Origin of the sequence: Desulfobulbus rhabdoformis (assembly GCF_016919065.1) — a bacterium.
GTDB classification, from domain to species: Bacteria; Desulfobacterota; Desulfobulbia; order Desulfobulbales; family Desulfobulbaceae; genus Desulfobulbus; species Desulfobulbus rhabdoformis.
Genome location: NZ_JAFFQA010000014.1, coordinates 1 through 57,671, shown reverse-complemented (window position 1 = coordinate 57,671; position 57,671 = coordinate 1). Strand labels below are relative to the sequence as shown.

The following is a 57,671-nucleotide window of genomic DNA, read 5'->3' as shown; positions in this document are numbered from 1 at the left end:
ATTGGTCTGGCAGATACCCTAATGAGTACTTGCTCTGCGGTTGGAGTGGGAGGTGATATGTTTCGGAATACCAAAACGTTCTCTGGTTCTCCAGGATGATCAAAAACTATTGCCTTCATTGATACCTCCGAGTTGGCTAATCGCGGAGTTGACCAGCTCCGGAATTTTTAGGTGGTGTAAAGAGCGTTGAGCTTTCCTGTAACGTGCGGGATATCTTCACAGAATACATCAACCTGCACTTGAGGATGATTAACGGAAAACTCTTGCAGTATTCCAGGAAGATGCTTCATGTAATGAAGGAAATGGGCAAAATCGATTAACTGTTGCTTGGTTAATGGTGAAAAGGTGGAGATGCTGGTCAACATTGAACTGGGTCCAAATGATCTCAGAAACGTTATGCCGCGCCCTATGCGCCGAGGTTCTGCACTTCAATGGAAATGTTAATAATCGAGAAGACAAAGTCAGCATTATCTATTCACGGCGACGGAGTCGCCGTGAATAGAATGATCACTGGTTTATACGGTGCATTGTTTGGGGGTATCCCTATTTGAGAAGGAGATTTGCAATAATATCTCCAAACAGCTCCGGGTGGTCCCAATAGCGACTATGGGTAAAGGGATAGAGGTTCGATAAAAATCTTTTTCTTTCATTGCAATCCCTTTTAATGAAACAACAATTCAGGTTCACAACATTGTTATAGTAATCTAGGTGCCCACTGACAGCATCGTTTGTGTCGTAGTAATTCCGCCAGGAAATATCCTGGAAATATCGGGGCAGGGTGGAGTTAAGCTTGAATTCTGCCGGGCCTAAAGTGGCTTGCCAGTCTTTTTCTTTGAAACAGTGAAAATGTTCAATCATCTGACGCTTCAAAAAAGCCTTTTTTTGCGTTCTTTCGCGGAAGAAAAAGGCGATCTTGTCCAGGGGGCAGCCAAAGGTAGCATAACCCGACAGTAGTTCAGATATATGAATTTTATCGCCCTGGGATGACTGGAGATGCCCGTCAATGTCTACACCTTCGACTTCACCATGAGCGATGAGGTGACTCAGTCTATTGATTGCATCGAAGGAGACCTGACTGCCAAGGGAGTGGGCGGCGATAACCACCTTTCCGTATGGTAGTTTTTTTTGGTTAGTCACGGAGTCGAGTCTGGGCTCAATCAAGTATTTAAGCGCCTTGACCGCCCCGAGCAGAATGCGTCTGCGCACCTGATAGAGCTCTTTTTTGACGTCGGTAACATTATAGGCGACGACATCTCCGGCAATATTCGTCAGCAGACTGAAAAATGTTTTTTGTAGTCTCTGGTAACCGGAATAGGCGAATGGGCCTATCAAAGGGATTCTCCGCAGCAGATTGAGGCAAGCTTCCGTTGTTTTGGTGAGGAGGGGAATGGCGATTAATGCGATTTTCAACGTCCATTTATAACGGTTCTTTTGAAATTGGCCATTCTTGGTAAAAAAGCTCTGATCTCCATGGCGCTCAATAAAATTCTTTTGCTCATAGAAATCACTGGCCCCTTTGGCAACCGACTCAACCCAGTCCTGCATGTCGGTTATGCTTACCCGGTCTTGGGCGTAATTGGCCCAATAGTACTCGTAAATATCCAGGTGAGTCTTGGTTGAGTTGCAGGTGATCCGGATAAAGTTGTCAAACCAGACAGAGTTGCTGTCGGTCGATTTTTTGGCAAGGTGATGACTGAGAGTCAAGGACTCCTGATCATGGCCGCCATACTTGCCAAAGGCTTTCAAAAGTCCACGGGCAAAAGTGTCCAAGGTCTCGAGAGGATTCTGGTTACCGACCCCGTGGAATACCAGGATCGCCGTATCCTCACGGACCCAGGCCTTGTTGGACAAATCAGCTGCTGTAAAGACATCGGACAAATTGCTTTCTACATACGGTCTGTTTACTCCTTTTGCTTCTGGTGCCATAACTCCTCCTTGAATCGTGCGAATTATATTTGGAGCTGCCACAAGCTAGATCAGCTGTCTTCTGGATATTTTCATGAATCCGTGAGCATGCAGCCGAGAGTATTTTTTACGTTGGCTGAATTGGACACGCTACGTGTCTGTGCGTGTTCCTTATCCCTCCAGCTTTGCGGCGGCAACCAGATCAGCGATAAGAACACTATCCAGGCCGGTTTCGCCGCTTAGAAAAGCAATATCTTCAGGTGTTAGTTGCTCTAGAGGTACCCCCTCCAATAACGGTGATATTTCAGCCAGAAGACGTGCGTGTTCAAATCCTTCCGGCTCCACACTGTTTATCACCAGATCAACAATTGCTTCCGTTTGTGCATTAAACATAATGTCAGATTCCGCCAACAAACTTCCTCCAGCCGAATAAACCCGCACCAATAGATCAGCCTGATGTTTTTCAGCTCGGCTGAATTGATCCTTGGTATAACCAATTACGTAGAACCCTTGACGGTCGGTACGGCCTTTACCCAGTAACTGCTCATGGCGCAAATCCTTATCAAATACGCGCACCAAACCTCCAACGTAACGACGACCATCCGCCTGTTTAACATGGCCCTGTACCTTGTATGGTGAGGACTCGGGTTCAGTGTTCTGTTCAAGCAGCCCCCATTTATCCAGTAGCCTATTTATGGCAACCATCGTTTGCTGGCCAATAACACCATCTGGTTTCAGGGAGTGATCTTCTTGGAATTTCTTCACTATCGAGAAGGTAGCAGTCCCGTAGGTCTGGCTTGATCGCTCGGATGCCAACCCGGTTTTCCAAACAAGAAGTATACGTGAGCTGATCGGTGTAATTACCTTCCGATCAAGCATAACGAGTAAGGCATCCTGAAGATTGACTATAGCCGAACCTTTATCGCCTTTCTTGAGGGGACAAGTAATTTTCTCCATGGATTGGCTCCTTCGGACTAACCACATCAGTGGGATAGGAACGAGTAAACGGGGGGAATCCGATAGTTATGGGATTTAAAGGCTGGCTACTATACAAAGAGTCTTCGTCCCCCATGCAGCCGTCTGCATGGAGTATCGCGCAAGCAGTTTGCCATAAACATCGGATGAACCAGTGTTACATCGATAATGGGCAGATTATATCCTCTTAAGAAAAAAAGCGCATTGCCAGTTAACAGAGGCGAGATTTTAAAAAAAAATTTTAGACGCCACTGTTTTCAACGTCTTCAGGATATGAAAGATAATATACAATTTTATTGTATTGACATCAGTGTTGTAACCTGTTTTGTAATGTTGAAAAAATATATATCAATATCGTGCCATTAGGTAACTATACCTAACGGTAAAAAACGTTAAATAAAATCTACATAAACAACGTCATGTGTATTCTCTGTACATTTTTTCGTTTATTAATATCTTCTTTAAGAGATATTTTTAATTGTTTGTTTTGATTTTTTAAAATTATTTATCTAGAAAAGTGTTGTTCTCTGTTATTGCTTTAGATGATATGGTGTAATTTTGTTGTGTATGTTGAATGATATTGGTTAGTTATTATAACTATACTGTATATTTTTCAGCGTGTGCGGTAGTATTTATTATAATATTTGGTAATATGTGTGTCTATGTTGTATGCTTGCAGTAAATTTTTTATAAAAAATAATTTTTACTGCAAAGGAATATTGTATTCTTCTTTCATAAGAAGCGCTTGTGAGGAGATTAACTATTGTTAAACTGTATGTTTGATCGTAATTTTAATACTATATATTTTATCCTTTTTAGGATACATGTGTGCTATGTGTTAATTTTTAATATTGAGTTATTAAATAAAGATAGGTGGTTTTATGAATGAGTGCTTAGTATCAGGTGTAAATAAATTTATTGTAATTTTATTATTAATATTTACTGCAATAACTACCTCTTTTGCGGCGGATGATGAAGATAAAAGTGTGATTGGTTCAGGTCAAATCACTTTTCGATAACCAGTTCATGCGCAGAATGAAAAAATAGATCTTTTCAATGGTAGTGTAGTTCTCACTCATGAGGATTTAGTTTTGCCTGGTGACGGTGGGTTAGATCTTAAAATATTTAGAACGTATAATACCGATAGGATAACAAGTTATACGCCTGGTTTTCAATCGTCGCTGGGTAAAGGTTGGGATATTACGTTTGGGAGCCTTCATGTAAAAAATTCCAGGGTAGAGGTTGCTCTGCCGGACGGAACCAAAAGTGTCGCGTATAAAATGGAAGGTGGCTCTAGCTATGATTACATTACTAAAGATTTTTGGAGAGTATGTCTTTCTTCTGGTAGCAACAGAACATTAACATTAACCGATGGAACAAAATTTATTTTTGAAAAAAGTAGTGGGTCGGGTTGGTATTATGCAACGAAAATAGAAAAAGGAGGAAATGTAATTGAAATTACATACCTTCCAAGATCGCATAAACTTGACCAAGTGATTTATAGAAATTCAGGAGAAGAAAAATGTGTAAATTTTGAATATTTTCCCAATACGTATAGAATTTCTTCTATATCATGGGGTGATTTTGATAAAAAATTTATTTCATATACATATACCAGTAATAATATAGGGCTTGAAACGGTTAGCTATCCCACAGGAGAGAAGTGGGAGTATGAATATACTACATCTCCAAAATATATTATAAAAACTGTTACAACTCCTTATGGAGGTGTGTGCGATTATACGTTCCATTGGGTGTATAAGAGAGTAGATTTTTGTACAGCTAAAGGTCAGATTAGTCTCACTAATAAAACAGTTACTGATAATGATCATGTGTTTTCATGGGAATATGAATATAATTATGAAAGCGGGGAGTATGATTATACAATAATTACAGATTCTGATAATAGAACTGAAGAATATAGATATTTTGGATTTAAAAGTTCTAAAAGTGGAGAGTGCTACAAATATGGTCTCCAGCAGGCAAAGATAGTAAATGATAACGGGTTTGAAGAGACAACTGAATACACTTGGTCAAAATTACCTGAAAAAATATCAACATATAGATATATCGTTCAGTCAACATGTGGCGATGATGATGTGTTTGTTCCTGTTTTATTGGAAGAAGTGGTGACGAAGAATGGCACTGTCTATACTAAAAATTTTAGTGATTTTGATGAATATGGAAATGTTGGAAAAATAGAAGAGTCAGGATTGGCTACCAGGACGATCACCCGAACATTTTGGAAAAATATTACAGATAACATGGTGAAAGGGTTTGTTGAAAATTTAACCATCAAAGGAGGTGATGATACACCTAGAAATTTTTCAATAAAATATTTTTACTATGATAGTGGCGAATTTATTGGTAAGTTGCGGCAGATCATTAAATATGGTGTGAAGACATCATATACATATGATCAAAATTCAAATATTGCGAGTATTACGAATGCTAATAATAAAGTGACCAATTATAATTGGTCTAATGGATCAGTTAATAAAATTGATAACGGTCTTTATGCCGTTACTAGAGATATTAATTGGGATGGAACCGTGAAAAGTGAAACGAATGGGAGGGGATTCACTACCCACTATGATTATGATGATAATATGAGGCTTGTCAAGATTACTCCCCCCATAGGAAAACCGACAACAATTACCTATAAACTGACTAATGGGTTCTTGACAGAGAAAGTGCAAAAGAGGGGTGGCTTTTCAGAATCAACCCATTATGATGGTCTGGGGCGATCCTGGAAAAAAACCAACTCACTTGGAGTAGAAACAAAAAATATTTACAGGGCAAACGGACAGGTCGATTACAGTATATCAAATATTGGTGATGATATATATTTCGATAGCCTCGGAAGGATTTCAAGAATAGCTCATAAAGATAACAATGAAGTAACGTATCAATATACAGACGATTCAAATTTTTCAATTATTGATGAGTCTGGAAGATCATCATTTTTTAAATATAGCTTTTTTGCAAATCCAGATGAAAAATTCCTTATCTCTGTTCAAGATGCTCAAAAAAAATACACATATTATGATTATAATGTTTTAGGAAGTATCGTCGCTATACGAAAAGATAAATTAAAAAGGATATTTAGGTATGATTCTAAAAATTTCCTTACAAGTGAGTTTCATCCAGAAAGCGGGACAACATCCTACACGGCTCGAGATAACCTCGGCAATCTTAAGCAAAAAATAGAAAGTGGCAAGACCGTTAACTACGCCTATGATGCACTCTCTCGACTAACCTCAAGACGATCCGGACCTTATTACCAGAATTTCACCTATGATCGCAACAATAACATCTTAAAGGCCTCATCGCCCAACGTTACCATCACGTATTCCTATGACGCCGCCGACAGAGTACTCGGAGTTTCGTCAAACATTCACGGTGTGACAAAAAAGGTAGCCTATCATTATGACGGCAATGACAATCTTACCCGGATTACCTATCCTTCAGGCACCATCGTCAATTACGCTTATAACGCCCTTAATCAAGTGACTCGAATTTCAGGGTTTGGCGGTTGGGTGGGCAACATCCATTATCATACCACTGCGCCTAGAATTGGGCTTTTGAAAGATTACACGCGAACAAACGGGCAAACGCTCACTTACAATTGGGACAGACGCCGAAATATCTTGAATTGTGGCCCCCCTCAATATCGCCTCAGGTTCGGGTATGACGAAAGAGGAAATTTGACTCAATATTGGCAGGCTGGGGCCAGCCAGAGTTTCACCTACGATGCCCTCAATCGTCTCAGAGTTTTTCGCGGTCCTTGGGGGGAGGGGGCGTACACTTACGATTCCATGGATAATATGACTAAGTTCAGAGTCGGGACTTCAGCCACTACTTACACCTTCGATGCCAATAGTAACCGTTTGATCAAGGAAAACAGCACTCCTGTTAAACACAATGGTGGTAACGTTGCCCGTATCGGTAATCTCAGTCTCACTTACGACCCTTTCAACAACCAAATATTAGCCAAAGAAAACACTTCGCTGCTTGGGAGGTATGGCTACGATGCGTTTAACAACCGCGTTCGGAAAAATGCCGATAACCAAATCACCCACTACTATTACGATACCGGTGGTAATATACTTTCCGAGATGACGGGGGCTGGGAAGAATCTATATGATTACGTCTACCTCAACAATATTTTGGTGGCGCGAGTTGGTAAAGCTGTTTCGCCAGCAGCGGCGACAGGCAGCGTAGTTTCTACCGCCATTAACGCAGGCGTACTTTTAGGGGGGGCAACCATGAAGTAAGACGTTAAGGGAGATGCATCATCAGGGATTGTGGAGTTCGATTCGGATAACGACAAGTTATTTGAAGCTGATGCAAATTCTGTCGGTGACCATGCTGATAGCTCGTCAACATCAACGAAGAACTCAGCATTACCGAAGAAGTTGGTCCCCATTTACGAATTATTGCTTCTAAGATGAGCTAGAAATTGCAGAGACACCCTTACAATGAGAACCGATTTTATGAAAGACTGGATAATAAAAATTGTCGCGCTTGTGGTTTTGCTGTCCTTCACATCGCTGCCCCTAGCGGCCGAAGTCCTTTATTACGATACGAATAATGTCGGGACGCCTGTTGCCATGTGGGATTCCGCTGGCCGAAAGGTGTGGGAGGTCACATATTATCCTTTTGGCACCGAGTATCAAACCTCGACAATGCGCAGGGAGAATACAAGAAAGTTCGCTGGTAAGGAAAAAGACAAGGAAACCGATCTCTCCTATTTCGGCGCGCGCTATTATGATGACCTTTCTGGGCGGTTTCTTACCCCAGACCCGGTCCGGCCCGTTGATGCATTCACCAGCAAAACAAATCAGAAGATTCTTGATAATCCTCAGCGACTGAATCGCTATGCCTATGGCCTCAATAATCCGTACAAATATGTTGATCCGGACGGGGAGTTTGCAGTAGTTGCTGCGCTTGCGATAGGAGCCTTTGCACTTGATGCAATGATGCCGCAATCAACCGATGTGCCTAATAGCAAAGGGTTCCTTGATCATGCTGATAATGCAACAATGGTTGCTGGCGGGCTTTCGGTAGCTAATTTGGCGTTTAAATTACCAAAAATTGTCAAGTCAGCTAAAGGAGTCACTGGTTTATTCAGAAACATCAAATATAATTATAGAATAGACACAAATAAAGTTGCCCCAGGTGAAGGTGGCTTCCACGTACATGTTTACAAGGGCAAAGATGAAATAGCAAAATTAAATGGAAAAGGTGGCTGGGTAAAAACACATGAAGGTAAAGAGCTTCTAAAACCTTCTCAGGTTCCTAAAGATGTAAAACAAGACCTCAATCGTCTGATAAAACACACAAAAAAGAATCTTAAAGATTAGAGTTATGCAATGGCCGAAGACAGCTACTACTATTATTGCCTAGGGGAAGATAGTGTTAAGAAAGGTAATTGGGAAGAAGCAGAAACTTATTATCTAAAATCCCTCGAACTTGGTGAGCATTTTAAAACTCATCACAAACTTTCACTTCTTTATCGTAATTTTGATAAATCAGACAAAGCAGAACACCATTTAGAGCAGGCTTTTTTATTGAATCCTAAAAACGATAAAATTGCCTTAGAATATTCTGAAATGATTGCGCAAAAAGATCGTCATTTCGAAGCGGTGGAAATTTTAGAATCAATTCTTAAAAGGAATAACACCTATGGGCCTGCTATCAAATTAAAAGCTTTATTAATGAAGGAATAAACATGAATTGACCTGGCCAAAGGTGATGGCCGATACCTAAAGCTCCTGAAAGCCTTTGCTAAAGCCGATCTGCTGGTACTTGATGACTATGGCTTAACACAGCTGGTCCAGGAGCAGCGACATGACCTATTAGAGATACTTGAAGATCGTCATGGCTTGAATCCACCCTTGTCACCAGCCAGCTCCCTGTGGACCACTGGCATGAACAAATTGGCGATCCGACCGTGGCAGACGCCATCCTGGACCGGTGGTCCACACTGCTCACAAAATACAACTGAAAGGAGAATCAATGAGAAAAAAGAAGGCAAACTTGACCTGAATGGCGATAACGAGGTAATGGAATAACAACCGCGTCGCTTCGCTCCGATCACCCGGCCGAGACCACTGGAACAGGTGGCCGGGATCAAATGGAATCAGTGACCGGCTTCGACTGGACTGACTGGCCGGATGCTCTGGAATACACATGTTTGTCACGTGCTCTATCTACTACTTCAATTTTTACAATAATTAACCCTGATGAGATACTCCCTATACTCCTAAACGCACTTTTTGAAAGATCAATAATTCGTCCCTCAATATATGGGCCGCGGTCATTAATCATAACAATGACACTTTTGCCGTTTTTGAGATTTGTTACTTTTACTTTTAAACCGAACGGCAGGTCTTTGTGTGCAGCTGTTTTGAGTTTGTGTTTATAGATGGATCCATTAGCTGTTCTTCTATTTTGTTGTTTATCCGCGTAATAGGATGCTTGGCCAGTCTCAGTATAACCAATCCAATTACTCCCAGAACCTGGTTGTACCGCAGAACAGCCTGCTATATAAAAGAGAAGAAAAAAGGCGGATATTTTTACTAGATAGGATTCCATTTTTTGTATTTGATGTATTTCAGCGTAACCGATCAAGGGGTAATCACCAAGGGGCCATGGGCTCCATGGTTTTGTCTCCTTCCAACCAACCACATCAGTGGATCAGGATTTGTCATTCTATGGTTCTGAAGGGCGAGGTAGCGGTTGTTCACCAGTACTACGAGATGTTTTCATGGCACGGATCCGCAATAACTCATGCCTTTCCTTCTTTCATGGCGACGAAGTGGCACAGATCACGTGCGATCCGAGTTTACGCGTTTGTTAAGCGTGCCGTGAGATGAAAGCAGGAATAGTATCTGATCTCGCTTCTACTGTTTAAAAATGCACTCATTATTATCATAATTGAATTGACCGCCGGAATCGAAACAAGAATCTGCTGCCAAGCACTCTTGAACTCAGTCATAGCCTACGGAAAGACAGAATATGATTACAGCCCATGCAAGAATTCCTACTACAAAAACTAAAACCCCATCTGGATCAATCGACTTTGAAAAAGCTCTACAAACTAAATAACCAAGACCTTTTATGGCAATTCTAAGGAATATTTCAGCAAAAAAACGCCCTATGAAACGAAGTGTTCCTCCTACTAGCTCCCCTGCTATTTCTCCAAGTGGCATGATCTTTTCTTTTGACGCTTTATCGTGAAGTCAGTTCCACGGTTCACGGCGAGGAAGTCTCCAAGAACGTTTCACATCACAGGCTTGAAAGAAATAAAGCGAGAAACGAGCGACGCTTTTTTCGGTCCAGGTGTATGTGATTATTAGCTCTTCCATGTTCCAGTAAAATGAATGATGTTATCCGGGAACTCTTTTGATACCACCTTCGCCGTGAACTCCTTCGCTACGCTATTTACGGTTTTTTTTTAGTTACTCCCTCTCGTCTGCAAATTGGTTAATTCAAAACAGGTCTTCTAATCGCAGGAGCGACAGGCACAGTTTTCATGGGAGTGATAGGCCTTAACAACGCTGCTCTCCCAATTTTCAAGGACCGTGGTAACTTGTTTTTTAAAAATGATTTTACTGTCGCATTACCCGAGACAAATTTTACACCATCACCAATGCGATCAAGTTCCAAGACGACTGGATTGCCATCGAGTGTGGCTTTTACCGTCGCTTTATCCTTGTTCATTGTGATCGTCTGGGGTTGCATTCCAAGCTGACGTAGATCATTTCGGATGACTGCTTCAGACCTCAGTGCAATGCGGTTTTCTATAGGGCAATGAGCGAAAGCGGCATGATTAGCTAATGCTAGAAGGCATAAAACGAGTAGATATTTCATTTTTAAGCTCCTTTATTCGCAAGACGGCTGTGAGCAACTTCGTTTTCATTTCTGGCTTTGGTTCGACTTGTAGTGGAAACACAGGTATGATCGTTCGGAAAGGCATTCCGCCATACATACCCCTGACGGCACGTATCTGGTCCCCATGCCCCGCCACCAGGCTGTCTTCTGGAAGGCCCTAAACGATTTTCTTCCTTCACCTCATTGCGGCGAGCAGGTGTTACACACACCCAGTCGCGTTTGTCTGCTTCACGCCATACATAGCCCTGTTTACAGGTGTTTGGCCCATAAGTGGCACCACCAATTCGTTTTTCCCATGCGATGGCATTTTCTTGCTTTACTTTGGTACGGCTTGCCGGTGTTACACAGACATGATCATTTGGTTTACTTTCACGCCATACATACCCTTGGCGGCAGGTATCCGGACCATAAGCACCGCCCCCAGGTTGCCTTCTTGAAGGACCCATTGTATTTTCCTGCTTTACTGCAGTGCGTCGGGCAACGGTAACACATACTTTGTCGTCGGGCTGAGCTTCTCGCCATACATACCCCTGTATGCAATATTCCGGGCGTGTTGATCTGATTCGTACCTGAGCTTTCCCTGTACTCGCGTCTTTTGAAACGAGATCGATGCGCACTCCGTTTAGATTGATTGATTCTTTTGGTAGACGATTCCCGGTATGATTACGGATGAGATAGCTTCGATAGGCTGAATTCGTGCTGAGCGAGTTGTCAGAACATTTGCGGAATTTTTTGTTAACTACCTCATTAATCATGACGGTATCTCCGGGGATACCTCCATCCCAACCTTCTGGAACCCGGTATTCTACGGTGTAATAGTGATTTAGGTCCGTAGTATCAAAGGGTATGCGCGCAGTAATGTAACCTCTCTCTCCCGGTCTGGTTAATGCCGTCAATGTTATTGTTTCATCGTAATTACCATTGGCACCAAAGCGGTAAATTCTATTTCTATCCAGCCAACCCATACGGTCAAGGTGATATGCATTTAACCCAGGCCCTGTGCGCCCAAAATTACCCAGATTTTGTGCCCATACATCACTATAGCTCATCATGTCCCACTGATTATCATATTCACCTTTGGAGGCCCATATGGCATTACAATGATTGGGATCGTCGGAAAAAGAATGTTGTAATGAAATACCATGACCGACTTCATGCGCAATAACACCAATGCCTGCATCATCAGCTAAAAAAGCACCGCCATCGAAACCAAAGGTGTCGATGCCAGGGCTTGTAATTACAACTACCGTATGATCGGCCGGTGGTGTATATCCTTCAGACTTTGCTTTATCCACGCAGTCCGTATGTTTCTTTCTCCTGTCAGCTGATCCGCCCCCTCCATATGCTTGAGACTCAGCTATGGTTTTATTTAGAGTATACCAACCCTTTACGACCGATCCGTTGAGTGTAATCGAGCCGTGTGAAACATCATCCCAGTAGTCAGCGTGCCCACCACTACCTATTTTAATCAGTAGATCCTCATAGAATTGCTTGTTATTAGGCGGAGTAGGTGAGTCTTTATATTTACAAAGAAGCACACTCAATTTTACGGCACCACGAAACGGTCGCTGTTCACCGGCTTCAACAGATGTTGCAAACAGAATGCAACACAATACGAGTAATTTTAAGACTGCATGATTGATCATTTTATTTTCCTCTCAATTGAAAAATTAGACATCCAATCATTTGTTTCTCCTGCTTTATGGTTTGAAGGCAAAAAGGTGGAATTCAGCGGACATGCTCTGTTTGCGGGGGCTACTGATTGCTGATTATGCTATCCCTAGAATAGGTGGGGTTTCATCCTGCGATGGTGATCCTCCAGGAACCGGAGGCAAGCCAGGTAATGGCGTTCCACCAGAAGACGGGGATCCGCCACGTAGTTCAGCATGTAGCTCATCTGCTAATTCGATCATATTCTTCAATAACTTCTCTATTGAAGGTTTGCTTAACATTAGTTCATCGAGCTGTTTTTTTACACTTAATTCTCTTTTATACGCACTACTAGCACTCGCAATCGTTCCCGAACATATTAGCACCGTACTCACATCATCTACAAATGAACTTAACTGCCTATGCATATTAAAAAAATTATCCTTAGCATTTTTTAATCTCGATTTAGCAATAAAGTTCATCCAGCCTAAATTGGATAGCAATTCATCAAATGTCTTTGACATATCCATATTTAGTTCTTCGAAATCCTGTATCATCTCACGTAACCTATTAGCAAACTCGCCGGACATGGTAATAGCTTCAGCGCGAAGTTTAGTAATGATGACCGAAAGACTATCGTCTTCCATCTCTGGAAGCTCACCCCATTCCACTAACTTCGCAAGTTCGGCGGTCAAACTTAAAACGGTTTTTCCTGCCTCAAAAACAGTAAGTAAATCACTCACGGTCAACCTCCTTTTGCTCTATAGCTTTAAGAACAACTTCATTGAAGCTCAAGTTTCGGAGTTGCTATATCTTGCTAAATTAATACGTTTAAATTCCAATAATTGGCTTTTTAGGGGGGATATAATTGATACCGGCAATCTCAAGCTGTTTTCGTGGATTGGATTTGAGATTTTTCTGGTTTTATCAACTTGGAACAGTGTCAGAAAAAGGGGCTTGCCAACATAATCAGGAGTGTCTTTAGGCCTACCTGCCTGGCATATTTTGAGGGATCATATTCTGAAATGAGCCGAACATACACATAGACTGGGCAGCACAATCGGCCGGGGAGTGAATAGAGGTGGAGGCAATACACTGCTGGGTGGTGGGCGTCCAGCTCGGACAGACCTGCAGACAACTCTGATAGGCAGCCTCTTTATCCTCGGCAGTGGCATCATCGCCGTAACCTGCGCATTTGGCATAATTTCGACAGGCTTTTTCGCAGCCAACTCCTGCCTCGGCAGGCTCGATCGTTTCCCCTGTATCTCCTGTCTCCGCGCAGTAAGGTGATTCGTCAAAAATCTGGGCACAGGAGTCCGCATCATCGATACAGTCTGCTGTATCCTGGGTCCAATCGGCCCCGCACATGAGCAGGCAGGAGGACTCTTCCAGTATTCCATTTTCAAGGTCCCTGCCTACCGTATTGCCGTTGGCAACATCTTCGGCACAGAGGTCCCTAATCTGGGTGCAAAGCGTGAGACAATCATCGGAGGAGAGCGGTGGTTCCGTTTCATCGTCTGCTGCGAAGGCGACGGTCTGTTTTGTGCAAAGATTCAAAGCTATCAAGAGAAGGAACGCGAAGAGGGTAGTCTTTTTCATTTTGCAGTTTTCCCGGGAGGATAGTGGTGGAAGGGTGATGAGCTGTCTTTTTGGGGATTCCCCCATGATTGGTTGGAAATATTTTATCGTATTTGACGAAATAACAAAAAGATATATTGAATCTGTGGCAAAACGGGGAGGGGAGATTGCGGGAGAGGAGGCCTGGAGAGGGAATAGGCGGCATCGGGAAGTGATGCCGCCTGAAAAAAAGAGCTTAGGCTTGGGGCGGATCCACCCCCATGAGGTAGCGGTGCATGTAAAAGGCTGCCTTTTTGCCCTGGCCCATGGCGCTGATGACCGTGGCCGCTCCTGAAACAATATCGCCACCGGCAAAAACACCGAGCTTGGAGGTCATCATCGAATCATCATCAGTATTGATGGTGCCCCAGCGGGAGGTTTCTATTTCCGGAGATGTCTGCGGGACCAGTGGGTTGGGGCGGTTGCCGATGGCCACGATCACCGTATCCGCAGGCACGATATACTCGCTGCCCTCGACTGTGACCGGGCGGCGACGACCTGAGGCATCAGGCTCTCCCAGCTCCATCTTGAGGCACTCAACACCGGTCACCCGATTCTGTTCGTCAATGACGATGCGTTTGGGGTTGGTGAGCATGTGAAACTCGACCCCTTCCTCCTCGGCGTGATGGATTTCCTCGTCGCGGGCGGGCATCTCAGCCTTGGAGCGGCGGTAGACGATGGCCGAATCCGCGCCCAGGCGCAGGGCGGTGCGGGCGGCATCCATGGCAACATTCCCGCCGCCCACGGTCACTGCCCGGTGGGGACGGATGGGCGAGGTGGCAAACCGGGGAAAGTCTATGGCCCTCATGAGGTTTGCCCGGGTCAGGAACTCGTTGGCTGAGAAAACGCCAATGGCATTTTCGTTCTCAATACCCAGGAACATGGGCAGGCCAGCCCCGGTGGCAATAAAGACCGAGTCAAATCCCGCATCTAAAAGTTGATCCACGGTTTCCGACTTACCGATGACATAGTCGGTGTGAATGGTTACGCCCATCTTTTTGAGGCTGTTGACCTCGTATTGAACAATCTCCTTGGGCAGGCGAAACTGGGGGATACCGTACATTAGAACCCCTCCGGCCAGGTGCAGGGCCTCGAACATGACCACCTCGTGGCCCCAGCGGGCCAATTCTCCCGCAACCGTGATCCCTGCAGGACCTGCGCCCACGATGGCCACCTTTTTTCCGGTTGCCTTGGCCTTGACCGGATCAGGGACACCCCCTTTTTTCCGGGCATAGTCGGCCGCGAAACGCTCCAGGCGGCCAATGGCCACGGGCTCACCTTTTTTGCCGAGAATACAGCGCGACTCACACTGGCTCTCCTGCGGGCAGACACGACCACAGACAGCGGGCAGGGCGGTGTATTCTTTGAGCTTTAAGAGGGCACCGATAAAGTTGCCGGCCGCAATCTCTTTGATAAAGGACGGAATATAAATGGAAACCGGGCAGCCCTCGACGCAGCCGGGTTTTTTACACTGAATGCAGCGAGAGGCCTCAAGCATGGCGGTCTCTTCGCTGTAGCCCCGGGGTACCTCTTCAAAGTTGGTGCGCCGTCGACGCGGATCCTGTTCCGGCATGGGCTGGCGCGGAATTTTGGCCCGGCCTTTTTTAGGGGATGGGGTTTGCTCAGCCTTGGTATTGGTGGTTGTCATTATTGTTCACTCCGCTTGTGTTAACGACCGCAGCTGCAGCCATTCCCCTGGGCCTGATGCATCAGCGCCGTCAGGTCGACCTGTTGTGAGAGCGCCTGGACCTCCTGGCGTGCGTAGGCACTGCGTCTGGAGGCCAGCTCGTCCCAGTCAATGGCGTGGCCATCAAAGATTGGTCCGTCCACGCAGGCAAATTTGGTGTCCTCACCTATAGTAACGCGGCAGGCACCACACATGCCGGTCCCGTCCACCATAATCGGGTTGAGGGCCACAAGCGTAGGGATAGCCAGCTCTTTGGAGACGGCCGTGGCCATACGCATCATAAAGGTGCAGCCGATGGCGATGAACTGATTGACCGGTTCCCGGTCGGCCACCTGGGCGATAACCTCCTGAATACCTCCGCGGACACCTTCGCTGCCATCTTTGGTGGCGATAATCAACTCATCGCAGACTTCAGCGAGAGTATCCTGCATGTAGAGCAGGTAACTCGACGAGGCCTCAATGGCACAGATGACCCGGTTTCCAGCCTGACGTAGCGCCCTAGCCAGGGGATAGATGGCACCGATACCGTAGCAGCCGCCTCCCAGAACCACGGTCCCTTTGTTTTCGATTGCAAGGGGTAGGCCGAGCGGCCCGCTGACATGGGCCATGGTTTCGCCCGCCGCAAGCGAGGCCAACTCACGACTGGAGCGTCCCACCTCTTCGATCACCAGCGATATGGTGCCCGCCTTCGCATCCCAATCCACCAGGGTGAAGGGGGAGCGTTCCGAGGTTTCTTTGGCCATGAGAATGACAAACTGGCCCGGCTGGGCAAATTTGGCCACCTGGGGGGCAACCACCTTGAAGAAATGCATGTTGGGGGCGATCTCTTTTTTCTCGGTGATGGTAAAGCCCGCACCCGTTGGTTCGGTAACCGCTGTTTTTGGCGTTGCCGGCAGACCAAAGGCCCCCAGAGAGGGAAGGATATCAGCCAGCAGATGCCCGCGAAAGCGGGTGGCCAGCTCACGCACATTTTGGCGTGGATTGCCTGGGATGGGCTCTGGTGGAGGATCGTTTACAATCGCCGGGGTGATGCCCGCCACAGAAGTATGCTCAAAGCTGCGCAGGTTCAGGGCCTGGCCAAGTGAACAGAGGATGTGCCATTCGGGCCGGGCATCGCCGGGGGCACGACTGCAGCCAGCCATGGGCTTGATGCGACAGTGGGCATTACGGAAGGTACCACCCGCCTCAGAGAGAATAGCCGCGGGCAAAACGATGTTTGCCGCCTCGGAAACCGGTGAGGGCAGGGCGTCGATAATCACAGAACACTTGAGCCTGGTGACCAGCTCAAGCGGGACCAGGTTGCCGCCAACGATGACAGCGGTGATGGCACCTTTTTCAACCGATTGCATCAGGGAAGAAATCTGGCTGTCCTCTGCTCCTGCATTGACCGCAAGGGTGATCAGCTGACCGCCGAGCTGGCTGGCCAGTTGGCCGTAAAGGTATCGATCTTCACGGGAGGTGGATGCGCTGGCAACCACTGCGATCTTACCCCGATGCTGTGCCAGCTGGCTGGCGGTAACTTCCAAGGTTCCCTGCCAGTCCATGGGGATGAGATCCTCTCCCTCGCGGACCAGAGGCCGGGTCAAGCGGTTGGCGTTCGCCAGGATCTGGGCGGCTCCGAAACGACCCAGGGCACAGAGGCCTGCCTCCTGACTGAACTCGGTCATGGTGTAGGCCAGAAGTCGTCCTTCCTTGACCTGGGCAACCACAGAGCAGCCCTCCGGACAGAGTTGGCAGGTTGAGGTGATCTCCTGCTCGGGTTTGCCCTGCCAGCGGGCAAAACGGTCGGTCAGGGTCCCGGTGGGACAGATGTCAATGCAGGCACCGCAGAAAGTACAGCCGGAAAAGACATGGCTCTTGTCAAAGGCGGTGCCGATTCGGGCCCATTTGCCGCGGTTGATGATCGAGATTGCGGGTTGACCGTGAATTTTTTCACAGATGCGCCAACAGCGACCGCAGAGCACGCAGAGGTTGTAGTCCCGATCCATGAAGGGATCGTCGCGTTCCAGGTTGTAAGAGGCATAGAGCGTGGGCAGGTGCAACTCGTTGCTTCCGGCCTTGAGCGCCATCTCCCGAAGATCACATTCATCCCGGTTGGCACAGAAACCGCAGCGGGTGGAGCGTGCCGCCTTGGTGGCCGTGGGCCGGTACTGCTCGCAGGCCTCACGATGGACGCAGACCAGGCAGCTGTTGGGGTGACCGGAGAACATCAGCTCCAGGGTTCGATTGCGCAGTTCTCTCAGCGGCTCTGATTGGGTGGTGACCTGCATCCCCTCAGTGGCGGGGGTGGTGCAGGAGGTGGGGTAGCCGCGTACACCCTTGATTTCGACAACGCAGATGCGACAGGCGCCGTACGGGTTGAGGTCTTTGTGGGCACAGATGGTGGGTATGGCAATACCGGCCTTGCGGGCGGCTTCAAGAACCGTTGTGCCTTCTTCGACCTCAACGGATCGTCCGTCAATGGTCAAACTGATGCTGCCCATGTGTTCTCCTTGATTCAACGTATATCTCACCCCGGTAGAAGAAGCTGTGCGTCATTGACAGCAATCGCTGCACTGACCAATCCAGGGTATTTTCTTATCTGTATTCAGCGGTTATTGAACGTGGACCGAGTCAAATTTGCACACCTGGCGGCAGGAACCGCACTGGATGCAGAGGCTTTCATCGATGCTGTGCGGCTGCTTTTTCTCACCGCTGATGGCATCAACCGGGCAGGCACGCTTGCAGGCGCCGCAGCCGGTACAGGTAGCCGCATCGATGGAAAAAGTAATTAGGGCGCGGCAGGCTCCGGCCGGACATCGGTTCTCTTCGATGTGGGCCCGGTACTCATCTTCAAAATAGCGAAGCGTGGTCAACACCGGATTGGCCGCCGTCTGACCTAAGCCGCAGAGCGATGCCTTTTTCATGGTGTCACCGATTTTGCGCAAGGTTTCGATCTGGTCGATGGTTCCTTTCCCTTGGGTAATAGCGGTGAGGATGCGCAGCAGGTGCTGGGTGCCCATGCGACAGGGGACACATTTGCCGCAACTTTCGTTCTCGGTGAAGGTGAGAAAGTAGCGGGCCATATCCACCATGCAGGATTCCTGGTCAATGACGATCATGCCGCCGGAGCCCATGATGGAGCCCACCTCGGCCAGGTGCTCGTAATCAACGGGCAGATCAAAAAACTGGGCAGGAATACAACCTCCCGAGGGGCCACCGGTCTGCACCGCCTTGAAAGGCTTCCCATCGAGTACGCCGCCACCGATATCATCAATAATGGTGGAGAGCGCGATCCCCATGGGCACCTCGATCAATCCGGTGCGAGTAATTTTTCCTGCCAGGGCAAAGGTCTTGGTCCCTCGGCTTTTTTCCGTACCATAGCCCGAATACCAGTCAGCTCCTTTCTCCAAAATGGCGGAGACAGCTGCCAGAGTCTCAACGTTGTTGATGTTGGTGGGTTTACCAAAGAGTCCGGAAACCGCAGGGAAGGGTGGTTTGGAAAGCGGCATGCCGCGTTTGCCTTCAATGGACTGCATCAGCGAGGTTTCCTCGCCGCAGACAAAGGCGCCGGCACCTTTTTTGATCTTGATTTCAAAATCAAAGCCGGAGCCCAGAATGTTGCTGCCAAGAAAGCCCTCCTGGTGCATCTGCTCGATTGCTCCCTGCAACCGTTCAATGGCAAGTGGGTATTCGGCGCGACAGTAGACATAGCCGATGGTGGCACCGATGGCGTATCCGGCGATGAGCAGTCCTTCCAGCACAGCATGGGGATCGCCCTCCAGTACCGAGCGGTCCATGAAGGCACCGGGATCGCCCTCGTCGGCGTTACAGATGACATACTTCTGATCCGCCACCGAGCTGCGGGCAAAGCCCCACTTAACCCCTGTGGGAAAACCAGCGCCACCGCGACCGCGCAGGCCGGAACCCTTCATCTCTTCAATCACCTGATCTGGACCAAGCTCAAAAGCGCGGGCCATGCCGCTGTAGCCGCCACGCGCCAGATAATGATCGATGTCGGTGGGGTCAATAATGCCGCAGTTGCGTAGCACGACTCGCACCTGGGGCGCAATCATGGCCAGTTTGTCAAAGGCGGGGATTTCCGTGCCACTTTCTCCCATCATTGCCAGGGCCAGGGGCGCATACACTTCATCATTAATCAGTTGGGCCTGGACAAGGTCTTTGACATGGCGAGGTTCAACTCCCTGATAGAGCACACGTGTTCCATCTGAGCCACGTAGTTCGACCAGGACCTCGGCAAAACACATACCCAGACAGCCAACCTCGACCACATCGGTTGTTTCCGTAAGATTGGCCTCGGCAAGGGCCTCGTGAAAAGCCTGTTTGACCTCAAGTGCTCCTGCGGCACGTCCGCAGGTGGCCGATCCAATCAAGACCCGTAAACGTCCGGGCTGGGTGAATTGTTCCCAGATGGCCTGGGCCTGTTGTTGTCGCCCTTTAAAACTCATTTCTTCTCCTCAATGAGCTTTTGCGTTTTGGGTGCGGTCATACGACCGTAAACCTTGTCGTCCACTACTACCACCGGTGCCAGGGCGCAGGAGCCAAAGCAGGCTACCCGCTCCAGGCTGAATTTTCCGTCTTCACTGGTCTGGCCGGGGGCAATACCCGTTGAACGGGAGATGGATTCGAGAATGCGGTCAGAGCCGCGGACGTGGCAGGCCGTTCCTTCGCAGACTCTTATGTGGTGCAGGCCGGGGGGCACAAAGCGAAACTGGGCGTAAAAGGTGGCTACACCGTAGACATCGTTTTCCGAAAGGTTCAGGTGCGCTGCGACAGCAGCAATCGCCTCGGGTGCAAGATACTGAAACTGTTCCTGAATATCCTGCAACAGTGGAATAAGGCTGTCTCGGTTCTGAGCATACTGAGAGAGAATAGCCTCCAGTGAATGTTGTTCAGAGGGCATGCGGGAACTCCATGGCAGCAACCGCTATGGGTCTATAGTTAATAAAAATGGGGACTTGAATGGACCCTGAATCCTCGACGGATGGCGAATACCACGCGTGCAACCTATGGAAATCAGGGGGAGACTGCTGAGTAAGGAACAAAAACACAAAAAAAATCCATCGGAATGTTATTCTCTTCCGTGGAAAGTGAATGCGTGCCCTGCCAAAGACGGCAGTAACAGCAAATATTCAAGGTGCCCTTAAGATTTTATCGTCAACTTGAAACGCTGCGAACATACACGGTTATGAAAACATTGAACAAGGGAAAATCTGGAAAAGGATAAGAAAAAAAGAAATAAAAGGGACGAAGGGCGCTCTTCAATGTACGACCAATAGAAGTGAAATAATGTCTATCGTCCTGAAATTTGGTCTCTCCTCTGATTGAGGCGAAGGCGGCGAAAGAGTTCCTGATCATTTGAGAAAAAAACAGGGATAAGTATTTTTTTCTCTATATTTTCGCCTTTTTTGAGACTTCTCGTCACTCGTCAGATTGAAATGAAGAAAATTACCTTCCTGAATTCGTGAGGAATTTTTTTCGAAACAGGGACACACGTCGTCGGTCACAGAAATGGAGTTCCAGAGGAAAGAGGTCTGTTAAAAAATGCAGGGTCTTCTGGTGATAAAAGACCACATGGGTGGTATCCCGGGCATAGGACCAGGTGGCAAAGGCTTCCGCTGTCTGCCAGAGTTCCGTCATGATGCCAAGCCAGGCGGAAGGTGCAAGGAGCGTGCAGATGCGCCCAATATCCTGGCGGGGATGATGAAAATGCTCAAAACATTCGGTGGAGAGGACGAAATCATACGGTGGCTGCGGTTCGCTTGCGAAAAAAAAGGGATCGTAGACTTCACAATTGAAGCCTCGCGCACGCATGAGTTCGGCTAAAACCGGCTGGGGTCCGCAGCCGTAATCCAGGCCACGAATCCCCGGTTGGAGCTTGGGCAGGAGTGGCAGGAGCATTGATTCAAGAAAGGAAACGTAGCCAGAATCATCTGCTGAATTGTTATGCTGCAGGTAGCGGAGTCGCTCTTCATTTGGGCTGGGGAGATGGTTTGCTGCAACAAAGATCAGGTGGCAGCGAGGGCAGTGCAGGTAGCTCCGAGCATCCGGTCCCTGGATGGATTGTTTGCTGCCTGCCTGCTCGCAGAGGGGGCATTGAGGCGCGCGATCAACTGGAAGGGAAAAGGACATGGAACGAGGCAAACTTACCAGGTGTTCCCGGGGGTAATGGAAAACTCTTCAAAGACCCGCTGGATAGGAATGGCAAATCCAATGCCTTGGGTGTTGCGAATAATCATGGTGTTAATGCCGTGCACTCGTCCCTGCTCGTCAATAAGTGGTCCCCCGCTGTTGCCAGGATTGATGGGGGCATCGGTCTGAAGCATGAGCTCTCCTGTCGTTATATGCTTACGATACCCTGAAAAAATACCGGCAGTTATGGTGTTGCGCAACCCCACGGGATTGCCAATGGTAAAGACCCGCTGTCCCTGTTGTAAAATTGCATTGTGAGGGGCGGCCGGCAGGGGGACGGCACCGGAGGTGTATGCGGTGAGCAGGGCCAAGTCGTGCGTGGGACTGAGCTGGGTCGCGCTGGCACTGAGTTCTGTACCATCGATAAGAAAGATTTTGATTTCTGAACTGATCAGAGGTGACTCCATATTGCGCAAACGATTTTCGGCAAGATCCTGTTTGGGAAGCACCTCGGCCAGTTGCTGCTCTATTTCCTTGATGATGATCATGAGCTGCAAACGACTGGCGGTGTCGGTTGTTTGTTCAAGTTGGGCACGATAACGGGCCAGTTTTTCCTGCTCCAGAGTGATCAGGCGTCTGCTGGTGGTCAGTTTTTCCCGCAGTTGTTCTATTTGTTTTGGTAGGGGATGGACGACATGCTTGTTGGTGACAACGGTGGTGTCTGTGATAAAAAATCCAGATCCCTTCCCCCAGGGCGTTTCAATGGCAACGGTGGCCTGCTTTGCACGATTGATGGACTGGATGGATTGGTTCGCAACAGGAGCGGCTTTTTGCGACTGATTGGCCGTCGCCAGCGTTGGGCTGGAGGGAGCCGCGGGCGACTGCTGCGTCTGTAGTGGTTGCTCCATGGGCTGCGAACTCCCTGCGAGATTCGGGGCTTCAGCAGCTTTGTCTTGGGTGGCAAAGTAGAAGCCAGCAGAGCCTGCCACGGTGGCTACCAGCACGAGCACGAGAATTAGAGGCAGCCTGCTGGTTTGTGAGGGAGCCTCTTGGGCCTCTTGTTGGGCTTGTTCTCTGTTTCGTTGCTGGACCTGGGCGTATTTGGCAAAAATAAGGCCACAAGATTCGCACTCCTTGGTGCTTGTCTGTTCATGCTTACATTTGGGACAGGTAACTGTTGGTGCCATGAGAGAAGATATCCTGAATTCGTGACGGAGTGTGATCGTTGAACAGTATCAATTTGAGGGCATCTTGAATAAAGGGTGTTACGGCTCCAGGGAGATTGGGGTCTGTTCTTCATCGGCTGGAGGCCCTTCGATCAATTCTTTGATGGTCTGATTATGCCGCAGAAAATGCTGTACGCGAAGGATCACCGGCTTTGTTAAATTGAGGGCCGCGACTTCATCGCTCTCCATGACGTCGATATCGGGCTCTTCGACTATGCCCATGCAGAGTTTATGGCAGATGAGGTTGGCGATACGTACAATGACAAGCAAGGTATTGTCGGTATCAAAGCGTTTGACGTGGTGATCTCGGGCTATGACGGGGTAGATCTTGGGCAATTTCATCCGTTCCATGAGCAGGTGGCCGTGCGCGGCGTGAAGCTTGGCAATGGCCTCAAGAAGATCCTCCTCGGGCATATCCAGGACTTTATAAAATTTCTTCTTTGTTTCTATAACTTTGAGAATAAGCAATTTGCCAATATCGTGGAAGAGACCCGCGGAAAATGCCTCTTCTCTTTTGACGTCTTCATCTTCAAGCATGGTGGTCAAGAGGGCGGCTCCATACGCACAGGCCACGGAGTGCGTCCAGAGTTTTTTCATGAGATCATCGATTTGTTTATCCGGCGATGAGAAAAGGTTGTTGTTGATATCAATGCAGACCACATGCATGATTTCAGCCATGCCTAAACGGATAATTGCATTTTTTACCGTGCGTATCTGAACGAGCCCTGCGTAAAGAGACGAGTTGGAAAGCTTGAGAATATTACTGGAGAGGGACTGATCATCTATAATGAGTTGTTCAATGAGTTGGAGGTCAGGTTCATCTTTAATGAGTTCTAACTGCAAACGAACTGAAACTGCGCTGAATATGGGGAGCCCTCCATATTCGGAGGCGAGGGATTTTTTTAATTGGTTAAATATTTTATCCTGATTTTTCATTGCACCATCTGTTGTAGGGGTAAGGGATCGTTCCTATGGTGCACCAAAAAAAATAAATTTACCACGAAAATATTCTCAGCCCATTTTCAATAAAAAGGGGCAATGCCAGGCTGTATCGGGCAATCATCCCACCTGTCGTATCAACCACTGGGTGGTAAAAGCAAAAACAAGGGCATAGGTAAAACTCCTTAGTGTGCCAATCATGATGTATTCAGCCTGATCTCTTTCAGCTCTGTTGGTAAGATCGCCAATACGAAAAACTGATTTCGCCGCAACGACAAAACCAATCCCCTCAGGTCTGCCTGCTAATACAAAAAGAAAAACCAGCAGCCGTTCAAGGGTTCCTATGGTTTTTCCTCCCCTGGGGAGTCCTCTGGACGATATGTTCGGTAGGGCCGATGCTAATTGAGCCATTTGCATTTTAAGCACGACCCCTACAGCACAGACTCCCAATGCAAGGCCTGTTACAAGGATGAGTGCTTTGCTGTAGTCACTTCCCCAAAGAAGGCTCCAGCTGTTATAAGCAAAGAGGCTGCCGGAGTCGCTTCGCAGCAGTGACCAGAGCAGGATGAGCACAAGAAGATGGAGTGCCTGATCAAAAAAGAACCAGAAAAAAATACGGCTGTAGTGACTGTTTGATGCATTATCACCGGTACGTTGTTCTGCTGCACCGGGGGGAACTGCTGCTGTCTGCATTCGCTCTGAGTTGATGCGGATTTTGTACGTATCAATGAGTAGATGCGTGGCCGCAATAATAGTCATGAGCCACCAGGCGCTCAGATTTCCCAAGAGCAGCCAGGTGATAAGGGCAACTATTGCCGCATGGGCGCACATCCAGAGAGAGTGTGTCTGTTTCAGAGTCACCATTCTTTCTGACTGCAGTATAAAATCACCGCAAAAATGACCACAGATCAGTGCCAGAAGTTGGGTATCGAATTGTATCATCGGGCAGGTGAACCCTTTGTGGAGTTTGACTGAACCTGAATATGGCTTTCAATGAATGTTTCTGCCCAGTGTAGTGCAGGTTCAATACCTGGCCAGCCTGCAGCCCGCAAGTGTTTGTTGACAGCTTGTTGGGAAATGGGTGGGGCCCAGACTTTCCCTATTTCCCCCTGGCTGTACCCAAGGAGCGCATAGGAGACTGCGCGTGCCTGCAGAGCAGTCCACTTATGAATAAGGGTATCGGTGAGCCCCAGCAGGCTATCCAGGTAGGCATCAGCCTTGCCTAAGCCGGAGACCCCCATGCCGGGAATTCTGCGCCGAAGTTTGTCGAGCCGTTTCCCCGAGCGGGTGTAGGCCTGCCCTCCGCCTGCTGCTGATAGATCATCAGGAGCAAAGTCCACACTGCCAAAGCCTATTGCAACCCCAGCCTGTAGCTTTTGGTGTATTTCCTGAGCACCATGAAAAATGAGGAGGGCTCGAAAGAGCAGGGCCGAGCGTGGTGCCAGTGTTGGCTGGCCCACAAGAAACTGAAAGGCATCGCCTCGAAATGGGGTGAACCCCGCAAGTTGGGCCTGCGGGAGACGTTTGGCTGTTATCTCATAGCATTGTTGCAGGACTCCTACTAGAGAGCGCGCAGTCTGTGCATTTAATTTTGAAGAACCGTTGACATCGCCAGTGATGACCGCCTGTATTTGTCCCAAAATCTTTTACTCCTTCAATATGAAAAGTACTGAATAAACCATAAAAGGTTGTTAATTATAAAACAACCTAAAAAGATTGTTTGTTTGTCCAGGTTTTCATTTTTGTTAATTTACGAATATAAAAGAGACAAGTTTTTCATAAACGAAGCAACCTGCTGGAGGATAATTTTTGTAAATAACATTTGAAATCAGTGGGTTGAGGTAAAGTGGGCTGTATGGATCAAGAGTTGCTAGAAAGCACCATGTCCATTTTTCTTCTCCGTGTTTTTGTGCATGCAGACTTCCCTTATCCGTCACAAGGATCGTGGGATAGGTGCCATTGAGCAGGAAGGAGAAAGACTCTGGACAAAACAAAGCTGGCAACCTCCATGGAAAAAAGACTTTTCATGGTAGTGTTTTATGTGAACCTTGTACTATCCTGAATGAGTGGCAAACGGTGGTATTGCGCCGAAGGCGTTGGTTGCAGACGAGAAAACCAGCAGATCCGATGCTGATAAGTTCAGGACTATCTCCATCACACCACAGAGAAGGGGGAGGAGTATTACGTATGGAGACCTTTGCACAATATGATCCAGGGGAATTCTTTGACGAGTTGATGGAAGCCGACGGCACACCTCGACCGGGGGCGCAGCTTTTGGTTGATAAGATCAATTCATTGCCTCCAGGTGACCTGGCTATTCGTCAGCAGGCTGCCGAAGCCTTACTCCTCAAAATGGGAATTACCTTTAATGTCTATGGTCGGGAGGAGGGGACAGAAAAGATCTTTCCCTTTGATATTATCCCGCGTATCGTTCCCGCCGATGACTGGCAACACATAGAAGACGGCTTGAAACAACGGATTTATGCCCTGAATGCGTTCCTGCAGGATATTTATAACGATAAAAAGATTCTTAAAGATAAGATCGTTCCTGAGGATCTCGTTCTCTCCAGCAAGACCTATCGCAAAGAGTGCGAGGGATTTACCCCGCCGAAAAAAATATGGTGTCATGTCACCGGAACGGACCTGGTTAGGGGCGGTGATGGTAAGTTCTACGTACTGGAAGACAATCTGCGTTGCCCTTCCGGTGTTTCCTACGTTCTTGAAAACAGGCAGGTGCTTAAGCGGACCTTTCCCCAGGTTTTTGAGGCCTCCAAGGTGCGACCGGTGGATAATTACCCCAGCAAACTTTTAGATTTGCTTGAATATCTTGCTCCGGCTCATATCAAAAAACCCACCATTGGCGTACTGACCCCGGGAATCTTTAACTCGGCCTATTTTGAGCATTCGTTTCTCTCCCAGCAGATGGGGGTTGAGCTGGTGGAAGGCCAGGATTTGGTTGTTTCGGATGGCTACGTCCATATGCTCACCACCAAGGGGCTGAAGCGGGTGGATGTACTCTATCGCCGTCTGGATGATGACTTTCTCGACCCCGAGGTCTTTCGCCCCGATTCACTCTTGGGGGTGAAAGGGCTCATGGGCGTCTATAAGGCCGGTCGGCTCGCCATGGCCAATGCCCCAGGGACAGGCATTGCCGATGATAAGGTGATCTATGCCTATGTGCCCAAAATTATAAAATATTATACCGGTGAAGATCCCATTTTAGCCAACGTGCCCACCTATATCTGCCGTGAGGACAAGGAGCGGGCTTACGTGCTTGATCATCTCGATGAATTGGTGGTCAAGGCGGCTAACGAATCCGGCGGCTACGGCATGCTGGTCGGCCCGCATTCCACCCAGGCTGAGCGCGACGCCTTTGCCGAGAAAATTAAGGCCGAACCCCGCAATTATATGGCACAGCCCACGATTTCCCTCTCTCGCGTCCCCACTTTGGTCGAAGACGGTATTGAAGGGCGTCACGTTGACCTGCGCCCGTACGTACTCTTTGGCAAGGATATCTATGTGCAGCCCGGAGGTTTGACCCGTGTGGCTTTAACCAAGGGATCCCTGGTGGTTAATTCCTCTCAGGGTGGTGGCTCGAAAGATACCTGGGTGCTGTAAGCAAGAGAGGAGACAACCATGCTGAGTCGTGTAGCCAATTCTATCTACTGGATGTGTCGATATGTCGAGCGGGCCGAGAACGTCGCCCGTTTTATCAGTGTTAACTTAAACCTCCTTCTGGATATGCCCGATGAGATGGGGCGGCAGTGGGAGCCTCTGGTCATGATTACCGGCGACCAGGAATTTTTTGATGATAAGTATGATGCATACTCCAAAGAGGCTGTCATCAGTTTTCTCACCTTTGATCGTTTCTATCTCAACTCCATTGTCAGCTGTCTGGGCATGGCTCGGGAAAATGCCCGTTCCATCCGTGAAATCATCAGTTCGGAGATGTGGGAGCATATCAACACCTTTTATCTGGAACTCAAGGATGAGAGCGCGGTGAAAATGGCCATGGAGGATCCGCATCGTTTCTATAAAATCATCCAGATGCGCAGCCATCTCTTTACCGGGCTTTTGGACTCGACCATGAGCCATGGTGAGGCCTGGAATTTTGCCCGTGTGGGGATGATGCTTGAGCGCGCGGATAAAACTTCTCGTATTCTAGACGTCAAATACTTTATGTTGTTGCCACAGCTGGAACTGGTCAACACGCCGGTGGACAATATTCAATGGACAGCGGTTCTGAAATCTGCCAGTGCCTTTGAGATGTTTCGCAAAGAGCATCACCTGATCACGCCTCAGGTGGTGGCCAGTTTTCTCATCTTTGACAAGAACTTTCCACGCTCCATTCGTCACTGCATCAACAAGGCATTGATCAGCCTGCAACGAATTATGAACGGCACACAAAATGAAAAAAGTGGCCGCTACAACGCAGAAAAACAGCTCGGGCGTCTTGCCTCAGATCTTGAATACAATGACATTGATGATGTCATGGAAGAGGGGATGCACGAGTACCTGGATCGGTTGCAGATCCGTATTAACGAGATTGATAAATCTGTGGGCACAACCTTTTTTAATACCAAGCATTTGTTTGAAACAACCAATCAGGAACAGTAAGATACTCCTGAATCTGTGACTGCGGGGTAACGTTGCTTGGAGCCCAGTAGGGTGGGCAGAGAGCTGTTTGCTGCCCACCGATAATGCGGCTCTGCGTGCCAGCAAACTACTTTAGCAAAAAGGTTTTTCAATCCAGCCCCCCTTTATCACGTCCAAAGGATTGCCTGTGGGAATTCATGTAGCTTTAAGTCATATCACCACCTACCGTTACGATCGTCCTATTAACCTTGCGCCGCAGGTGGTGCGTCTGCGTCCGGCCCCCCATAGCAGGACCCCGATTCTCAGCTATTCGATGACGGTGACACCCAAGGAGCACTTCATCAACTGGCAGCAGGATCCTTTCAGTAACTATCTGGCCCGCCTGGTTTTTCCAGAGAAGACCACCGAGTTTGAGGTGGTAATTGACCTGGTGGCGGATATGATCGTCATCAATCCATTTGACTTCTTTCTTGAACCGGAGGCAGACTCCTTTCCCTTCAGCTATGATCCGGAGTTGAAAGAAGATTTAACTCCTTACCTTGTCAAAGCGGAGAAAAGCAAAAAGTTAACCGCCTTCATGGCGACCATCGACAAAGCTCCCAAGCAGACGGTGGATTTCCTAGTGGATCTCAATCTCCGTCTGAGCCAGGAAATCAGCTACCTCATCCGCATGGAGCCCAACGTACAGAGCTGCGAGCAGACCCTGAGTCTGAAATCCGGTTCCTGTCGGGATTCCGCCTGGCTTCTCGTCAATATCCTGCGTCATCTGGGCCTGGCCTCCCGCTTTGTCTCGGGCTATCTGATCCAGCTGGCTCCTGATGTCAAATCGCTTGATGGTCCCTCCGGTCCGGAGGCTGATTTTACCGACCTGCATGCCTGGGCAGAAGTGTATATTCCCGGGGCGGGATGGGTAGGCATGGATCCCACCTCCGGTCTCTTTGCGGGAGAAGGGCATATCCCGCTTGCCTGTTCACCCGAACCCCAGAGTGCCGCTCCCATTACCGGTGCCCTTGATCCCTGCGAGGTGGATTTTGTCCACAAGATGAGTGTGCGCCGTGTTCGGGAGGAACCGCGTTCCACACGTCCTTATCCTGAGGAGGTCTGGGAGCGGATTGCCGCCGTGGGGGATAATGTTGATGAGGAACTCTCGTCACAGGACGTGCGCCTCACCATGGGCGGTGAGCCGACCTTTATCGGAATCGATAATATGGATGCGGACGAGTGGAATACGGACGCCCTTGGGGAAGAAAAACTGCGTCTTTCCCAGAACCTGATGCAGAGCCTGAAGGAGCAGTGGGCACCGGGTGGTTTTCTCCACTGTGGTCAGGGGAAATGGTATCCCGGCGAATCGTTACCCCGCTGGGCCCTGACCTGTTACTGGCGAAAAGATGGTGTTGCCCTCTGGCAGGATTCCAAGTGGCTGGCTGATCCTTCCAGAGACTATGGCTTTGGCGTTGCCGAGGCCAAGAAGTTTATCGAATCGCTGGCTAATCGCTTGGAGGTTGGCACCCGCTATATTCGTGAGACATTTGAGGATATTCACTACTACCTCTATAAGGAACAACGGTTGCCCGTCAATGTGGACCCCAAGGATCCCAAACTGGCGGACGTGGAAGAGCGCACCCGTATGGCGCGCGCTTTTGAACGGGGACTGGGAGCAGTGGTCGGCTATGTTCTGCCCCTGCAGCATGGCTCCTGGATTACCGGTCCCTGGCCGGTTCGCGGGGAAAATCTCTATCTCCTGCCCGGTGATTCACCCATTGGTCTGCGTCTGCCCTTGGACTCGCTCCCCTGGGTGAGACCTGAGGATCTGCCAGCGGAATTTTCGCCGGATCCCTTGGCCGAGCGCGAGCCTCTCCCTGATTACCAGGGACAGCGTTCCCTGGCAGGGGGCAATGAGGCAAAGAAGAACAAAGACCTGAAGCCCCAGCCAAAGCCCTACCAAGAGCCCCAGCCGACCGCCGGAGAATCCTCTTCCTGGGTAGTCCGCACCGCTCTCTGTGTCCAACCGCGTGATGGGAAACTTTGCATCTTCATGCCGCCAATTCTGAAGCTCGAGGGCTATCTGGAGCTGGTTGCCGCCCTGGAGGCAACAGCCGAGGAAACCGGCTATGCGGTTATCATCGAGGGATACACACCTCCCTACGACCCTCGTATCGAGAGCCTTAAAATAACGCCGGATCCGGGTGTCATCGAGGTCAACATTCAGCCCATGCACAGCTGGCGGGAAATGGTGGACTGTACCACAACCCTCTATGAGACCGCGCGGCAGTGCCGTCTGGCCACTGAGAAATTCCTGGTGGATGGGCGTCAGACCGGGACCGGTGGGGGCAATCATATTGTGGTGGGCGGCTCGACGCCTGCTGACAGTCCTTTTCTGCGGCGGCCTGATCTGCTGAGGAGTCTGCTGACCTTCTGGAATAACCATCCCGCGCTTTCCTTTCTCTTTTCCGGCTTGTTTATCGGCCCCACCAGCCAGCAGCCCCGTATTGACGAGGCCCGCCATGACAGTCTCTATGAACTGGAGGTCGCCTTTAAAGAGCTGGACAGGCAACTTGACTCGACCTGGGGGTGCCCACCCTGGCTGGTGGATCGGCTTTTCCGTCATCTTCTGGTTGATGTCAGCGGCAATACACACCGGGCGGAATTCTGTATTGATAAGCTGTATTCGCCTGACTCCAGCACCGGTCGATTGGGACTGTTGGAGTTTCGCGCCTTTGAGATGCCGCCCCATGCCCGTATGAGTCTTGCCCAGCAGTTGTTGTTGCGCACCTGTATTGCCTGGTTCTGGAAGACACCTTACCGGCAACCGCTGGTGCACTGGGGGACCCGTTTACACGATCGTTTCATGTTGCCGGAACCGGTCCAAGATGATCTGGCTGATGTGGTGGATATTCTCGCTGATGCAGGTTTTGGGCTTGAGATGGCATTTTTCTATCCCCATTTTGAGTTCCGCTTTCCAATTCTGGGACGGATTCAAGCCCTGGGAATGGAGATTGAGCTGCGTCAGGCTTTGGAGCCCTGGCATGTACTGGGTGAGGAACCAGGTGGTGGCGGTACGGTCCGCTTTGTGGATAGCTCACTTGAACGGATTCAGATTAAGGTTTCGGGCATGATGGATGAGCGTTATGTTGTCGCCTGTAACGGCAGAAGGGTTCCGCTCCTCCCTACACGGACCACGGGCGTGTACGCCGGTGGCGTTCGTTTTCGAGCCTGGCAGCCACCTTCCTGTCTCCACCCAACCATAGGCGTGCATGCGCCTCTGACCATTGACCTGCTTGATACCTGGAACGGGCGTGCTGTTGCCGGTTGTACGTATCATGTTGGGCATCCCGGCGGACGGCACCACGAAGTCCTGCCGGTCAACAGCTATGAAGCTGAGGGGCGTCGTCATGCCCGTTTTTCCCCCCATGGTCACACCCCCGGTGGCGTTATCACCATTCCCGCTCCCGAGCCCAACCAGGCCTTTCCCTACACCTTGGATATGCGGCGTTAAAGGATTTGCTTGCACCATGATGGCATTTTTTTCAGTTAAGGGGACAGGGGGGCCTGTGCAGACAGGCGCCTCTTTGTTCATTGGCTGCTTTCTCCTTGTTTCCCTGCGCTGAGTGGGGCTTGATGAATACCTCCGAGTTTGTTCCAGCCAGTCCCTCCCTGCCGGGAACGTCGTTGCTCCTCAGCGATGTCTTTTGTTCTCAATCGGCCCATTACTGTGAGGCCTTTGCGGCCAACGGTCAACCACGTCCGCACTGGCTTGCCGCTGTCGAGGCCCTGAATATAACCCCGCTGGATGCTCTTATCCAACTCCAGGAGCGTGGTGAGCGGATGCGCCATGAAGATGGAGCGACCTACAATCCCTTCGATGCCCCTGACGGCAGGGGGACGCCCTGGGCTCTAGAAATGATACCCCTGCCTATGACCAGTACGGACTGGCAGGTGCTGGAACAGGGGCTGCTGCAACGGGCGCGGCTGATGGAGCGTGTTCTGGCCGATGTCTATGGTCCTCAGAACCTGCTTAGATCCGGCCAGTTGCCAGCCGAGTTGATCTATGCCAATCCCCAGTTTATTCGGGCCTGTAATGGGATTCGTCCCCCGAAAGATAGGTACCTCAGCCTCTATGCGGTGGATTGCTATCGCGACCCACAAGGTCGGTTTCGTGTACTGCGGGATTTTGCCAGTTGCCCCATGGGGCTTGGTTATACACTGGAAAACCGGATCATAATCTCCCGCCTCTTTGCCGAGCTCTATCATCACAGCCCCGTCTGCCGTTTAGCCCCGTTTTTTCGCAAGTTGCACAATGGGCTGGTGCAGCGCTGCCTCATGGGACGTGAAGATCCCAACATCGTGCTTCTCTCTCCCGGTCCGGATAGCCCGATTTATTTTGAGCAGGCCTTTCTTTCGCGTTATCTCGGTTATCCTCTGGTGGAAGGCCAGGATCTGACGGTCCGTAATGGTCGGCTTTTTTTGAAAAAACTGGCCGGGCTTGAACCCGTTGATTCTATTTTTCGCCAGATCGCCGATCTGCAATCCGATCCCTTTACCCTGGGCCGGGATACAGGAGTGGGCGTGGCTGGATTGATTCAGGTAGCCCGCGAGCAGAATATCGATATCACCAACCCCATCGGGGCCGGGTTTATCGAGACTCCATCCCTCCAGGTTTTTCTGCAGAGCCTCTGTCCTGCACTGTTGGGGGAGGAGTTGTTGCTCCAGGGGCCGGAAACCCACTGGTGCGGTGAGAGTTTCAGTCGTGAAGAGGTGAAAAATCGATTGGAGGAGTTTTCCCTTTGGCCAGCGTTAAGCACCACCGGGAGGTTACCTGCTGATGCGGAACTTGCCATGGAAACCAGCCCCTCAGCGGTTATGGCTCGTGGCCCCATTCAGCCATCCATGGTTCCTGTCTGGAATCGAGAAAAGGTTGAGATGCGGCCGGTATTGTTGCGTTTGTTTCTCTGCGCAACCGATGAAGGCTTTATGATGCTGCCCGGTGGGATGGCCATGACGGGAGCGGATCAGCCGACCCTGTTGCATGGAGTGCCGGAGCAGTTGCAAAGCAAAGATATCTGGGTGCTCTCGGAAAAGCCGGTCGAATCCTTTAGTCTGCTCAGTGGGTTGAACCATGTGGAGGAGTTTCGAAGGTTCAGTGACCTGCCCAGTCGAGTTGCTGATCATATGCTCTGGCTTGGGCGCTACCTTGAACGCGCCGAGGGGTTGATTCGACTCTTGCGTGGGGTTTATCGCCGCCTAGCCAGCGAAACCAGGCCAGAAGATATTCCAGAGCTTGAATTTCTCCTCAATCTTCTTCGCTCCAACAATACCCTCCCCCCTTTGGAAGAGGGAAAGCCCCTGAGTCAGCAGGAGTTGGAGATGCAACTGGTGGAGGTCTTTTACCGTGAAGATCGTCCCGAAAGCGTGATCGCGATTTTGAAACGGGTCCAGGAGGCGGCCCGCAATGTTCGTGATCGCCTCAATCGCGATTCCTGGCGAGTTATCAATCAGCTGGAGGAGTTTGGGGATAATCCCACCAGCGATCCTTTGGATCTTCTTGAGAGCACGCTCTTTACCCTGAGCGCCTTCAGTGGGTTGGCCATGGAGGGGATGACCCGTTCCCTGGGGTGGCGTTTCATGGATATGGGGCGACGAATCGAGCGGGCTCTGCATCAGATTGATCTGATTCGCTTTGGTCTGCCCCAGGTCTGTGCGGTCTCGCATAATGCCCTGGAATCGCTGCTTGAGGTTTCTGATTCGATCATGACCTATAGGGCCCGGTATCGGACTGCCTTTCAGTTGGCTCCGGTGCTTGATCTGCTGCTCTTGGATGAGAGTAACCCTAAATCACTGGCCTTTCAGCTCAGTCAACTGGCTCTCCACGTGGAAGAGCTGCCCCGGTCTAGTGAGCGGCGATATGCCAGTAACGAGGAGCGAATGACCCTGGAGATGCTGACCAATATTCGTTTGCTTGATTTAACAGAACTGACCTGTCGATTTGGAAGTGCGGAAAACGAAGAACCCCTGCACCAATTTCTTGAAACCATGGAGTCCAACCTTTTTGGTTTTGTGCAGCAGATTAGCGCCCATTATCTGACCAGAGTCACTTCAACACCGTATTTCCCTATACAACTCGGGGAACCCATGCCATGAAATACCGGGTTACCCACACTACTGCTTATACTTACTCTGAGGCGGCCTCGCTTTCCCAAAATGAACTTTGTCTGGTGCCCAGGGGGACTGCCCGGCAACAAGTTATTTCCTCGCAGGTCAGTTTTCAGCCACAACCCCAGTATGTGCACCGCCGCATTGATTATTTTGGCAATATTGCCCATGTCATCATGATTGAGCAGCCCCATTCAGCACTCTCGATCACCGCCAGTAGCATTGTGCGTACGGGGCGGGCCCAGCGTATTGAGCCGGAGAGTAGTCTGCCCTGGGAAGAGGTGGTGCAGCGATTACGCTCCCATCCTTTATTCGACGACCTTGAGGCGTATCAGTATAGTTTTCTCAGTCCCATGATTTTGATCAATCCGGCGATTGAATCCTATGCCCGTCTATCCTTTCCCGCGGGAATGCCCGTGCTGGAGGGGGGAATGGACCTGATGAGACGAATCTTTACCGAGTTTGCTTATGACCAGTCAGCTTCGACGGTGGAGACACCTGTGGATCAGGTGCTGGCCAATAAAGGAGGAGTCTGTCAGGATTTTGCCCATCTGGCCATCGCCTGTTTTCGCTCCCTGGGGCTGGCTGCCCGTTATGTCAGCGGCTATCTGGAGACCCTGCCCCCCCCGGGTAAACCCAAAATGGTCGGAGCCGATGCCTCCCATGCCTGGCTCTCTCTCTATGTCCCGGATGAGGGCTGGGTAGATCTGGATCCCACCAACAACGTTATTCCCGGAGAGATGCACATTACCGTTGCCTGGGGAAGGGATTACAGTGACGTCGCCCCCGTCAAGGGGGTGGTCACGGGCGGAGGGATGCATACCCTGGATGTTGAGGTGGATGTAACCCGAATGGAATAGGTGAGATACTTTTTTCACTCTCCTCACTTCACGTGTGTGACAGAGTCGACATAAAATGCTTGAAAGAAACAGGGTCGCCTTAAAGCGACCCTATTTCTTTTTGTACCGACGCATTAATGCCTCTTAGTACGCGCATCTGTCTTGGCTTGTTTTGAAATAATAAATTATTTTAATGTGTTATGGTTTAATTTGATTTTTTTGTTAAGGGCATCTAATTTGCTTGGAAATATCTAACGAAAGTGTGCGCGCTAATGCGGTTTTTTTCACTTCAGGCTGGAATCTCCTCGCCAGTGACCACTGGTATCGCCGAGTGCTCCTGTCTGTGCATAGAATGTAAATGAGAAAGGAGTAGAAAATGCAAAAAAAATTTTTATATGGAAATCACCTGATTTCAAGAAATAAACGTGGAAATATTGATACGGTTCTAGCGCAGGAAAAGGTGATACTGGAAACTTCCGTTGGTTCACTTGTTCCGAGGTATTCCTTGGATGACCAGAGTCGTAAGAAAGAATCACCAGTGAAATTTTATAAAACAGGTGAGCTTAAATCAGTGCCCTTGGAAAGCGCGACAGAGGTTGCAACGCCTATACAAAAGATACAATGTGAGCTGGTCACATTTTATAAAACAGGATCAGTCTGGCGGGTTTTTCCTCTCGATGGCCAGATGACAGGATACTGGACAGAGGAAAACGAATATAAACTGGCATCAAACATTGATATACCGACCCCGTTGGGGATACTTAATGTAAAGCCTATTTATCTGCAATTTTACGAGACAGGAGAGCTAGAAAGCATCCTGTTCTGGCCAGATGAGCAGATTGGAATCACAATTTCAGTCGGTGAAGTGGAAATTCACAAGGGCATATGTTTCTACAAAAATGGAAATATTAAAGGATTCGAACCAGTTGATGAGTTTTCGGTAACATGTCCTATCGGCGTGTTGAAGGTTTTTGACCCGGATCCGAACGGGATTCATGCAGAACGCCATTCTATAAATTTTTATGGAAATGGAGATGTACAAAGTGTGATAACTGTATCAAATCAGGTAAAAGTGACCGCAGATAACGGTGCGTGTGAAATTTTTTCTCCCAAGATTGTAAGTAGTTATTGTAAAGAAGATGATTTTTTTATTTCGCCGCTGAATATCCATTTCGGAGAAAAAACAGTAACCTTTATCAATGACAACGGACCGCCATTAAGCATGGACAGGTCCTTTCACTTCGAGATTGCTGACTATATACCAAACAAACCCATTTCTTGCGTAGGGTGTGAATAACCAGGATTTCTCTTGAACATTTTGTTTCAACTTGGGAAGAAACACAAAAACAGTCACCTGCAACGGCAAGCCTTCATTTGAAATTTCAACAAAATGTCCATGAGAAATCCGAGCGGAGGTGTCGGCTGATTCTGCAAGGTCTCAGTCATTGTTTCCAGAAAGAAGAGAAACCCGCCTGATTATCCAGCTCCGAATTGATGGTGAATCCCATCAGTATAGATTTACCTCGTGGCCAGAAGATACAAGAGCCCGTTGAAACTGCTCCAACAGAGAATCAGAGCGCAGCCGATCATGCAGCAAACTGCGAAGAGTTTGTGGTACACAGTTTCTCGGGTTCGTTCCTTGTACCCCAGGATCATGGCCAAGAGAAAGCCAGCCGCCATGCCCCCGCCATGTCCCCAGTTATTGATCCCCGGGACGATAAATCCAAAGAGGGCAAGCCCCAGAGCCCATCCTCCGATTTGACTGAAGACCGCACGCCCATAGGTACCACCCCGGTGCTTCCCGTAGTAGAGCATAGCTCCGATGAGACCACAAACAGCTGCTGAGGCCCCAATGGTCAACGTAACGCCCATGATCGCGGAGAGTAAAAAGCCTCCAATGCCGCTGAACAGATAGATCAGGATCATCCTCCCTGTTCCGAACTCCTGGCCAACCATGGGACCGATCTGATACAGGGCGACCATGTTGAACAGTATATGCAGGAAGCTGCCGTGCAGAAAAGAGGCTGCCACCAAACTCCACCAATGGTGCAGCTCAAAAAGCGGATAGCTGCCCGTTGCTCCAAGTACCAGGAGGCTGCGACTCGATGGAGACAGGAAGCCGAAAGGACTGATCGACATCATGGAGGGCTGGAAGTCGAGCAGCACCGCCAGTATGAACATACCCACGTTGATCATCAGAAGCAGACGCAGAATCCCTGAGGTTGTGGTCCCCTTGATAAGAGGGTTGGATTTCAGGAAGCTTCCAGGATGTGACAGCCCACAATAGGGGCAGGTATCAACGGAACGACTGATCAACTTGCGACAATTTGGACACAGTAATGAATTGTTTTTCTTAGAGGAAACCATACTCTTTTCAAAAGACTCCCTTTGGGGTGATTCCAGCTTTGGTGCAGCTTGAGTCCCTGGCAGGCAAACGAGTGCACTGCAGGAACAATGGCTTATTAAGGCAAGGTATTGATGAATGCTTATGGACAGCAGGTGTTCTTTTTAGGCCCAAGGCTGAGATTGCGTACCGACCATCTTTGTATTTTCCCGGTTGCGCCTGGATTTCAGGCAACGAAGCCGCTACACTTTAAGCACGTCATACCATAATGCACCAAAAAAACAATCTGGGGCGGCGCTTACGAGACACTGAGCCTTCCGTGTCAGCGAGCCATTTGCGATGTACCCCTCGCCACAGATTCAGGGAGATGTTATTCGTCTAGTGATCGCTTACCAGAGTAGGTGTCTATGTTTTCTTCACTCCAGTCCCGCATATTGCTTGGCCTTGCTGCCATGGTCTTTATCTCCACCTTTTTGATGACAACATTAGTCAAAAAAGAAACCATGAAACAGGTGGCTCTTTTGCAAAACAGCAGTGCTAAAAATCTTGTCGCGACAGCCCTGCTTAACGTCGAAAGCCAGTACAACAGTCTACAGGATCATAGGGAAGCTCTGCTTTACTTAAAAAAGCAGGAACTGAAAAATATCGTCGACCTGGCATGGAGGGTAATAGAGAAATATCATGCCGCCAGCGAGGATGGCAGCTTGAGCCTCCAAGAGGCACAACGCCAGGCAATCGACGATATCCGCAGAATGCGTTATGGCAACGGGATCGGCTATGTCTGGATAAACGACACCACCAAGCCCTTCCCGCGAATGATTATGCACCCCACTGTACCGGAGTTGGATGACTGTATATTGGACAGCGAGAGCTTTAACTGTGCCCGCAACAATGGGGAAAACCTGTTCGCCGTTGCAGCCGAAGTGGTCAGGGCCAAAGGGGCGGGCTATTTCGATTATGACTGGCCAAAGCCGACCGAAAACGGTCTGACTGAAAAACAGGCCAAATTATCGTACGTAAGCCTGTTCGAACCCTGGGGGTGGATTGTGGGGACAGGCGTCTATATCGATGATATCGAACGAGAAGTAGATCGATGTAAAAAAAATATCATTGAGGAACTTAGGAGATCATTTTCCAGAATTTCCATTGGAAAAAGTGGATATATGTACCTGTTCAACGGCGACCAGGAAATGTTGATTCACCCCAATCTGGTCGGCGCTGACTTCTCCAAACTTATGAATCCCTCCACTGGTCATCCCATACTTGGTGACCTGATTAAAGCGGTACAGACGCCAGGGCAGCAGCTGGAATATGTCTGGGAAAAGCCACCCCTTCATAAGGGGGAATATAGGTTCAGGAAAAAATCCTATATTTTTTATTTTAAACCCCTGGACTGGTATATTGCCTCGTCGGTCTATGCAGATGAAATCGAAGCGCCGGCACGGTGGATAGCCCAGTATATACTTTTTCTTTCTCTGGTCATTCTCATGATATCCTTTGTGGTATCTCTATGGCTGGCAAGGAACCTGTCAAAACCGCTGCACCTGCTCTCCTTAGCTGCCCAGAAGGTTGGCTATGACAATTTCACTGCTTCCACTGTTCCCATCACGGGGACAGTGGAAACCCGTCGATTGGGTATGATTCTTAATGAAATGCTTGCCAGGATCAAAGAGGCAAGCCAGAGCAGGGAAAGTTTGTTTCAAGAAAAACTGGAGCTTGAATCAAAATTATTCAGTGCCAGAAAACTTGAGGCTGTGGGACAGTTGGCAGCAGGGATCGCCCATGAAATCAATACCCCTGCTCAATATGTAAACTCCAATCTCGGCTTTTTAAGCGATGCCCTGGATGATATAGAAAGGTTGTTGACAACGCTCTGGACACTTTTGGTCCAGGCCCATGAACAGGGCATTTTAGACGAGAAGCTGTTTCAAGAGCTGGAGGCAGCCTATACGACGGCAGAGTGGCAGTTCCTGCAGGAAGAAATGGCTCCGGCTCTGGCTCAGAGCGAAGAGGGCATTCGGCGAATCACCAGTATTGTCAGCGCCATGAAAAATTTTTCCCATCCTGGAAGTGGTAAGCGCGAACTTGCTGATATTAACTCCGGTATAGAAAGTACGGTAACCATCGCCAGAAATGAGTGGAAATACAAGGCGGAAATGGAGTTGCTCCTGGATGAGAAATTGCCTCCTGTTCCCTGCTATTACGACGAACTTAACCAGGCTCTACTGAATATGATCATTAACTCGGTGCATGCTATTGAAGAATCGCACACCAAGGACGATCAGACAAAGGGGAAGATTACCATTCAGACGGCAAGACAGGGGGAGTGGGTTGAGATTCGGCTCTCTGATACCGGTAGTGGCATGCCGGATGAGGTGGTGGATAAAATTTTTGACCCTTTCTACACCACCAAAGAGCAGGGTAAAGGCACTGGCCAGGGATTGACGATAGCCCATGACGTGATCGTCAACAAGCATCAGGGGACCATCGCTGTCAATACTGAACCGGGCAAGGGAACCACCTTTGTTATTCGCTTACCCTTGAACTAGTGGGGGGCGACAGTTCCTTTGGCACGCCTTAAAAAAAGATTTATTTTTGTTACAAAAAAGAAATGTTATCACCTGGCGACCCCGGTGTTGAGAAGCTTGTTTGAAGAAAAAATCCTGTGTTTGCAGAAGGGGATAATTTCTATTTTTACAATTTTGAAAGAAAGGCTGCGTTGTCCTCTAATCTGATGGATGGTGGGCGACGGGCGTGCAAATGTTTTGTTGGTTTATAAAAATATGTCCTTATGTTTGGTTAATTCACTATAATTATTGATTTTTAATTTGTACACCCCAAGAGGGGTGAGTTGTATGTTGGTTGTAGTTTTGGCTGGCGTGGCACCTGTTTAGTTGCTATTTCTGAAGGCTTTCGGCGGGCTGCAGATTAGGCAGCAACACAGTGTTTTGTCTGTTGACTTATTATTACGATAATGTATAAATTTCTCCCTGCAGATTAAATTTTTGGAGTCGTTTAAAGGAGAAAACATGCATAAAATCGATCCTGACGAATGTCAATTTTGTGGCGCCTGTGTCAGCGCCTGTCCGAATGATGCCATCATCCACCCTGAAGGAACGGCCTATTACCAGATAACGGATGATTGTATTGACTGTGGCTCATGCGAACCCGAATGCGGGTTCAATGCCATTAGTTCTGATAGCGAGTAAAAGAACTCTATCTTCTTGAGAGTTTTTTTCAGCAAAGCGGCACCCCTGAGGAATCTCAGGTGCCGCTTTGTTGTTTGAACTCGGCAACAGGATTTCAGGGGCTCACGAATTCTGGCTATCAGTTCTTACGCTCTCTCTGTTGTGACCCGTCGTGTATGCACAAAAACTTTCTCCCGTCTCTAGGGAATCTTGAATAATTGCTTTTTCTGCCAATCTCCCGGAGTCTGCGCTTACCTGCCCTTGATTGAAAAATCTAATTATTCAAGACACCCTCCAGTTTTATCTTCCCCATATCCCCCATAAAGCGTTAAAGTCTGGTCCCTGAATCCGTGGAGGCAAGTGATTCTTGAAAACGAGATTTTTTGATCAGCTTCACCTGCCGTCGCGCAATCTTCATGCGTTTACTAGGGTTGAGTGTGCAAGAAAAAGAGAGAATAACGGGTAGTTGGCAAATTTTGGCTGCAGCAGTCCTCTGGGGGACCACTGGGACGGCGCAGGCTTTTTCACCGGCAGGATTTGACCCTAAGGTTATTGGGGCGCTTCGCCTACTTATCGGTGGTCTTGCCCTGTTGGGGCTGGCGCTTTCACGTCGCGAACTTGGAAAACTGGCAGACTGGAATAAAACACTTGTCTTCTGGGCAGCCGTCTTTACCGCCCTCTATCAACTTTGCTTTTTTGCGGCGGTCTCCAAAACCGGAGTGGCGGTCGGAACCATAGTCGGGATAGGCAGTGCGCCTGTGGCTGGTGGCTTGTTGGGACGGTGCTTTTGTGGCGAGTCGCTGACCCCTCGTTGGTACCTGGCAACTCTGTTGGCCATCTGTGGTTGTGTACTGCTTAGTCTCAAAAGCGGGGAGGTTAAGATAGATCTGCTCGGTATTCTTCTTGCCATTGGCGCCGGGGTTTCCTATGCGATCTATTCGCTGATGCTCAAGGGGCTTTTGCAAGAGCATGCGCCCAACGCTGTCATGGCCCTGGTCGTCTGTGGAGGTGCAGTGCTGTTGGCCCCGGCACTGGTCAAGGTTGATCTGAACTGGCTTTTGCACCCACGTTCCATTGGTGTGGTGCTGCATCTGGGGATTGCAACTATGGCTCTGTCCTACTGGTTTTTTGCCCGTGGACTGCACAAGGTGCAGCTCTCGACCACCATTACCCTTTCTCTGGCCGAACCAATGACCGCAGCCACACTAGGGATCGTGGTCTTGGGGGAACAACTTACTTCCAGTGCCTTTAGCGGGATCAGTCTCATCTTTTTGGGGTTGGTTGTTCTGATTATCCGGCGACCCAGTGGGACCTTGAGTGCAAAGTCTTAGCCGTAAGCGATTACGGGGCTCCGAATCTGCGGTGTTATCAGCCTGTTTACGTACAGGTGTACGCTGCGCAGGCCGATGCCTAGCATCTCCGGCACCCCGTAACCACTTACAAGTCCAATGATTAGCTGTTTTTTTTTAGGGGATTACCCTGTGATCTGTTACTCTTCGCCTGTCCGTAGCAGCCACCCTCCAATCAGGATGTTCCGCTTTCCGTTTATCAGGAGGTGGCGGATTTATCGGACATGCGCTGTATGAGCTGTCTTGCCACAGCTAAAGCCTCTTTAAACCTATATTTCTGGATGTATTTGTCCAGTTCGACGACATCTGCTCGGAGGTGGTGAGGCCAGCCAAGGGATTGTATTTTTTTCATGCTCTTCTTACTTGCCTTGGGACGTTGCTTTTCAAGATGAGGGAGAATTGCTTCAAGGGTTCCAAACAAGATCTCCTCTGGAGCTATATCTTCTGGAGATACATCCTGAGTATCCTCCTGGAGTGTGATTGTTTTCATCCCATTTTGAATGAGCAACATTGCTCTGATAAAGGCTTTGAGTGGAATATCAACAGGTTGCTCTTCTCTTAGGCGTTGTTCCACAGCCTGAGCGGCTGATTGTAAATCCTTGGCTCCCAAATACCCGGCAACGCTCTTGATAGAATGCGCCATACGGTGCGCCTCCACTCGTTGGTTATTTCTGATGAGCTCTCCAAGACGTTGCCCCGCATCACTGTAATCCCGCTGAAATTTTCCAAGTAATTCCCGGTATAATGCATGGTTACCACCAATTTGCCGAATTCCTTCATTGATGTCGATTCCTGGTAGTTCATCGGGAAGAAGAGCGCGTGCATCCTGATCGGGCACGGTTTCCTTTTTGGCCTGACTGTCACAATTTTCCTGAAGTTTTCGGTTTACAGCAGGGAGCCACCGTACAAGAGTGGTGAACAATTCCCGTGGATCGATGGGCTTTGTGACATGATCCTGCATGCCTGCGGCAAGACTTTTTTCCCGGTCGCCTCTCATTGCGTGAGCCGTCATTGCGACGATGGGGAGTGCCTCAGACGTTTTAAACTTACGTATCCATTTTGTCGCTTCTATGCCATCCATCTCCGGCATCTGGATATCCATCAGGACCAGATCGTACGTGTTGTTTTTCACCGCTGCCAGAGCTTCGCCTCCATCGAAGGCGACATCAACCAACAGCCCTGCAGTCTCCAACATTTCCACAGCAACCTGTTGATTGATCTCGTTATCTTCGACCAAGAGGATACGAGCCCCTCGAATCGCCCTGGCCTTTGTCAGGTAGTCGTCCCTGGTTCTTCTTGTGGATACCACTCTACGTCCATAGGCTGTCATAACTGCATCGAAGAGCGAGGATTGGGTGACTGGCTTGGTGACAAAACCATCAAAGCCTGTCTGTAACGCCTGTTCATGAATTTCATCCCGGCCATAGGCTGTGGCCATAATAATCTTTGGTTTTGTGGTAAGACAGGTCATGGAGTGGATACGTCTACAGGTTTGCATGCCATCCATTACCGGCATTTTCCAGTCGAGGAGCACAATATCAAAGGGCTCTGACGTTACAGCCGCTTCAAGCTTGTCCAATGCGGCCAAACCACTTGCGGCAGTGTCCGTCTTGAATCCCATATTTTGAAGATACGACCCCAAAATTTCTCTGGACGCGCCGTTGTCATCTACAATGAGGACTTTCTTGTGGTGCAGGGAATCACCTGCGGGCAACTGTTTACGGCCATTTCTTTCAGGTGAGGCAATAAGTCGTACCGTAAAAAAGAAGGTCGAGCCTGTGCCGTATTCGGAGTCAACCCCGATGCTTCCCCCCATGAGTTCTGCAAACCGTTTTGAGATCGTAAGCCCTAAACCTGTGCCACCGTATTTTCGAGTAAAAGAGCTGTCTGCCTGGGCAAAAGCTTGAAAGAGCCTGTCCTGTTGTTCCTGTGTCATGCCGATTCCAGTGTCTCGCACCGAAAAGGAGAGGGTAACCCTGTCTTCTACCTGTTCAGCAAGACTGCATGAAATTTCAACCTCTCCTTTTTCGGTGAACTTGGCGGCATTGCCGGTGAGATTCACCAGGATTTGTTTCAAGCGAAGGGGATCGCCGATCAGGTTTCGTGGGACCTCGGATGCTATGTTGACCAACAGTTCCAAGCCTTTTTCCGTTGTATTCATCGCAGCCAGATCCGCTGCTGAGGCTATGAGATCATCTATATCGAAGGGCACTGATTCTATTTCCAGCTTTCTAGCTTCAATTTTAGAAAAGTCCAGAATGTCATTGATTAAGCCGAGGAGCGATTTGGCAGCTGAATCAATCTTGTTGATATAGTCGCGCTGCTTGGGAAGCAGCTCCGTTCGCAGGGCCAGATGGCTCATGCCGATGATTGCATTCATGGGCGTACGGATTTCGTGACTCATATTGGCAATAAATTCACTTTTTGCCTGATTGGCCGCTTCTGCTTTTTGTGCGAGTATGATGGCCTTTTCCGCTTCTATTTTTTCCGTGATATCTTCGGATACGCCAAGCAGATACCTGGGAATGTTGTTTTCTCCGAAGATCGCTGTTTTACGGGTATGCAAAATACGTTGCCCGTGCTGTTTGCTATCAACCGTCTCTTGGGAAATCTCCAATACAGATGTACCGTTTAGGATTTCCCGATCTTTCGCCATGAAAAATGTCGCCTGTTCTTCTGGGAAAATATCGAGGTCATTTTTCCCGAGCAATTCGTGCCGGCTGACTCCCAGCAAGTCTTCACCTGCCTTATTCAGCCGGATAAACCGAAGGCTCTCTGCATCTTTGACAAAGAGCATTGATGGAATCGCCTCAATGATTGACTGTAAAAACTGTTCCTGTCGGGCAAGTTCGGTTTTCGCCTCTTTAAGCTCCATAATGCGGCTTTCCAGTTGTCTGCTCTTGAGAAGGAGGGCATTGGCCAAGTTTTTGCGCTGATAATTGACCACGATCAGGACAACTGAGAGTAGGAGTAAGACGGTCAGGAGAAGGGCCAGAGCGATGATTTCTGTTTTGTATGTTTCAAAAACAGATGCCGTGCGAAAGCGAACTTCGGCATCAGGAGGAAGCTTGGCAGAAGAGATGCCCCAACGTGCAAGCTCTCTGAAATCGTAATAGTAGCCGTAGGCAGCTCTGTCGTAGGCTGGAATGGTCTGTTGGTCGTCTTGCAGGTGAAGAATTTCAGCTGCGGTTACCTGACCAATCCGTTCGCCGGAAATCATATACCCACCCAGAACCCCTTTGCCCAGGAAGATGCTCCAATTGGTAAAAAGAGGCCCCTTCGCGGCACCGGAGATAGCCCTTGCTATTTCAGCGGGATTTTGCGGTGTGCCATTGCCGTCCTGAAAAATAAGGAGATAGTAGAGTGCGCTGCCGCTTGGCACATTTGCAACGCTATCCAAAAGAGCCGGTAACGGCAAATTTTCTAGAAACTCGACATTAAGATTGGGGGCAACCTGGGCAAGGGCGGAGGCAAAGTTATCACGTCTTTTGGCTCCGCCAGGAGAGAGGGTGTCGATAATGACAAACAGCTTGCGGGGGGAGGTCAGGCGGACCATTTCCTGGATCGAACTGGCATAGTCTGATTGAACAGGTATGACGGAAGTTTTATTGTCTCTGGTTCTTGTTTGGCTGCCGCCTGTTGCAACTAGAATACGTCGAACATCGGGAAAGATTTGTGGACGTGATTGGAGAGCGGTGACAGCGGGTAAACTTTCGGCAACAATAGACGAAAGCGAAATGTTATTATATTTGGTTTTAATATAGGAGAAAAAGGTGTCGGTATTGTGTTTACCGGGAAATCGGGCCGAATCCAGGAACTCAAAAAAGATTCTGAACCGTAAAGGGGATTTTTTAATATTTTCCTGTAACCCTTTTTCAAATTCTTTCTGCCAGGGACGTTCTTTATTCCAGGAGCTGATCACCAGGATATTCTCTGGTTGTCTCGCTTGTGGCCCTTGGCCACGGACAGGGGTATTGGTTATGTGGAGCAGCGAACAGAGAGCGAGACCAGCAAGGGATAGGTAAAAAAGGCAATACAGAAAGCGTAGTGTCAAAGGGGTTCCGCGCATGACACTCCTTTTGGATTATCCTGGATGGTGGCGCAGAGAAGAGCCTATGGCGGGGTGACCAGCCGGTGGCTCTATTTCTCTCCCCAAGGCGAAGGTCACAACGAAAAGGATCTGTTGGGCAGGTTCAGTGCGAAGGAGGAAAACCTTGGCTTACCCTGAAGAGTAACTCAAGTGTATCATTGTTCTCTAGTGTATCGCAAATCTCTAAAAAAATACGGGCCAGGATGGATTTTTTTCCCTGAAGGAATTCTGATCTGGTGCATTTTTTCTTCGCCAGCTCATACGTTCAGAGCTAAAGTCGAATTTTTCCCAGATTCCTCTTGCTGATTATCCTGACATGATGAAATCACAAAATAAAGACACCAGTGCGCCCTTCCAGGCTGAGAAGGTCTTACTCCTCTCCTTCTGCCATTTTGTGCATGATATTTATTCCGCCTTTTTGGCTCCACTCCTGCCTTTCTTAATTGAAAAATTCGCGCTTTCCCTGACCCAGGCTGGCCTGCTTTCCACGGTCATGCAGCTACCAGCGCTTTTGAATGCCCATATAGGCAAGCTGGCCGACAGGATGAGTGTCCGTTATTTTATCATCCTGGCTCCCTCGCTTACCGCCATTCCCATGTCGCTTTTGGGCTTAGCTCCCAGTTATGGCGTGCTGCTGCTTCTTGTCTTTTGCGCCGGAATTTCTGTTTCCCTCTTTCATGTACCTGCCCCGGTGATGGTCTATAAGGTCTCCGGGGTCAAGGCGGGCAGGGGGATGAGTTTCTACATGACCGGTGGCGAACTTGCACGGGCTCTGGGGCCGCTGGCAATTATCGGAGCTGTCTCGCTGTTGGGTTTTGATGGCTATTACCCGGTGATGTTGGTTGGCATTCTGGTTTCTGTGATCATGTTTTATAAATTCAAGGATATCCCAATCTCGGTGCCGGATAAAAAGGGGAACTCGATTCGCGAAACATGGCAGGAGTTACAAGCAATACTGATGCCGCTTGGTGGCATTCTCGTTGTGCGGGGCTGCATGCATGCCTGTTTGTCTGCCTTTCTCCCGCTTTTTATTATGCAGAAAACCCAAAATGTCTGGTTGGCTGGTATTGCCCTGTCTTGTTTCGAGGGGGCAGGTGTGGTGGGGATTTTGACCGTCGGGAGTCTCAGTGATCGTTTTGGCAGAAAAAATCTGCTGATCTGGTGTTTGGTTGTAGCGCCCATATCCCTTCTGGGCTTTATTTATACTGAAGGGGGCGTACAACTCTGTATTCTCCTGATTACAGGCTTTTTTCTGCTGTCCACCACCCCTGTTATGCTTGCCATGATACAGGAGGCCTCCAAAAACGGATCTTCATCGGCAAACGGGGTCTTTATGATGATGAGTTTTTTAGCCAGATCTGCCGTTGTGGTGCTTGTCGGGTTTGTGGGAGATTTACTGGGGCTGGAGAGGACCTTTTTGCTTTGCGCAATTTCAGGGCTGTTGGGAATTCCTTTGATTTTTACCTTGCCTGCCTCAGGGAAACAGGTTCGCTGAAGAGATTAGGTACCACCCATCATTTTTTGAATTCCCACAAGAGATGTGGTCCCCTTTTGGGGCACCACTCCCACGTGTAAATATTTATTGTGCACCATTTATAAAGTTCCCGTTTTCTCAAATAAAGCCGTTTGGCTGCGACCTGCGAAATTGGTGACAACATTTGTGGTGCTTTCTGCCGGTTTATTCTCGGTGGACCTGAGGGCTTGCTCCTAGTTTTGCTTTGATTTATAGATAGCCTAGTTTATAAATTAAAAGAGGACCATTTGTTTTATGTAATGAAAAAAAGTAAAGTCCAAAAAAATGTAATTGTGACATTCAAAGGCAGAACATCGCTAATATTTAGTGAAATTTCGATATTTGTACGCCTTGAAAATTATGTTAGTGTCAGGTGTTTCCCCTGTTACTTTTTTTAAACAAATCAAGGAAATTAAGAATTGAAGGAATAGCATGGTCGAGTATTTGGGAGAATGGCTAGCGGAGTATGAGCTTGGGGTTGAAGATATTGACCTGCAGCACCATTTTTTTTTCAACTTAATAAATCGGCTTGCTCGAGAGCTGGCAACGACAAAAGACATTCAATACAAGATCGATTTGGTCAATGAACTTACAGTATATGCAAAATTTCATTTCATGAGCGAAGAAAACATGATGCGAAAAAATAAATACCCGCAATTTATGCATCATAAATTCCAGCATATGGAACTCATCGATTCTATTTCTAGGGTGAGCAATCAATTTTTCCTGACAGAAGACGATCCAAAAGGCGATAATATTATAAATTTTTTACGTGAATGGTTCTTAAATCACACGGAAAAAGTCGATAGAGAATTTGCAGATTATCTTAAAAAGAATTTATCTGTGGGGTAATTAAGTTCATTTTCTAAAAAATTACGATTACTAAAGAGGTTAACTGAAAATATCCAGTCTCGATCATTTCGTTTTAACTGTTAAAAACATTGAAAAAACAATAAAATTTTACGAATCCATTTTAGGGATGGATGTTATACGTTTTGCTGACAATCGAGTTGCTTTGAAGTTCGGTGCCAAAAAAATAAATCTGCATGAGGGTGTCTTGAATAATTAGATTTTTCAATCAAGGCCAAGGATTGCGCAAAATTTTACCGCAGGCATATATGTGATATTCCGAGGATAAAATTTTAAGCGTGACGCCGGGATTGGAAGAAAAAGCAATTATTCAAGATTCCCATGAATTTGGAAGCGAATTTGAACCCAAGGCCAAGTGCCCCACTCCAGGTTCTGTTGATGTATGTTTTCTGACATCTGTGGAAATTGAAGGGGCAAAATCTTTTATAGAGCACCAAGGTGTTGAAATCATCTAAAGTCCGGTTGGAAGAACTGGTGCAACAGGTCCTCTTGTTTCGATATACTTCAGGGATCCAGATTGTAATCTTATTGAGTTGTCTAATGCAAAATGATGTCATGCTCTTAGTGTCTCTGGTGACAAAGAATTTAACTTTACCATAAAATATATAATTTAATATTCAGGGATGATATATGCAGTCAAAAAAAGTTAACACTGGGAAGCCAGCCAATGCATATATTGGTGCTACATGGGGTGCTTTTGTAATTGGAATTTCTAGTTATTTAATTGGATTATGGAATGCAACTATTCAATTAAACGAAAAAGGGTATTATCTGGCAGTTCTTTTGCTGGCATTGTTTTCTGCAGTTGCGCTTCAAAAATCAGTCAGGGATCGAGAAGAAAATATGCCAGTCACTAATGTTTTTTTAAGCATGTGCTGGGGGGCGTTTTTCGCTGCTGTTTCCTTGCTAATTATTGGGCTATATAATGCAGAAATGATGCTGAGCGAAAAAGGTTTTTATGGAATATCTTTTGTTTTAAGCTTGTTTGCAGTTGTTACCGCCCAAAAAAACGTGCGAGATGTATCTTATTACTCTGATGATGACGTTTTGTCTTCAAGGGAAAGCGTAGAGGGGCGAGATGATAATGATGAGTCTTAAATGGAAAAAATTGTAAATTTTGTGATTAATTTATGAATCATACCTGGGGGTATACTTCAGTTTTCAAGAGTTTTCAAAAATATATATTGTTGTGATGATTATTTATCTGGGAGTCTAATTGGTAGATGTAGGCCGTACTGTGCTATTCAATAAATTGATCCTGCCCGCCATGCAATGCCGTTGACATAAGCCGAACGGCGTCCCCATTTTCCATGTCTACGCTTGGAAACCCGGGAAATGAGCGACCCATTCTTTTTTTGTATCGCTGCCAGCTGATCTCTGCGAGACGGAGTTCCAGCCAGTGCTGGCAATCTTCGAGCGTTTGACTGACCAGGAGTTTGTCCATAAAACGCGTCATTGGCAGACGGTGGGGGGCTTTTTTGTGCTTACCACTGATATTCAGCTGAAGGGATCGATGGATGCTCACTGATTCAGGTTTGTAATAAAAAAATGCGGGTCTAGGCTTGGACGTAATTTGCTGTAATTATTTGGCTATTATTTCAAGGTTTTTAGCCAGGACAGAAAAAATGAGCTAAATAGAGAAAAATTTATAGAGAAATATTTACTAATAAAAAAACTTCGGTTACTATATATACACGTTCTGCAAAACGTACTCCATATACTCCCCTTTGTCGCTTTTCATCCTTTTTGCGCGGCAAAGGGGTTTTTTTTATGCATGAACACCAGTGCAAGGCCCCTGAGAGAGGAATGCTTTTTCTATTCATCTTCGTTTGTCAACTCTCAGATCCGACAGGATTTATGCTAAAGATTTAGTGAAAGGGGGGAGGGTACTTTTGGGAAAGAAAGTTGCTGGTGGGCGAAGTGGAAGAGAAATACAATCAGGTCAGAGGGAGGCCTCGAAACTCAGCGCCAAAGCGATTTTTACGTTGGTTGCGCAGGATGATCTGCCGTACTATTTCATTGCCTTCTTCGCTGCGGTATTTGATTGTGATGGAAAGATTTTTGGTCAGCATCAAGCTGTCCCTTTCGGTGCAAATGAAACTTATTCCCACAGGGGAGGCATCACATAAATAGACAGGGATAGAATAATTTTGGGGGAACACAAGAGCCCCGAGACGACAAATTGATTCACGGGGGTGCGAGCGGCGATCAAAATGGATAAAGGTTGAACTGCCACATTGACAACGGACAAGTTTTTCGTTGACCCCTACTGGCGCAGGTATATACCAATTTTTTTCACAATTGCGACACACGACCTTTGCTCGCCCATGGTTGACTTTACAGGTCAGAACCCGGCGTGGAGGTTTTCGGTTTTTTTCTAAGAGATTGTTTGGTAGAGCTAAAAACATTTTTCGATGCGAATTTTTTTTATAAACCTTCGGTAATTCAAATGGCGACGTTGTTCAATACCCTTGTGTTGGCAATGCTTCGGGGCATTTTTTATCAGTGCGGTTCCCCCTCCCAAGTCTACCTAATCACAAAATGGTAAATATACCCATAAATAATTCATCTTCATTATCGATTGAAAGGATTCATTTCCCTCGAATTTGGCAGGAGATACTTGTTCTTGTCTGTTTATCCTGCTAACTTTCTGTAATATTTAAGTATTTGATAAACACTCCCAGTATCACTTCGCTGAAATTATTTATTTGTTTTGGTTCACCGGGAATAGGAGAATTTCACCGTGTGAGTGTAGTCTACACCGACGGAGGGGATGTTTTTTCAATATCCGTTTCAACAAATTTTTTCTAAAGCCAGTCCTGAAAAACGTTGAGGCGAACAATTTGATCTCCAAAAAAATGAGAGACTGTCATTGGTAAAAATCTCGTACTTATGAGGGGATACTTCTCTGTGGACTTGCTAGGGTGAGCGTGCTTGGTTTTTATTTTCAAAAAAATGAGAAAAAAGCTAAAGAAAAATCCGGAGACCTCCGAGAAGCAAATTAAGGAAAATGACGTCCTTACAAGTTTGAGGCAAAGTTTTTAGAAGAAAGTTAGAGAGGAGGCGCTAATCAGCGAAAAATAAGTACCAGCACAAAAGCGTTTCAGAGCATGTAGTACAAAAATGACGGCAAGGAAGCCGTGCCATACAAAACGCCAACTTATATATTCACGGAGGAATATTATGGCTATCACGATTAATACCAACGTAGCATCCCTCAACGCTCAACGTAATCTGGGCACCTCCCAATCTAATTTAAATACGTCCATGCAGCGGCTCTCCTCTGGTCTTCGGATCAACTCCGCTAAGGACGACGCGGCAGGTCTTGCGATTTCCGATCGTATGACTTCTCAGGTCACCGGTCTGGACCAGGCTGTGCGAAATGCCAATGATGGTATCTCCCTTGCGCAGACCGCTGAAGGTGCTCTCGATGAAAGCACCAATATTCTCCAGCGTATTCGTGAGCTGGCTGTTCAGTCTTCAAATGACACCAACTCCGCCTCCGACCGTAAGTCCCTGCAGGACGAGGTTAACCAGCTCATCTCCGAGCTCGATCGTATCGCCGAAACCACCACCTTCAACGGTAAGAACCTGCTTGATGGTACCATGAACTCCGCCCAGTTCCAGGTTGGTGCGAACTCTGGTGAAACCATCACCTTTAGTATCGGTTCGGCTGAAACCGCCTCGCTAGGTGTTCACACTTTGTCCAGTGACAACTCGACAGCCAGCCAAGGGATTGAGGTTGCCACCACAGCCGATGTTGGCTATTACAGTGCCGAGGTAACGGCTGAAGGTGATTCTGTCGGTGCAACTGTCACTGGGACAACCGCAAGTGCGCTCAACGCCATGGGGGTTATCTCTGTTACCGATGGTATCTCGACAACGGTTTTGTACAACGGCACAACTGATACTGACTTTGCCGATGTTGTCGATACCATGAATGAGAACGCTCAGGCTGCAGGTGTTGATGTAACGGCAACCGGGTCCAATGAGATCACCTTAGCTGCTGCCGGTACAAGTCCCACAGCTCTGGCGTCAGGTGAGACCATTACCATTGCCAATGATAATGCCGATGTGGCCGATGTCGTTCTGACCGTAGGTACGCATATCGATACCGATGGTCAAACCCTGACCGATGCCGGTGTAGCCCTTCTTCAGGAGCAGGGATATCAGGCTTCCACTTCTTCCAAGACCATAACAATTGACATTGCAGATAATATTACTGTTTCGACAAGTTCTGCCTCCGGTAACTTCAGTGTTATCGGTAGTGACGGTACGGGTAGTGCAACTGCGGTAGATGTTGATGGCTCAAATGCAGCTGTTACCCAGGGCACCTTTACCCTGCAAACAGGTGATGAGGATCTTCATTTCACCTCATCAGTTTCTGCTGACACTGGTGCCTTTGATGCCGCTGATGTTGACGCCGCATCTCTTGCTGTTTCCTTTGACTCTGCCGCAGGTGGTGTTTCAAATAATGTTGGCGCCCAGACCCTCTCCATTGCAGGTTCTTACGGAACAAGCGAGATAGATATCGGAGCGGGTGAAGCTGCCTCGTCTATTGCCGACAAGGTGAACGCGGTTTATGATGAAACAGGCGTAAAGGCAAGCGCCTCGACCTCGGCAACCTTATCTAACCTGGATGCCGACGGAACCGTCTCTTTCAATATCACTGGTTCCAACAGTGATGCTGTCACGATTACTGCCACCGTCACGACCGATGACCTGACTAACCTGGTCGCGAGTATTAATGAACAAACCGGTGCCACCGGTATCACGGCAACCCTGAGTACTGACAAGGCCAGCCTGACCATGACTCAGAGTGATGGTGACGATATCGTGCTCACCGATTTTGAGCACAGCCAGGCAGTCACAGACTCGACGAACTACAAAGAAGTCAAAATGAATGTGACTGGTAGTGAGGGCGAGGCGGTTATCCTGACCGACGGTGGTACCGCTGCCGAAGATGCACAAGACGACTCCACCACAATCGGCGGTGAGTTGTCTTTCACCAGCGATGCCAACTATTCGGTTGTAAGTGATATCGGTGCAGACACCGGCTCCCTGTTCAGTACGGATGGGGATATCACCAACGTCAGTACCCTGGAAGCTGTCAACACCATCGACATCTCCAGTGTCGAAGGTGCGGAAGATGCCATCGATATCGTTGACGGTGCCTTGTCTCAGATCGACACCATCCGTGGTGGTCTGGGTGCTATCCAGAATCGTTTTGAATCAACCATTGCAAACCTGTCCAATGTCTCCGAGAATCTCTCGGCTGCCCGTTCGCGGATCCTTGATGCGGACATCGCACAAGAGACCTCGAATATGACCAAGCAGAATATTCTGCAGCAGGCAGGCGTCTCCATCCTGGCACAGGCCAACCAGGCTCCGCAGCTTGCGTTGAGTCTGCTCCAGTAACAGCGCGGTACCCCTGAAGGAGCTGCACTTTTAAGCAGCTCCTTCAGACACCTTTCATTACAGGAGGCGAGAGCGCCATGATGGTCGAATCGGTAAACACGGCTGTTTCTCCGCAGGTCAAGACGGAGCAACCTTTTCAGCAGATAGAGCAAAAGCGTCAACAGGTTGAAGATCAGGTCCAGGCGGATGAGAGCGAAAGCCAGATCCAACCGGAGGAATTACTCTCCCAGATTAAATCTCTAACGGAAGACGGGGTTTACAGTGTCCGTTTTGAGAAAGATGATGAAGCTGGCGAGTTGGTTGTCAAGGTTGTTGACAGCGAGAGTGATGAAGTTATCCGCCAGATTCCCCCTGAGGAGCTTCTCAATTTAAGTAAAAATTTAAAAGAATTGAGCGGTAATATCGTCAATTCGGAAATTTGAATCTGGTGCAGGATACGAGGTGGAGATTGTTTCTCTTGCCTGGGATCCTCATAGGATTCAAACACGAATCAAGGAAAGCGATACTAGGCATCAGCTTTGATTTTCTCTCTGTCAAGGATGGAAGAACAGAAGCAACAGAACCTTTCTGCCTTCTCGAACAGATGAGTTCGATCAGCCCCGCCAATGCTCCAGCTAACAAAGGGACATACTATGTATACCAGCTATACAAACCAATACCTTGCCAACGCAGTTAATTCGGCATCAAAAGAGCAGTTGATGATTATGTTGTATGATGGTGCCATTCGATTTCTCAGTCAGGGGATTTTGGCGATAGAAGACAAGGCTATCGATAAACGGGCTTATTATATCAATAAAGCCTCTGCTATTATTTCGGAATTCGCCGAGACTCTGGATTATTCGCAAAATGCGGAGTTGGCGGAAAATCTGAAAGGGCTGTATGGCTACATGCTCAAGCAGCTCATGCAAGGCAATTTACACAACGATGCCTCTCTGCTTGTAGAAGTACGCAATTTACTTTCTGAATTACGGAACACCTGGGTGCAGGCCATTGAGATGAACAAACAGCAGAATAGTCAAAAAAGACCTTCAGTCAATAATGCGCGTGAGTATTCTCCTGTCGCAATAACTATGTAGCAATATCTGGTGTTTTAGGGGAAATCTCCCGAAGTCTGCGCTTGGCTTGTTGAAAAAAAATAGCCCCTAGTTAAGCATAGACTCCGGGGGATTGTTGATGCCTTTAGGAAGATTTTTTGCAATCCACAAAGTTTGCCCCTTCCTTGGCTTCGATTAGTTAAAAAAATTTCTTGTAATAACCTCCATTGTACATCCTTTTGATTCTTGCGAAGGTGGCCTGAAAATTTGGCGTTGGGTAAAGCCAGCAGGTTTCTGAAGGGACCTCCTTGGGGGCCATGGCATAAAAGGGAAAGTATGCGTCTTTCATTCCGGGCTTGGCTTCACTTCCCATCTGAAAATCTTATAATATTAACAGCTCAGGGCGCTTTGTAGCTTTGTATCGAAGCGAAATGCGGAAACTTACCTGTAGCTTATTTCTCGCCTCACCTCCCTCCCCAAAAAAAGCTGACTGTGTCCCGCAGCTGAATTCGTGGAAATCTTTGAATTCCAATTTTTTTCATACTTTTTTTTGAGGAGTACATTTTGGATATTATTGTGCTAATTGTCTGTAATTATTTGCTTAATATCGCATTGTTTTTAGTGTTGTAAAAAACATGCTTTTTATGGGGAAATATTTACAAATAAAATAATTGGGGGGATATTATGCCCTCACGTTCTGCAAAACGTTCCCCATATTACCCCTTTGCCGCTTTTCATCCTTTTTATCCGGCAGAGGGGTTTTTTGTAATTTCCAGGAAACACCCAGGATAGGGTGCATCTGGCGACGGCCACTGGCATCTGTGCACGTTGCAAATTCCTGAAGAAAACCAAGTAGCTCTGCTTCAACAGCTTGCGCAATCAATTGCCGGGCACCGGTGCGAAGCAAGTCAGTTAACGGATCCTCAGAAATGTCCCCTGGCTTTTTAAGGGGAATAATTTTACGTTCACTCTTGACGTATCCTTTTTTGTTGGAATTAAGTTTTGATGGTTTCGTAAAAAGTTTTTGTGTTTAACTGGCTAATTTTACAAAATAAAATTTATTTTCTAAGTTGAGAAAATCTTCGACAAATGTTAATATTGCTTCGTAGATTCAATATGATACGAGGCGCTTGAATGTTTTACGTAAAAAACCACAAACAGCTGCACATTTTCGATCCCTGGGGTCACATTGGGCCCAAGAGGCGCAAACTTCTTGAAGAGTCATGGTCCGGGTTGTTTCGAAAAGAAATTCTCTCAGAGCTCCCGGTGGAGGTCTTGCGTAAGCATTATCACGATAATGATGGCCGACCGACAAAAGAGCTTTCTTCCATGATCGGGCTGATGATTCTGCAACAGATGCATGATCTTACTGATGAAGAGGCCATGGAACAATTTTGTTTCAACCTTCAGTGGCAATACGCCCTTGATATTACTAGAGAATCTGAAACCTACTCCTACGTAAGCCTGAAGAGCCTTTGGACCATGCGTCGCCTTCTATCGGAAGAGGGATTACAACAGGTGCTGTTTGACACTATCTGCCAAAAACTTGCTGATGTATTCGCGGTAGATTTTTAGCATCAACGCATAGACTCCGTTCATATCCAATCCAATATGCGCCATTTGGGGCGCATTAGTTTGTTCGTCAAAACAATCCGGAAGTTTTTGAGCAACCTCAAGCGCCATCATAAAAATCTGACAGCCACGCCCGCTTTGAACCGGTTGCGTTTATAAATTTGCCATGAGGCGGTACTTGCGGGGGTAATTTCACCATTCTGAGGAAAAATCCCGAAGCACCGCTGTTGTTTTGTACCAAACTTTCTGAAAAAGCCTGTTTTCAGGGCAGAGTTATCCATCCGGCCTACCGAATTCGTTTTTCGGAAGGCTCCTGATCTTTCAAAAAAATGTATGTTACCTGTTATCCGCTAATCAAATGTCGGGCAAGGCGGATGTTCAAATCCATAGGCAATCATTCGTAAAATTGTCTCCATGGAAGGAGCTATAAAAGTGTGAAAGTAGTTGCGCATTCGTTCCCACATTGACCTGTTACTCTTCAGTTTTGCCCGGGCTGCTTGAAACAGCGGGCAGCAGAATTGCTGCACTTGATCAACAAGAAAAGCAAGCAGCATCAGGTGCATGAAAACTGCGCTCAAGTGCTTTTTGCCCAGGCCATAGTTGTGCCCAAGGTTATAACCTTGATTTTTCAGAGTATTGAAGGTCTCGTTTTCAATCCGCCAGCGGGCACGACCACAG

General features: G+C 48.1%; 43 protein-coding genes and 3 pseudogenes (1 of these 46 running past the window's edge). 24 read left to right on the top strand and 22 right to left on the bottom strand.

Annotated features, from left to right (window positions below):
• From JWJ90_RS09500 to JWJ90_RS09485, 4 genes are all read right to left on the bottom strand, one after another.
• Positions 1-119, bottom strand: the start of a protein-coding gene (locus JWJ90_RS09500) for a zinc-dependent alcohol dehydrogenase family protein (RefSeq protein WP_205226983.1). The gene continues 850 nt to the left of window position 1, outside the view; only the first 119 of its 969 coding nucleotides appear in the window; it begins with the start codon at positions 117-119; its stop codon lies off the left edge, out of view.
• Between the two features lie 48 nt (positions 120-167).
• Positions 168-365: a hypothetical protein gene (locus JWJ90_RS09495; RefSeq protein WP_205226982.1), complete on the bottom strand. Its 198-nt coding sequence runs from the start codon at positions 363-365 to the stop codon at positions 168-170.
• A gap of 178 nt (positions 366-543) precedes the next feature.
• Complete coding sequence (locus JWJ90_RS09490; protein ID WP_205226981.1) at positions 544-1,926, bottom strand: hypothetical protein; 1,383 nt, start codon at positions 1,924-1,926, stop codon at positions 544-546.
• A gap of 150 nt (positions 1,927-2,076) precedes the next feature.
• The gene (locus JWJ90_RS09485; RefSeq protein WP_205226980.1) at positions 2,077-2,862 is read right to left on the bottom strand and encodes a peptidoglycan-binding protein; all 786 of its coding nucleotides are present in this window, start codon (positions 2,860-2,862) and stop codon (positions 2,077-2,079) included.
• 1,061 nt (positions 2,863-3,923) lie between these two features.
• Here JWJ90_RS09485 and JWJ90_RS23725 point away from each other — a divergent pair.
• The 4 genes and pseudogenes from JWJ90_RS23725 to JWJ90_RS09465 all read left to right on the top strand — a co-directional run.
• Positions 3,924-7,157, top strand: a complete 3,234-nt coding sequence (locus JWJ90_RS23725; protein WP_338032315.1) for an RHS repeat domain-containing protein — start codon at positions 3,924-3,926, stop codon at positions 7,155-7,157.
• A 219-nt stretch (positions 7,158-7,376) separates the two neighbouring features.
• The gene (locus JWJ90_RS09475) at positions 7,377-8,246 is read left to right on the top strand and encodes an RHS repeat domain-containing protein (protein ID WP_205226978.1); all 870 of its coding nucleotides are present in this window, start codon (positions 7,377-7,379) and stop codon (positions 8,244-8,246) included.
• Positions 8,247-8,255: 9 nt separating this feature from the next.
• Positions 8,256-8,612 carry a tetratricopeptide repeat protein gene (locus tag JWJ90_RS23930; RefSeq protein ID WP_205227022.1) on the top strand — a complete coding sequence of 119 codons (357 nt, stop codon included), beginning with the start codon at positions 8,256-8,258 and terminating at the stop codon, positions 8,610-8,612.
• Positions 8,613-8,618: 6 nt separating this feature from the next.
• Positions 8,619-8,931: pseudogene (locus JWJ90_RS09465) on the top strand (ATP-binding protein); the annotation flags it as partial.
• Positions 8,932-9,015: 84 nt separating this feature from the next.
• Here the strand turns inward: JWJ90_RS09465 and JWJ90_RS09460 are convergent.
• The 15 genes from JWJ90_RS09460 to JWJ90_RS09390 all read right to left on the bottom strand — a co-directional run bounded on the left by JWJ90_RS09460 (position 9,016) and on the right by JWJ90_RS09390 (position 25,670).
• Positions 9,016-9,480 carry a septal ring lytic transglycosylase RlpA family protein gene (locus JWJ90_RS09460; RefSeq protein WP_205227021.1) on the bottom strand — a complete coding sequence of 155 codons (465 nt, stop codon included), beginning with the start codon at positions 9,478-9,480 and terminating at the stop codon, positions 9,016-9,018.
• 395 nt (positions 9,481-9,875) lie between these two features.
• Positions 9,876-10,097 carry a hypothetical protein gene (locus JWJ90_RS09455; protein ID WP_205226977.1) on the bottom strand — a complete coding sequence of 74 codons (222 nt, stop codon included), beginning with the start codon at positions 10,095-10,097 and terminating at the stop codon, positions 9,876-9,878.
• A gap of 274 nt (positions 10,098-10,371) precedes the next feature.
• A complete protein-coding gene (locus tag JWJ90_RS09450) occupies positions 10,372-10,758 on the bottom strand; it encodes a hypothetical protein (RefSeq protein ID WP_205226976.1) in 387 nt (128 codons plus the stop codon).
• 2 nt (positions 10,759-10,760) lie between these two features.
• The gene (locus JWJ90_RS09445) at positions 10,761-12,425 is read right to left on the bottom strand and encodes a metallopeptidase domain-containing protein (protein ID WP_205226975.1); all 1,665 of its coding nucleotides are present in this window, start codon (positions 12,423-12,425) and stop codon (positions 10,761-10,763) included.
• Between the two features lie 123 nt (positions 12,426-12,548).
• The gene (locus tag JWJ90_RS09440) at positions 12,549-13,172 is read right to left on the bottom strand and encodes a hypothetical protein (RefSeq protein WP_205226974.1); all 624 of its coding nucleotides are present in this window, start codon (positions 13,170-13,172) and stop codon (positions 12,549-12,551) included.
• A gap of 244 nt (positions 13,173-13,416) precedes the next feature.
• Positions 13,417-14,028, bottom strand: coding sequence for a hypothetical protein (locus JWJ90_RS09435; protein ID WP_205226973.1), 612 nt, complete (start codon positions 14,026-14,028; stop codon positions 13,417-13,419).
• A 214-nt stretch (positions 14,029-14,242) separates the two neighbouring features.
• Complete coding sequence (gltA, locus tag JWJ90_RS09430) at positions 14,243-15,694, bottom strand: NADPH-dependent glutamate synthase (RefSeq protein WP_205226972.1); 1,452 nt, start codon at positions 15,692-15,694, stop codon at positions 14,243-14,245.
• Positions 15,695-15,714: 20 nt separating this feature from the next.
• Positions 15,715-18,216, bottom strand: coding sequence for a sulfide/dihydroorotate dehydrogenase-like FAD/NAD-binding protein (locus JWJ90_RS09425; protein ID WP_205226971.1), 2,502 nt, complete (start codon positions 18,214-18,216; stop codon positions 15,715-15,717).
• Between the two features lie 111 nt (positions 18,217-18,327).
• The gene (gene nuoF, locus JWJ90_RS09420; RefSeq protein ID WP_205226970.1) at positions 18,328-20,181 is read right to left on the bottom strand and encodes an NADH-quinone oxidoreductase subunit NuoF; all 1,854 of its coding nucleotides are present in this window, start codon (positions 20,179-20,181) and stop codon (positions 18,328-18,330) included.
• On the bottom strand, positions 20,178-20,636 hold the full coding sequence (gene nuoE, locus JWJ90_RS09415) for an NADH-quinone oxidoreductase subunit NuoE (protein WP_205226969.1): 459 nt from the start codon (positions 20,634-20,636) through the stop codon (positions 20,178-20,180). The genes nuoF and nuoE overlap by 4 nt, the downstream gene beginning before the upstream one ends.
• Positions 20,637-21,181: 545 nt before the next feature.
• Entirely contained in the window at positions 21,182-21,865 is a 684-nt protein-coding gene (locus JWJ90_RS09410; RefSeq protein WP_205226968.1) for a class I SAM-dependent methyltransferase, read from the bottom strand.
• A 14-nt stretch (positions 21,866-21,879) separates the two neighbouring features.
• The gene (locus JWJ90_RS09405; protein WP_205226967.1) at positions 21,880-23,052 is read right to left on the bottom strand and encodes a S1C family serine protease; all 1,173 of its coding nucleotides are present in this window, start codon (positions 23,050-23,052) and stop codon (positions 21,880-21,882) included.
• A 78-nt stretch (positions 23,053-23,130) separates the two neighbouring features.
• Positions 23,131-24,027, bottom strand: a complete 897-nt coding sequence (locus JWJ90_RS09400; RefSeq protein ID WP_205226966.1) for an HDOD domain-containing protein — start codon at positions 24,025-24,027, stop codon at positions 23,131-23,133.
• A 123-nt stretch (positions 24,028-24,150) separates the two neighbouring features.
• Positions 24,151-24,972, bottom strand: a complete 822-nt coding sequence (locus tag JWJ90_RS09395) for a DUF3307 domain-containing protein (protein ID WP_205226965.1) — start codon at positions 24,970-24,972, stop codon at positions 24,151-24,153.
• On the bottom strand, positions 24,969-25,670 hold the full coding sequence (locus JWJ90_RS09390; RefSeq protein ID WP_205226964.1) for a hypothetical protein: 702 nt from the start codon (positions 25,668-25,670) through the stop codon (positions 24,969-24,971). The genes JWJ90_RS09395 and JWJ90_RS09390 overlap by 4 nt, the downstream gene beginning before the upstream one ends.
• Positions 25,671-26,217: 547 nt before the next feature.
• On the opposite strand from JWJ90_RS09390, the gene JWJ90_RS09385 reads away from it, so the two are divergent.
• The 6 genes from JWJ90_RS09385 to JWJ90_RS09360 all read left to right on the top strand — a co-directional run bounded on the left by JWJ90_RS09385 (position 26,218) and on the right by JWJ90_RS09360 (position 36,912).
• The gene (locus JWJ90_RS09385) at positions 26,218-27,648 is read left to right on the top strand and encodes a circularly permuted type 2 ATP-grasp protein (protein ID WP_205226963.1); all 1,431 of its coding nucleotides are present in this window, start codon (positions 26,218-26,220) and stop codon (positions 27,646-27,648) included.
• Between the two features lie 18 nt (positions 27,649-27,666).
• Positions 27,667-28,647, top strand: a complete 981-nt coding sequence (locus JWJ90_RS09380; RefSeq protein WP_205226962.1) for an alpha-E domain-containing protein — start codon at positions 27,667-27,669, stop codon at positions 28,645-28,647.
• Positions 28,648-28,813: 166 nt separating this feature from the next.
• Positions 28,814-32,122 carry a transglutaminase family protein gene (locus tag JWJ90_RS09375; protein WP_205226961.1) on the top strand — a complete coding sequence of 1,103 codons (3,309 nt, stop codon included), beginning with the start codon at positions 28,814-28,816 and terminating at the stop codon, positions 32,120-32,122.
• A 122-nt stretch (positions 32,123-32,244) separates the two neighbouring features.
• Positions 32,245-34,764: a circularly permuted type 2 ATP-grasp protein gene (locus JWJ90_RS09370; RefSeq protein WP_205226960.1), complete on the top strand. Its 2,520-nt coding sequence runs from the start codon at positions 32,245-32,247 to the stop codon at positions 34,762-34,764.
• Complete coding sequence (locus JWJ90_RS09365; protein WP_205226959.1) at positions 34,761-35,636, top strand: transglutaminase family protein; 876 nt, start codon at positions 34,761-34,763, stop codon at positions 35,634-35,636. The genes JWJ90_RS09370 and JWJ90_RS09365 overlap by 4 nt, the downstream gene beginning before the upstream one ends.
• 355 nt (positions 35,637-35,991) lie before the next feature.
• Positions 35,992-36,912, top strand: coding sequence for a hypothetical protein (locus JWJ90_RS09360; RefSeq protein ID WP_205226958.1), 921 nt, complete (start codon positions 35,992-35,994; stop codon positions 36,910-36,912).
• A 221-nt stretch (positions 36,913-37,133) separates the two neighbouring features.
• On the opposite strand, the gene JWJ90_RS09355 is transcribed toward JWJ90_RS09360, so the two are convergent.
• Positions 37,134-37,931, bottom strand: coding sequence for a rhomboid family intramembrane serine protease (locus JWJ90_RS09355; protein WP_240194856.1), 798 nt, complete (start codon positions 37,929-37,931; stop codon positions 37,134-37,136).
• Positions 37,932-38,366: 435 nt separating this feature from the next.
• Here JWJ90_RS09355 and JWJ90_RS09350 point away from each other — a divergent pair, with 435 nt between their 5' ends.
• The 3 genes from JWJ90_RS09350 to JWJ90_RS09340 all read left to right on the top strand — a co-directional run bounded on the left by JWJ90_RS09350 (position 38,367) and on the right by JWJ90_RS09340 (position 42,478).
• Positions 38,367-40,508, top strand: coding sequence for a sensor histidine kinase (locus JWJ90_RS09350; RefSeq protein ID WP_205226956.1), 2,142 nt, complete (start codon positions 38,367-38,369; stop codon positions 40,506-40,508).
• 456 nt (positions 40,509-40,964) lie between these two features.
• The gene (locus tag JWJ90_RS09345; RefSeq protein WP_338032311.1) at positions 40,965-41,168 is read left to right on the top strand and encodes an ATP-binding protein; all 204 of its coding nucleotides are present in this window, start codon (positions 40,965-40,967) and stop codon (positions 41,166-41,168) included.
• A gap of 395 nt (positions 41,169-41,563) precedes the next feature.
• A complete protein-coding gene (locus JWJ90_RS09340) occupies positions 41,564-42,478 on the top strand; it encodes a DMT family transporter (protein ID WP_476700505.1) in 915 nt (304 codons plus the stop codon).
• Between the two features lie 217 nt (positions 42,479-42,695).
• On the opposite strand, the gene JWJ90_RS09335 is transcribed toward JWJ90_RS09340, so the two are convergent.
• The gene (locus tag JWJ90_RS09335) at positions 42,696-46,565 is read right to left on the bottom strand and encodes a response regulator (protein WP_205226953.1); all 3,870 of its coding nucleotides are present in this window, start codon (positions 46,563-46,565) and stop codon (positions 42,696-42,698) included.
• Between the two features lie 337 nt (positions 46,566-46,902).
• Here JWJ90_RS09335 and JWJ90_RS09330 point away from each other — a divergent pair, with 337 nt between their 5' ends.
• From JWJ90_RS09330 to JWJ90_RS09275, 11 genes and pseudogenes are all read left to right on the top strand, one after another.
• Complete coding sequence (locus tag JWJ90_RS09330; RefSeq protein ID WP_240194855.1) at positions 46,903-48,081, top strand: MFS transporter; 1,179 nt, start codon at positions 46,903-46,905, stop codon at positions 48,079-48,081.
• Positions 48,082-48,531: 450 nt separating this feature from the next.
• Positions 48,532-48,951 (top strand): bacteriohemerythrin, encoded by a 420-nt coding sequence (locus tag JWJ90_RS09325; protein ID WP_205226952.1) that lies wholly within the window; start codon positions 48,532-48,534, stop codon positions 48,949-48,951.
• A 43-nt stretch (positions 48,952-48,994) separates the two neighbouring features.
• Positions 48,995-49,168, top strand: a complete 174-nt coding sequence (locus tag JWJ90_RS23925; protein ID WP_205227019.1) for a VOC family protein — start codon at positions 48,995-48,997, stop codon at positions 49,166-49,168.
• A gap of 79 nt (positions 49,169-49,247) precedes the next feature.
• Positions 49,248-49,424, top strand: coding sequence for a VOC family protein (locus JWJ90_RS09315; protein ID WP_205226951.1), 177 nt, complete (start codon positions 49,248-49,250; stop codon positions 49,422-49,424).
• A gap of 175 nt (positions 49,425-49,599) precedes the next feature.
• Positions 49,600-50,067 carry an inner membrane protein YiaA gene (gene yiaA, locus JWJ90_RS09310; RefSeq protein WP_205226950.1) on the top strand — a complete coding sequence of 156 codons (468 nt, stop codon included), beginning with the start codon at positions 49,600-49,602 and terminating at the stop codon, positions 50,065-50,067.
• 794 nt (positions 50,068-50,861) lie between these two features.
• Positions 50,862-51,098 carry a hypothetical protein gene (locus tag JWJ90_RS09305; RefSeq protein ID WP_205226949.1) on the top strand — a complete coding sequence of 79 codons (237 nt, stop codon included), beginning with the start codon at positions 50,862-50,864 and terminating at the stop codon, positions 51,096-51,098.
• 994 nt (positions 51,099-52,092) lie between these two features.
• A pseudogene (locus tag JWJ90_RS23535) lies at positions 52,093-53,778 on the top strand (flagellin N-terminal helical domain-containing protein); the annotation flags it as partial.
• Positions 53,779-54,387 carry a flagellin gene (locus JWJ90_RS23530; RefSeq protein ID WP_205227018.1) on the top strand — a complete coding sequence of 203 codons (609 nt, stop codon included), beginning with the start codon at positions 53,779-53,781 and terminating at the stop codon, positions 54,385-54,387. It abuts the pseudogene before it with no gap.
• A 77-nt stretch (positions 54,388-54,464) separates the two neighbouring features.
• Positions 54,465-54,809, top strand: coding sequence for a flagellar protein FlaG (locus tag JWJ90_RS09285; RefSeq protein ID WP_205226948.1), 345 nt, complete (start codon positions 54,465-54,467; stop codon positions 54,807-54,809).
• 210 nt (positions 54,810-55,019) lie between these two features.
• Positions 55,020-55,463 (top strand): flagellar export chaperone FliS, encoded by a 444-nt coding sequence (gene fliS / locus JWJ90_RS09280; RefSeq protein ID WP_205226947.1) that lies wholly within the window; start codon positions 55,020-55,022, stop codon positions 55,461-55,463.
• Positions 55,464-56,555: 1,092 nt separating this feature from the next.
• Entirely contained in the window at positions 56,556-56,996 is a 441-nt protein-coding gene (locus JWJ90_RS09275) for a transposase (RefSeq protein ID WP_205226946.1), read from the top strand.
• A gap of 347 nt (positions 56,997-57,343) precedes the next feature.
• Here the strand turns inward: JWJ90_RS09275 and JWJ90_RS23210 are convergent.
• Positions 57,344-57,671: pseudogene (locus JWJ90_RS23210) on the bottom strand (transposase); the annotation flags it as partial.

Bases quoted from the DNA above. Each gene is read 5' to 3' on its own strand.
- JWJ90_RS09475 (WP_205226978.1), top strand. From the start codon at position 7,377: ATGAAAGACTGGATAATAAAAATTGTCGCGCTTGTGGTTTTGCTGTCC.
- JWJ90_RS09350 (WP_205226956.1), top strand. From the start codon at position 38,367: ATGTTTTCTTCACTCCAGTCCCGCATATTGCTTGGCCTTGCTGCCATG.
- JWJ90_RS09495 (WP_205226982.1), bottom strand. From the start codon at position 365: ATGTTGACCAGCATCTCCACCTTTTCACCATTAACCAAGCAACAGTTA.
- nuoE (WP_205226969.1), bottom strand. From the start codon at position 20,636: ATGCCCTCTGAACAACATTCACTGGAGGCTATTCTCTCTCAGTATGCT.
- nuoF (WP_205226970.1), bottom strand. From the start codon at position 20,181: ATGAGTTTTAAAGGGCGACAACAACAGGCCCAGGCCATCTGGGAACAA.
- yiaA (WP_205226950.1), top strand. From the start codon at position 49,600: ATGCAGTCAAAAAAAGTTAACACTGGGAAGCCAGCCAATGCATATATT.
- JWJ90_RS09330 (WP_240194855.1), top strand. From the start codon at position 46,903: ATGATGAAATCACAAAATAAAGACACCAGTGCGCCCTTCCAGGCTGAG.
- JWJ90_RS09340 (WP_476700505.1), top strand. From the start codon at position 41,564: ATGCGTTTACTAGGGTTGAGTGTGCAAGAAAAAGAGAGAATAACGGGT.
- JWJ90_RS09405 (WP_205226967.1), bottom strand. From the start codon at position 23,052: ATGGCACCAACAGTTACCTGTCCCAAATGTAAGCATGAACAGACAAGC.
- JWJ90_RS09365 (WP_205226959.1), top strand. From the start codon at position 34,761: ATGAAATACCGGGTTACCCACACTACTGCTTATACTTACTCTGAGGCG.
- JWJ90_RS09335 (WP_205226953.1), bottom strand. From the start codon at position 46,565: ATGCGCGGAACCCCTTTGACACTACGCTTTCTGTATTGCCTTTTTTAC.
- JWJ90_RS09325 (WP_205226952.1), top strand. From the start codon at position 48,532: ATGGTCGAGTATTTGGGAGAATGGCTAGCGGAGTATGAGCTTGGGGTT.
- fliS (WP_205226947.1), top strand. From the start codon at position 55,020: ATGTATACCAGCTATACAAACCAATACCTTGCCAACGCAGTTAATTCG.
- JWJ90_RS09370 (WP_205226960.1), top strand. From the start codon at position 32,245: ATGAATACCTCCGAGTTTGTTCCAGCCAGTCCCTCCCTGCCGGGAACG.
- JWJ90_RS09435 (WP_205226973.1), bottom strand. From the start codon at position 14,028: ATGAAAAAGACTACCCTCTTCGCGTTCCTTCTCTTGATAGCTTTGAAT.
- JWJ90_RS09460 (WP_205227021.1), bottom strand. From the start codon at position 9,480: ATGGAATCCTATCTAGTAAAAATATCCGCCTTTTTTCTTCTCTTTTAT.
- JWJ90_RS09455 (WP_205226977.1), bottom strand. From the start codon at position 10,097: ATGCCACTTGGAGAAATAGCAGGGGAGCTAGTAGGAGGAACACTTCGT.
- JWJ90_RS09445 (WP_205226975.1), bottom strand. From the start codon at position 12,425: ATGATCAATCATGCAGTCTTAAAATTACTCGTATTGTGTTGCATTCTG.
- JWJ90_RS09395 (WP_205226965.1), bottom strand. From the start codon at position 24,972: ATGATACAATTCGATACCCAACTTCTGGCACTGATCTGTGGTCATTTT.
- gltA (WP_205226972.1), bottom strand. From the start codon at position 15,694: ATGACAACCACCAATACCAAGGCTGAGCAAACCCCATCCCCTAAAAAA.
- JWJ90_RS09385 (WP_205226963.1), top strand. From the start codon at position 26,218: ATGGAGACCTTTGCACAATATGATCCAGGGGAATTCTTTGACGAGTTG.
- JWJ90_RS23930 (WP_205227022.1), top strand. From the start codon at position 8,256: ATGGCCGAAGACAGCTACTACTATTATTGCCTAGGGGAAGATAGTGTT.
- JWJ90_RS09490 (WP_205226981.1), bottom strand. From the start codon at position 1,926: ATGGCACCAGAAGCAAAAGGAGTAAACAGACCGTATGTAGAAAGCAAT.
- JWJ90_RS09425 (WP_205226971.1), bottom strand. From the start codon at position 18,216: ATGGGCAGCATCAGTTTGACCATTGACGGACGATCCGTTGAGGTCGAA.
- JWJ90_RS09410 (WP_205226968.1), bottom strand. From the start codon at position 21,865: ATGTCCTTTTCCCTTCCAGTTGATCGCGCGCCTCAATGCCCCCTCTGC.
- JWJ90_RS09450 (WP_205226976.1), bottom strand. From the start codon at position 10,758: ATGAAATATCTACTCGTTTTATGCCTTCTAGCATTAGCTAATCATGCC.
- JWJ90_RS09380 (WP_205226962.1), top strand. From the start codon at position 27,667: ATGCTGAGTCGTGTAGCCAATTCTATCTACTGGATGTGTCGATATGTC.
- JWJ90_RS09285 (WP_205226948.1), top strand. From the start codon at position 54,465: ATGATGGTCGAATCGGTAAACACGGCTGTTTCTCCGCAGGTCAAGACG.
- JWJ90_RS09400 (WP_205226966.1), bottom strand. From the start codon at position 24,027: ATGAAAAATCAGGATAAAATATTTAACCAATTAAAAAAATCCCTCGCC.
- JWJ90_RS09485 (WP_205226980.1), bottom strand. From the start codon at position 2,862: ATGGAGAAAATTACTTGTCCCCTCAAGAAAGGCGATAAAGGTTCGGCT.
- JWJ90_RS23530 (WP_205227018.1), top strand. From the start codon at position 53,779: ATGACTCAGAGTGATGGTGACGATATCGTGCTCACCGATTTTGAGCAC.
- JWJ90_RS09275 (WP_205226946.1), top strand. From the start codon at position 56,556: ATGTTTTACGTAAAAAACCACAAACAGCTGCACATTTTCGATCCCTGG.
- JWJ90_RS09360 (WP_205226958.1), top strand. From the start codon at position 35,992: ATGCAAAAAAAATTTTTATATGGAAATCACCTGATTTCAAGAAATAAA.